The following is a 57,671-nucleotide window of genomic DNA, read 5'->3' on the forward strand; positions in this document are numbered from 1 at the left end:
GGCTCGATGTCCTCGTGCTGGCGCGGCGGTGCGCTCGCTCCGGCAGCCGCTGCACGGACCGTCCTGCTGCCGTCAGGCGCAGCCGTAGCCTTGCGGCCCGAGGCCGTGCTGCGCGGGCGAAGCCCGGCTGCGCCGTAGGCTTCAGGCTCTGACGCTGGCGGGGCAGCCCATCGAGCGGCAGGCGGTTCCCCGCCGTCCGCAGCTTCCTCACGGGCAGCCGCGGACTCTGCTGGCCCGTATGCCCAGCCCAGCCTCTCCAGCGCGCTCAGCTCGGCGCTAAGCCGGGCTTCCAGCTCCGCGGCATGGGCTTGGAGCGGACCTAGGCTAGCGGCGACATCCATCTGCCCGCCATCGCCAGGCTGACGCATACGGCCTCCACGGCCTGCAGCGCTTCTCTGAGCCTGCCCTCGCTTGCGAAGTCTTCCCAGCGCTCTCACCAGCCCCAGAGCGCCCAGCAGTACGAAGGCTACAGCAGCTGCAACCGGCTCCTTCATCAGGAACAGCACACCGGGTATGACCACGGCAGCGGCGAGCAAGCCCACCAGCACGGCACGGCCATCACTGGCCGTCTCCTGTGCCGTCTGACCGGCTTGTCCCGTCCCTGTTCCTGCACCCGCAATACGCTCCAGGTCATGCAGACGCTGTCCGGCATACCGGAGCTCCCGCTGTGCCTCCCGCCACTCGGCGAGAAGCCTCCTGGCAGCCGTGAGCCGCTCTAGCGCGGCTTCGATCCGGCCCGGTTCTCCAGGACTCGGATCGTCTGTGCCTTCAAGTGCCGCTTCCCGGGAGATACGCAGATGCTCAGTATCCAGCAGCGCCTGCTCCTGCTTCCAGCTCCGCCAATCCTCACGGAATTCAGCCGCCTGCTCCTTCAACAGCACCGTGGACGGAAGCCGGTCCAGCGTAGCCGTCGTCCACTCCGGGCTAATACGCCGCAGCAGACGCTCCAGCTCCGCATCCTGCTGATCCGCCTCGCCGAGGGCTTCCGCCCGCTGCCGGAGGGTCTCTTCGTAACCGGCCAGCCGTTCTAGCAATGCCGCCGTCTCCGGCTGATCGCTCAACAGACGCTCACGGTCCTCACGGTCCGCCTCCAGACCAGCCAGCGCCGTCTCCTGCTCCTGCCGCTGCAGGACGAGCCGGTCCTGCTCGGCTGCAATCCTCTCCCGGTCCGACTCCAGCGCTTCTTCACGGGCCAGCGCATCCTCCGGCACCTGCTCCAGCCCGTCCGGCAGCCCCTCCAGCTCATCGCCTGCCGCGGCGTACCTGACCGCGTGCGGCCCGGCCTGCCGCAGACGCTCCAGCTCTCCGCTCCGGCGCTGCAGCTCGCCCAGCTCTTCCTCCAGCTCTCCGCAGCGCTCCGAGGCCTGCCGCTCCTCCTGCAGGAGCGCTTCATATTTCCCCGACTGGCGGCGGCTTGCCCGCAGACGCTCTTCGGCATCAGCAAGACGCTGCAGCGCCAGATTGACCAGCGGCGTACGTCCGCGGGGACGATACAGCTGCTCCATCTCCTGCGTCAGCTTGCGCTGTGCCGTGCGGATCGCCGAACCGCTGATGCCGAGTCCGGCACTGTAGAGAAACCCGCTGACCTCTTCATTTTGCAGCGTACCGAGCTCCTGCAGCTCCGACAAGCCGAAAGCGAATACATGCTGGAACACATCCGGCGTCATCCCGCCGACCAGCTCGCTCAGCTCCCGCTCTCCCCCCATCGTCCCGTCAGGAAAGCGAACCTTGACATATCCCGAGGCTGCCGCCCTGCCCTTCCGTTCGGCGGAACGGTCCCAGCGCTCCACCCGGATACGATCGCCTTCACCGGTAACCAGCGTCAGCGTTCCGCCTTGGATGACCGCCGGGTCGGGCGCATAGCGTCCGGCGCCGCTTCTCGTCTGGAAGCCGAATAGCACGGCGCGGATAAATTCCAGCACCGAGCTTTTTCCCGCTTCATTCGGACCATACAACAGCGTAACGGGTCCATCCAATCGGAGCGAGGTATCCCGCAATGGACCGAAGGCGCCGATGTCTATACGCTCTATTCTCATTCGTTTCGCCTCGCTTCTATACCCGGCAGGAGCAGATCAATGGCCAGCTCTTCCGCTTCCCGGAGCCATGCCAGCCGCTCTTCTTCCGTGATTTCTGCCAGCAAAGAGGCGAGCAACGGGTTCATTTCCAGCTGTGCGAATGACTCCGCTCCGATATCCTCGAGCATCTCTGCCGATGCTCCCGCCTCGCCGGACAGTCTCAGCAGCTCTCCGAGGAATCCCGATTGCTCTGCAAGCGCTACAGGATCTACCGGGGCTCCGGTCCGGTCTGCGAGACTTTCCAGCCAGCTCCCGTCTGAAGCTTCTCTCAGCATCGACGCAAGCTCGGGCAAAAAACCCGACCGGCGCAGCCGCCCGTGCAGCGGTCCTCTTCCCACGAGCGTCAGACGAAGCAGAACAGGCCTGCCCTGAGCCCCTGCCTTGGCGGCTTCCATTGCGTCCTCCAGTGCATCCTTGACCTGCTGCTCGGTTTCCAGCTCATCGATCGGCACCTCGGCCGTCTCCCAACGCCGCACATCGAGCGGGTGAAAGTCGAGCTCCGCCTCTCCCTGCTCCGACACGGATACGACGAAACAGCCTCTCGCTCCCGTCTCCCGGATATGCCGTCCCTGTATATTACCCGGGTATACCACCCACGGACGCTCGTGGAGCACCCTCCGCGTATGAATATGCCCGAGCGCCCAATAGTCCACACCCCGGCCCAGCAGATCACTGAGCCGGCAGGGGGCGTAATTGCCATGCTCCCCATCGCCGTCCACATTCGTATGCAGCAGCCCGATATGGAACAACCCGTCACCTTGTCCGCTGAAGCCCGGGGTGAGGTTGTCCGTCACTGCTGCCCGATCGAATGAAATCCCCGACACCCGGGCAAGGAGCATGCCATCCGTGGCCTGGATGACGACACTCTCTACCTTACCGCAGCCAAACACATGAGCCTCGGGAGGATAACTCAGCTTAGCCGCATAGCCCTCCAGCATCGGATCATGATTGCCGTGAACGATGTATGAGCGGATGCCATGCTTCGCCAGTGTCCGGAGCGCCTGCTGGAATCGGAGCTGGGCCCGGAGCGACCGCTCCTTGGCATCGTAGATATCCCCTGCGAACAGCACGAAATCAGCCTGCTCGGCCTGGGCCAGCTCGACCAGTCTGTCCAGCGCCGCAAACGTCGACTCCCGAAGCTCCTCTCGAAGCGTCTCCGGAAGTCCGCTCAGTCCCTTGAATGGACTGTCCAAATGCAGATCAGCCGCATGAATAAAACGAAATGCCCGCATCCCTCTTTCTCCCTTCCTTCTTCCCTCTTTATGTACATAGCCGTTTTGGACAAAAAACCTGACCGTCGGCCAGGTTTTAAGGGGATTGGCTGCCTATTGGCAGCGGCTTTCACTTGATACGATCGCGGCTCCGTGACTTGCTTGCGGGGCATCTTGCACCCGGCTCATCCGTTAGACTTCCTTGCGATACGAACGATACACATTGCGGAGCTGCTGCACCACACGCGTCATCGAATAGGACTTCAAAGCTTTCTCCAGCGCGATGCGTGATAGCTGATACCGGTACATCGGATCACCGATCACCTTCTCCAGCGCTCCCGCCAGCGCCGTGACATCGTCTACCGGCACGAGAAGGCCATTGGTGCCATGCTCAATCTGCTCCGTGATACCGCCCACCTGCGTACCGACGACGGCCAATCCGCACAGCGCCGCTTCGGCATATACCGAGCCGAACGACTCGGCACGAGACGGGAGCACGAACACGTCGAAGAACGGCATGAAGTCCTCAGGATGCAAAATATATCCGTAGAATATGGTTTCCTCGTAAATGTCGAGCTGGACCGCCAGCTCCTCCAGCTCGGTGCGGATCGGCCCGTCTCCGATCAGATGGAGCACGAATTTATGCCCCCTGCGCTTCAGCTCCGCACAGGCTTGCAGCAGCGTATCCAGTCCTTTGGCCGGAACAAGCCGGCAGACGGAGATAAGCTGTGGAACCTGATTTTCATGGTGAACGGGACGGAACCGCTTCTCGTCGAAGCCGTTCGGGATAACCCCGATCCGCTCCGGCTCCTGCACGTAATCCGCCAGATACCGCTTGAACGAGTTGGATACGGTGATGAGCTGGTCGGACCGCTCCTCAAGTTCCCGGTACACCGAAGTAAGAAATTGATGCTCAGGACCATTCTCCTCAATTTTTCCATTCAGGATCAGTTCCTTCTCATAGCTCGAATGCACCGTCATGATGAGCGGGGTATCCGGGAAAACCCGCCTCATGACGAGCGCCGCAATCGGATGATGGGCATGAATCAGGTCAAAGGAACGCTGGATCCGCAGCTTCGTCCACCACGTGTAATCTTTAAGCGTCTGGATGTACTTGTCAACCACCGGATGGCCTGCATACACCGCCCAGTCGAAGGTTTCAAACTCTATTTCTTCGTTGCCTTTATTGCGTATGCGCTTGGGCAGTGAGAACAGCTCCATCTCCCACCCGCGTTTATTGAAGCGGTCCAGCATGAAGGGGACCATGGAAGACACCCCGCCTGGCTGTTCCGGCGGAAAAAATAAAGCCTGAAGCACTCGCATGATCGAACAAACCTCCGGTCATTCCAAAGTTGCATGACGCTGCGCCATGATGGTGCCAATCTTGAATGCTTCCTCACCTTCTCTCTACCATCCTATCAGGTATGAAAACACAGAACAAGACTTCCTAGTCGAATATAGGTTTGCTATAATGAGAACCAGCTTAAGGCTAAGGACGGAGGCCCGCAACCGAGTGATGGATCGTGATTCGTTTTCGCAGAGCTTATTCGGACCGCCAGGGACGCTTTGGATTCATTCCATGCTGACGGTCATCATCGTCATGACGATGCTTTTATCGATCCGCCTGCTGCTTTCGCGGCGGAAGATCGGTTATTTTTCCATGGTTGTGGCGCTAGGCATCACGCTTGCCCAGTATATGCAGCTGATCGGGCGCGCTTGGGCTCCCGAGGCCGGAGATGTGCAAACCTTCATCGAGCTGACCCTGAAGGTACTGGCCTTCGTGATGATCAACATCGGGATCTTCCAGCTCTATAATCCGACGCGCAAGCGGGATAGCGCGGTCATGATCTTATTTTTCCTGCTCACAGCGGCAGCCTGCTCCACGTACTGGCTGGCTCCCTACTGGCTGGAGAGCAGCGGGGTACAGACGAAGCTGCTGCGTCCGCTTGGTCTGGAGCTGTACTTGTTCTTATTGCTCTTTGTGAGTTTCTTGCTCATCAATCCGAGGATCGGACAGAATGGCAAATATCAAGCCATGCTGACCGTTTACTTCATCACACACACGCTGCACATGGCAAATCTCTACATTTTCGACAACCGACAGCCTTTTCTGAATCTGCTCGAGCAGATCGTGCCATTCGTCTTCCATATCATATTGTTCCTGTTCATCTTCGAACGCATTATCGAGATTATGCAGGCCATCTACACCTCTTCCATTACAGACGGTTTGACCAAGCTGTACAATCGCAAGTATTTCCATGGCCGTCTCACCCAGGCGATCCAGCAGCGGCTGCCCGTATCGGTCATCTTCAGCGATATCGATAACTTTAAGAAGCTTAACGACACCAAGGGTCATCACATGGGCGATCAGGTGCTGAAGCAAGTGGCTCAGATTGTGAAGGAAGAGACCGAGGATACGGGGATCTGCGGTCGGTACGGCGGAGAAGAGATGGTCGTGATGATCATCGATGCTTCTACCGCACCGGATGAGCTGGCCGAGCGTATCCGTGCGAGGGTGGAGTCCGAGACTATCGTCACCGTCAGCATGGGCCATAGCAAGCTGAAGAAGGGCATCGGCCCCGACGAGCTGGTCAAGCAAGCCGATGAAGCGATGTACAAAGCCAAAACAACAGGCAAAAATAAAGTCGTCGGCTGGAGCTGATCCGCAAGCGGTTCCAATGCGGGACGCTTGTTCTCTATAGCGATGGAAACTCTAGCTCTAGGTGAGAGCTCTTTCCCGCCCCGCTCCCGTACGTGCTTCAACTAGCCTTTTGGATAGCTATCATATCGCAGCCGCTGAACGCGGAAGCGTTAAATTTGGGAAACACCTTCCCCCTGCTCGCAGCATAAGCTACTAGCAGCAACCGGACTTGCCTCTGGACAACCCGGCTGCTGTGTGAAGGGGGGAATTTGATGGCAGCTCCGCAATCCTTTATCGACTCCATTTCGGACGAGGCTATGGCAGATCAGCTGGCAACCGGTGTACTCGCATCCATCACCATCGCACAGGCTGCGCTGGAGAGCGGGTACGGCCAGTATGTCAAGGGGAATAATCTGTTCGGGATCAAGGGACATGGAAGCTCCACAGATGCGCTTCACCCGACCTCCGAGTACGTCAATGGCAGATGGGTGCAGGTTGTGGCAGGCTTCCGTGTCTACGATAGCTGGTCGGACAGCATCTACGACCACAGCCGCTTTCTGCTCGATAATCCCCGGTATGCGCTAGCCGGTTTTTTCGATGCTGCTCGGCAGCTCGACTACGCAGGGGCTGCGCGCGCTCTGCAAAAGGCCGGGTATGCGACAGACCCGCAGTACGCCAATAAGCTGATCAGCCTGATCGAGAGGTACAAGCTGTTTGAATATGACCGGCAGGCTGCCGAGGAAGGAGGCTTGATACCGATGCGTCTGCAGCATGACTGGCAGTGGAAGCAGTTAGGGGATGCGCTCGAGGGCCTGTATCAGAAAGGGCTGCTGACCGACCGCCAATGGGCGGAGCGCGCATATAGTCAGAACCTGACCGTATCCGAGGTCGCATGGTTAAACACCGTCATCCTCGCCCGCCAGCAAGGCATCCAGGCTTAAGAAGGACAGACCCGATACCTCTATGACAAACAAACCATATCTGGCCGCACGCGGCTTGAGATATGGTTTGTTTTATGGCCGCTATCAGGCCGTTACCGTTTGTGAACCTTCGGCTGTTGCTGCTGGCTTGACGAGCGCCTTGCGCTCCCAAGCACGGCTCCGCCAGCGCAACATCATGATGAGCCCGCGCAGCCACTCGTCCGTCGCGAAGGCTATCCAGATCCCAAGCAAACCCATCCCCATATGAATGCCTAGCCAATAAGCCAGCGGCACACAGATCCCCCACATCGACAGCACACCCATCAGGACAGGAAAGCGGGCATCGCCGGCCGCACGCAGGGAATTGATCACGACCAGGTTAAAGGTCCGTCCAGGCTCCAGCAGAACGGATAGCAGCAGAATGCTGGTCCCCATGGCGATAATCTCCGGATTCTGGGTGAACAATCCCATCAGACTTTCACGGAACAAAGCCGCTATACAGACAATCGAAAAGGTCAACGTCAAGCTGATCTGCACACTTCGGATCAGTCGCCTGTATGCCGTCTTCAATTCTCCGGCTCCGATCATATGTCCGATTACGATCTCCGTCCCCATCCCGATTGCCGCAGAAAGCGCCATGAAGTAGGCGCTGATATTGTATACATACACATGAGCGCTGAGTGCGGCCGGTCCGATCATCGTGATGAATACCATCACCATCATGTGCTGAGATTGCCAGGACAGATGCTCTCCGGCCGACGGCAGCCCAATCCCGAGAATTTGCCGGACATGAAGCTTGTCGAACGTTACGTAATCCCGGAGACGGATACGTACCGGCAATGTCTTGTACAGCAGTACGACCAGTACGATGAGTCCAAGGAAGCGGCTGATCACAGCCGATACCGCTGCGCCTGTAACGCCCCATTCCGGAAATCCCAGATGACCGAAGATCAGCAAATAATTGCCCACCACGTGCACAATATTCACGCCGAGCGTCACGAACATTACGCCCCGGGTCTGCCCATTGGCCCGGATAACGGAGGACAGCGCATACGACAGCGCCTCAATCCATATAAATCCGCCGATCAGCTTCAGATAACGGTCCGCAGAATCAATCATGGACGGCTCTATATGCATCATCGTCAATAGCGGCCGGCTCAGCAGCACCAGCGCAAGGCTGACCAAGAGCCCGAAAATCAGATTCATCGTTATCGCGATAGCCGCTATCCGGGTAGCGGTCTCCCGCCTCCCTGCCCCCAGATACTGGGTAACGGCAACACTTGTTCCAATACCTACAAACCCAAACATCATAATACAAAATACGATCATTTCATTGGCAAATCCAATGGCTCCAGCCACCTGATCGGATATGCGGCTAAGCATGAATACATCGGCCGTGCCCAGCATCATCCGCAGCAGCGAGTCAACAAAAATCGGCCAGGTGACGGCAAATAGGCTCAGTTTCTTCCATGCAGGCGTGCGTTCTGTAAGTAAATCGTTCAAGTTAGTTTCTCCTTCTGTCTCTATATCCACCTTCTCCATCCTAACATAGGAGATAGGGAGAACGTAATAGCCAACAGAAGGAAAAACCAATCTCTGCTACTGCAGCTCAAAAAGCTCCTCAAAGGGCTCTCCCAACGCCTCTGCCAGCTTCTTGGCCGTGCCGGGCCCGATCGTTTTCATCGACCTCTCAAGCAGACTGATGTAGGCATAGCTGAGTCCTGTCCGATCCGCCAGCTCGCGCTGCGTGAAGCCCTTCACGATTCGCGCCTTTGTCACCGCATTCGATTTGGCAATAATCCGCACTTCCATCTCCCCCAAGCGTAATCATCTGCAAGCTATATTATATTCCACCTTAATTTACTAATGCAACCAATTAATTTTACTTTTGTTAACGAAAGTCCGAACGGAAATCGTCATTTTTTACATTTTGCGAGGAGTTTCCTAGAAAAGGTCCATATCAAAACTAGGCAGACACCCAATCCAAAGATATACGGATTATAGAACATCGTGTTTGTATATTGATTGAGGTAGCCGAAATGGTAGACCCTCGAGCTGATCTGATCCGGACAGCCTCCCAACTCTTGAAATAGCGTCTCAACCATGTTCAATTGTCCATAAATCAAAAGGATCCCGACGACCAAGCTTCCTGTGAGCACAGCCGACAAGGTCTTCTTATTGAGCTTATTTGCCTTGAGGATGCGGGAAATAAGCAAGAGTGATGAGCCCAAAAAAACTATATATACCGGAATTGCAACTATCACAACCGATACACCAATGTTCCCGTTCCCCGAGATTTTTTCGGGTGAAACCGTAAAGAGATCCACTAGAATTATTAGAATAAGACTCGATATCAAAGTAACGGAAGCTATCATTTTTACAGCTATTTCTACTCACTCCTTTTTATCAAGCAAGTTGATGACGAAAAAGAATTTCAAAAGACGGTGCGTAAAAAACACTGCCGTCGAGCAGTGTTTAAGTAACGCAGTGGCTGCAGCTTAAGCAGCTCTAAGGTCGTTATCATATTTACCTAAACAGGAAGCGTAACCCGATATTTTACACCGTGGCCCTTGGCCGCCTCCATCTCCCATATTCCATTCAGATAATGAACCCGGCCCTTCAATTGCTCCATGCCGATCTGGGAGCGGGTAATATCCAGGGGTACCGTATCCTGGAGATCAAATCCGATACCGTCATCCTCGTAGATGAGACAGAAAACGCGATCCTCTAGCATCATTTTAATCGTGACCCGCGAAGCTTGCGAATGCTTCTTGGCATTGTTCATCCATTCCTGGACAATGCGGAAAATATGCTTCTTCGTACTGATGTCCTCCCGTTCGATGACGAATGCATCATCCACAATAAACTCAATTTCAAACGGGCAATGGTAAGACTCTTCATCCAGCCATTTGCGCACCGTGGCAATCAGTCCAACCTCACCGAGCATGAACGGGTTCAGCTCAAAGCAGCTTTGCCGCAGATTGGAGTTGATCAGCTCCACGAAATTGATAATATTGTTCACGTGTGTTTGCTCATCAGGGTTCAGTGTAACCTTTTTCAACAGGGCTGCAAATCTTCTCTTGAGAAAAAATAAATCCTGCATCGTCGTATCATGCAGATCACTGGCGATGCGAATCCTCTCCGACTCCTGCAGCTCGAACATGAGCTTGCGGAACCATTGAATATCCTGGGCCTCCTGCTCGTTCGGTAGCTGAGACGCCAGATGCTGGAGCCGTAGCGTAAGCTTGCGGATCAGATGCAGATTCTCTAGGCTGACCGCCAGATAGGTCGTAATCAGATGCAGCCACTGCATCTCTTCCTTGACCAGCATCATATTCGTTTTCTTACGGGTTAGGATCAAATAACTGACATAATCCTCATGGCGGCTGATCTCCAGCGACGTGTATGACGGATGATTGATCATGTCGGATGATTGAACCAACTGTCGGATCTCCTCGTCATCGACAGCTCCCTCGCTTACAATCTCAATGGAATCCGAGTATTTAAATACAATCGCTCCACCGGTTACCTCCAGCGTGTCCACAATATCCTTGAGCAACACGTCTTTGAGCTCAGTCAGGCTGGAGATAGTTCCCATCCGCTTCGCCATGTTCTTCAGTGCAGAGTGCAAGGCATATTTCCGAGGAAATACAATTCGTTCCATCCGGGTCATCAAATATTCGGCGGAGTACAATACAAAAGCAACAAGCGCAACCGAGGCCCCGAAAATAAATAGAAGATGCCTCACATCGAGGTCATCAAGAAACATCACGGCATACAACCCGGTAAATAGGCTACACGGTACGAAGGCAACCGCTATGGAAAATAAAAATCGACGAAAGACATTACCGATATCGTACAATTGATCGGAAATGATCAGGTAAGCAAAAGAAATCGGAAAAAACAGGATGAATAAACTAGTGTAGCCCGAGTTGACGATTTGACTTCCCTCCAGAAGTTTGGGCACAACCGAAAAGCTAATGAAGGGGAGAAATGAGACTGCCAAACAGATCCAAACACTTTTGATAATTGTTGAGGCGTAGGATTTCTCAAGTCGGTATTTATGAAAAAGATAAATGAGTAAGGTAAGATTAATCATGCACCCAAGAAAGAAAAAGGAAAGGGTCAGCAGATTATGCGTCAAATATGCAAAATAGGCCATGGAAGGAACAAAGTAGAAAACTCTGACTACCGTTCCTCCCGCTACGATAGCGTACATATATTTGATCATTCGAAATGGAAGATCAATACTCCCTTTTTCCTTGAAAAAAACAAATAAAAAATGCAAGAAAATGACTTGCAATACCGTCATCAAGTTGGCTATCAAAAACTTGCTAAGGGCATCTCCCCTTACCGAAGCCCCTTGGCTGAACCAAATCAACCCGCAAGCCAGAAAAACAATGGATAAAATTCTAGCTGACTGGGAATGCCTCATTTTCAAATATAGCAGTAAAGACATAAACAGACTTAACGTCCCTCCAAAAAACGTACCCGTTTCATAAATCAAAAGATTGCCTGTCTGAAGGTCGACCTCCCTCAATTGCCCTTCTCTAGAGATAAGGATGTGATTGGCTTGCTCTATAGACCTCCACTTATTAATCATGGCAGATTCGGCAGGATCTCGGCCGTCTACTTGCAAAACCTGATCCCCAACTTTTAAATCGAGTTTAGAACTAGCTCCTTCCTGGTCAATCTCATTAATGGTCCATTCTTTTTGTGTGCTAAGTTCTACATATATGCCTAAGTATGGATACTTGAAGGTAATGCTTATGCACCAAAGCAAACAAGCAGAGAGGAGTAGTATTAAAATTCCAACATACGATTTTTTTATCATAATCCAATACCTCTTTACGACAAATTTTGCTATAATTCTCATGTACACACTATATTGGAAAGCGGTGAAGCTACATGAACATCATTCAATTATCTCCTCGACTCATCCATGCCGTGAAAGAAAACAGCAACTCCACTGGCACGCTACGTAATGGCATTGCTCAAGATAATAGTTCTTCACTATCTGAGCCGGAATTGAGTGCTATGAGCAAAGTATTTCTGCAAGCCGATAAGAAGTCAGAAAAGAAGCCTCTTGCTGCTTGGTAAAAATTTCATTAGTAATATTTTAGCAAATAGAAGAAGAATTGTATATTTTGTTTTTAAATCCTTCTTATTCTATTTTCAAACACAACAAACAGGCTCTCCATAAGGAGAGCCTGCATTAATCTTTCAGTATTTCTAGCCTATACTAAACTCATCCGGCACATACACAATCCGAGAATCTGCGTAAATCCTCAGCTTGCCCTGTCCTGCGTCATACTCCACTGGACCGTCCTTGACATAGTACCAGGTCTTCACAGTCGGACGATCCGGGTACTCCTGGAAGATAAACACATTCAGCTCAGACTTCCATTCGAGGATTTCTTCCACTTTATCGCTCAGAGGGATCTGAATGACGAACCTCCAGCCCTCTTCTTCCTGCGCCACTTCGTAGGCTAGCGGCTGTTTGCCCGTATCGATAAATGTTCGTCCGCCGACAGCATGCTTGACCAGCAAGGTTTCCTTCATCGTCATAACCTCCTTAGGGCAGATCGATCAGCATGAGGAAGCTGTCTTCCTCCGCTTCGATCTTAAGCTCATGCTGACCGCTGATACGCGCTGTGTCGCCGGCCGTAAGTCTCGAGCCAGACAGCGCAAAATTTCCCTCGATGGCATATACGTAGATATGACGCCCCTCCTGCTGACGGAAATCCACGGCTTGCCCCGCCCCCACACGGCTCAGGTAGACCGTCATATCCTGATGGATACCAGCGACTCCTTCCTTCCGATCCCGTGCAACGACTGGCAGCAGGCTGTTCTTCAGCCCGGACTGGGGATAGCTGCAAGTCTCGAAGGAAGGCGTAAGCCCGCGCTCCGCCGGCATAAACCAAAGCTGGAGCAGCCGGAGCTCCTCCGTCTCCGAAGCATTGTACTCGGCATGGATGAGGCCGCTGCCGGCCGACATGCGCTGCACCTGACCCGCAGAGACAACCTCCGTATTGCCCAAGTTATCCTCGTGCCGGACTGCCCCGTTCAGCACGATGGTGACAATCTCCATGTCGCTATGCGGGTGTGGACCGAAGCCCCTCCCGCCGACCAGCACGTCGTCGTTGCATACGCGCATGACGCTGAAGCCCGTATTCTCCGGGTCATAGTACTCGCCGAACGAGAAGCTGGGATGGCTCTGCAGCCACCCCAGATCAACGGAAGGACGGTCATCCGATGGAATGATATGAATCATGAAGCGCCTCCTATACAGGCTTTTCAGCCAAGACTAGATTTGCCTCCATTATACCCCAGCCGTTCTTGGGCTCACAACGTGAGCCTAATTAGCCCACGATCAGCGCGTATACCACGCCGGGACCGTGAACCCCAATCGTCAGGTCATTCTCAATATCCGCGGAGCGGCTTGGCCCCGAGATGAAGTGAATACCCGCTGGCAAGGAGCCCTGACCCGCCTTATCAAAATTCACCAGAACCTCACCAAGCCTGGTCTTCAGCCGTTCTACCGGGATAATCACGAACAGCACGGTAGGCAGCAGGCTCACGGACCGGCCCTTGTCCTTGGACGAGAGCACCGTCACCGACCCGGTGTAAGCAGCCGCATAATCAGCCAGCACGATACCCAGATCCGACTCCGCTGCACGCGCCCTCCAGTCCTCGTGCTCCTCCGTATTCCAGACGCGAACACTCGCCTGCTCCAGCTTCGCCTCAAGACCCAGCTCTGCAAGCTCCGGCTCGTTCTGCCGGATCACATACCTCGCGCTCAGCTCACGAGCTTTCTCTGCGATGAACCCGCTCACCTCCTGCATGTCAGTGAACCGTCCGGTATGCCCCCCGACACTGTGGAAATTTTCAGTAAACCGCGCGATCCGCTCCTCCAGCGGCCATTCGAATGCTGCCCAGAAATCCGGCGCTCCCCGGAAGGGATGTGACGGCTTCTCCATGACGCGAGGCCGGTTCAGCTTGAATGCGATGCCGTCCATGAACCGCTTTTGCTTGGCCCGCGACTCAAGCTCCATTTGCTCCAGCCACTCCTGATGCGTCTGCTTATCTGTGTCCGGTTGGACGCCCTTCCTTGCCTCAGCCATGCCCATGACCTCCCTTTCCCTTGCCCCGCTGCGCCACGATCGCTTCCATTCGGCTCTGAATCGCCGGGTCCATCTGCTTCAGGCCTCCGCGAATTTCCTGCTCCAGCGTCCCCCACTGCTCGCGGAAGGTCTGCTTGGGCAGCATCGGCGTGACGCGGTAGCTGTTCCAACCCTTGAGCGGCCCCAGCTTCACGCGGATGCCGCCATCGCGAGCTACCAGCTTCTGACCCAGCTTGCCAAGCTTCAGTACCGCGCCCATCCGGCCCGACTGCCCGGTGATAGCCGCGAAGCCCTTCATCCCGATCGTCTCCATCTTGTTGTCGTACCCAGCCTCGACCTTGCGCCGGCGCAGCGAGACAAGCATTTCATGCAGCGGAATCTTGACCGGACAGGCCTCATAGCAGGCACCGCATAGACTGGAAGCGTTCGCGATATCATCCCATTCGGCAACGTTCTTCTGCAAAGCCGGCGTGAGTACCGCTCCGATCGGGCCGCTATACGTGCCTCCGTAAGAGTGACCGCCGATATGGCGGTACACCGGACATGCGTTCAAGCAAGCCCCACAGCGGATGCAGTTGAGCAGCTCCTGGAACTCGGGATCGCCGAGCTGAAGGGAACGGCCGTTATCCACGATGATGATATGCATTTCCTCTGGTCCATCGGCGTCCTCCGAACGCTGAGGACCGGTAATACCGGACATGTAGACGGTCAGCTTCTGACCGGTCGCCGACCGGGGCAGCAGCGATGCCATCACTTCCAGATCGGCCCAGGACGGGATGATGCGCTCCATCCCCATAAGCGTAATCTGCGTCTTGGGCACCGTCGAGACCATACGTCCGTTGCCTTCATTTTCGAAGAGCACCATGGAGCCTGTCTCCGCGATCGCGAAGTTGCAGCCCGTCATCCCGATATCCGCTTCCAGGAACTTCTCACGCAGCTTCTTGCGGACAAAGCCTGCGAGTACCGTAGTCTCCGGGGCCAGCGTCTCTCCGGCTTCCTTGGACAGCAGGTCCGCGATCTGGTAGCGGTTCTTGTGTATGGCCGGAATAATAATATGGGACGGCGTCTCCCCGGCGAGCTGGATGATATATTCGCCCAGATCCGTTTCCACGGCTTCCACGCCAATCCCTTCCAGCGCATGGTTAAGGTGCAGCTCCTCCGATACCATCGACTTGGACTTGACCACCGACTTCGCTGATTTTCGCTCAGCGATAGCCAGGGAAATCTTAACCGCCTCCGCAGCCGTATCCGCAAAGTGCACATGAACCCCGTTCGCTCTAGCATTGTCCACGAACAGGTTCAGGTAATAATCCAGATGCGCGATCGTGTGCAGACGAATCTGTCGCCCGCGCTCCCGCCATTCCTCCCAATTGCCATGCTCGGCCGAAGCCTTCAGCTTGCCGCTGCGCAGACGCTCTGTCGTAAATTTGACCGCCTTGCGCAGAAATTCGTCGTTCAGGGCCAGCTCCGCCCGCTTCTTGACCGTGGCTCCTGCCGGATGCGCTGTGCTCATGCCTGCTTCACTCCTTCATATAACAGCTCGGCCAGATGCATCACCCGCACCGGCTCCCCTCTATAACGCAGATTACCCGCGATATTCATCAGACAAGCCATATCCAGACCGACCAGCACCTCGGCCTGGGTCTCCTTGATATGGTCAACCTTCTCCGTCACCATCGCTCCGGATATATCCGCCATCTTCACAGCAAACGTCCCGCCGAAGCCGCAGCAGTCGTCCGCGTAGGGAAGCGGGACGAATTGCAGGCCCCGTACCTGCTGGAGCAGCTCCAGCGGCTCGTCCTTCACACCGAGCAGCCGGCTGCCGTGACAGGACGGATGATAGGTGACCGTATGCCGGAATTCGGCTCCGAGATCGGTCACGCCCAGCACCTGGACCAGGAATTGGCTGAATTCATAGGTCTTCTCCCGCAGACGCTCCGCCTTCTCCCTCATGAGCGGGTCTTCCTTGAACAGCTCCGCATAGTGATGAATCATATAAGTACAGGAGCCAGAGGGCGCGATGACAAAATCGCTATGTTCAAAGGCCGCCACAATCGTCCGGGCACTCGTTCGGGCCTCGTCCCAATAGCCGCTGTTATAAGCAGGCTGCCCGCAACAGGTCTGAACCTTCGGAAATTCAAGCTCGACACCGTAACGCGCCAGCAGCCGGACCATCGCTTCGCCCACCCGGGGGAAAATCGCATCGCTCAAGCAAGTAATAAACAAGGAGACTTTCATCATGCACCTCTCGTCTTTGTAATCTTGTCAGGTTATCAGATAAGTTGATTACATTTATTATAGCTCGCGTTTTTTTATTTGAACACAACTTTTTTAAATAGGCTGAAAGCGGTTTAGTTCACAGATTTTTCTTATTTTCTGGATGCATTTAGGTAAAATCACAGTATAATTGATCGAAAATACCTATTAAGACTCGTGGTACGAACTGCCCACCGCGTAGAACTGGAGTGAAACCATGAACAACATGAAAGCGCCAACTTTCTGGAAGCTCACGATCCGAAAAAAACTGCTATTGACCTGTCTGGTGCTGCTGCTCGTCCCCATCGCTGTCCTGGGAGCTAGCGTTTATCAGACAGCCGCAGATGAAAATGATCTGCTGATTGAGAAAAATCTGCGCAATTCCGTGCAGATGGCGATAGAATTAACGACCTTCTATGAACAAGCGGCCAAGTCCGGCGCGATGACGGAGCAGCAGGCTCAAGAGCATGTCAAGCAGCTGCTGCTGGGCCCCCTGAAGGATGGCAAGCGTCCGATTAATCCGAACATCGATCTCGGAGAGCGCGGGTATTTTTTTGTAATCGATGACAAAGGAACCCTGCTCGCCCACCCTCAGTCAGAGGGGCAGAATATTATGGATAAGCAGACCCGCGACGGCTTCTTCTATATCAGGGATCTGGTTGCCAAGGGCAAGGATGGAGGCGGCTTTACGCATTACCCGTGGCCTCTGCCGGGTTCGGATAAGGAAGCTATGAAAATTACTTACGCCAAGCTGAGCCCTTCTTGGGGCTGGATCATCAGTGCAGGCTCTTACTATGAAGATTATAACGGTGGACAAAACCACATTCTCAAGACGATTCTGCTCACATTGGCGATCTGCTATGTAGGCGGGGCCGTGATCCTGACGCTATTCTCGATGCATATCTCTCGCCCGATCATCGGACTTGCCCGGCAAGCCAAGCAGTTTGCCACCGGCGACCTGAGCCGCAATGAACTGATCGTCCGCAATAAGGACGAGATCGGCGACCTGTACGCCTCCTTTCAGGTCATGTATACGAATTTGAAGACACTGGCCCAGAGCTTATCGGTCAGCTCGGACTCACTCTCAGCAGCATCACAGCAGTTATCTGCGGCAACGAACGAAACGACCGAAGCCAGTTCCCAGATTGCGGTGGCGATTCAGGACGCTGCAACCACGAACGAGCTTCAGGCGAGCAGCGTACGGGAAAGCTCCAGAGCGATGGAGGAAATGGCCATCGGCATTCAAAGGATCGCAACCACCTCATTGACCGCCTATGAGGCCTCGGTCGAGGCCAGAGAGCAGGCCGAGCAAGGTCATGAGCTGATCAACCGCTCCACCGAGCAAATGAACGCGGTCAGCGCCGTCGTCGGCGAGCTGGTCGGCATCGTTCAGAAGCTGGAGGAGCGCTCCAACCAGATCGGGGATATCGTTCAGGTGATGAGCGAGATCTCCGCGCAAACGAATCTCCTGGCGCTGAACGCCTCCATCGAGGCAGCCCGTGCCGGAGAACAGGGCAAGGGCTTCGCCGTCGTAGCCGGCGAGGTGAAGAAGCTGGCCGAGCGCTCGACCTCCTCGGCGGACCAGGTAGCGGAGCTGATCGACTCGATTCGCTCCGACATCGAAGCTGCTGCCACGACAATGGGTAAGGGTGAGCGCGAGGTGGAGGCCGGTGTTCAGTCCATTCGCCATACGGGAGACGCGTTCACGCATATTCTGGCTGCAGCCCGCAGCATCGTGGAGCAGGCTCAGGAATCATCCGGTGCCGCCGAGCAGATGTCGGCGAGCGCGCAGCAGATCGCTGCTTCCCTGCAAGAGCTGGAGCGGATGTCCGCCCGAGCCAACGAGATGACCCATACCGTGTCAGCCTCAACGGAAGAACAGATTGCAGCGATGGAGGAAATCAGCGCCTCTGCCGAATCCCTGCAGACCATGTCCACCGAGATGCAAGCCTTGGCTCACCGGTTCAAGCTGTAGAACATCTACTGCAATACCGGACTGATCTTCAAAAACCATATTTCATTCGCATCGAACTATGAAAAACGCCAAAAAGCTGCAACCAGTGAGTCTCCAATAGGAAACTACCGGTTGCAGCTTATTTACTAGCGGATACACGGCTCCTGGGGAGCCTTAAGACTCAGATCAAGCAGCCTGACTGCCTGCCTTACTGCGCAGATCCTTGCGCCCCCATCTGGAGGAGATACCAAAGCTCGCTACCAGGATCACCGCGCCCAGCACGTAAGGGATATTAATGTGTACGTCGAACAAAATGCCGGCTACTGCCGGTCCGAAAATATTGCCAAGACTCATATAAGCGTTATTCATGCCCGCTACGAAGCCCTGCTCCTCGCCTGCCATCTTGGAGAGCAGCGTATTGATCGCCGGACGCAGGATGGATGTGAATGTGAAGAACAGCATCGTCACGCCCAGCACGTACCAGAAATTACCGGACAGCAGCATCAGCACCAGACAGGCAGCCGATAAGAGGAAGGTCAGATTGATCATCAGCTTTTCCCCGAACTTGTTCAGCAGCTTGCCGATCAGTACGGCTTGAATAACAGCGCCGATCAGTGCCCCTACGGTGATCAGAATCGAAATATCACGGGCGTTGAAGCCATACTTCTGATCGACAAACAGCGGGAAGATCGCCTCGAAATTCGCAAGCCCGAAAGTGAGAGTAAAAATCAGCACGAGCAGCACCAGATAAGGCGCGCGGAACGATTGGGCAAATTGGCGGAAGATGTTCTCCCGCTTCACCTGACTGGAGCGTGCCTGGCGGCGGTGCGCTTCCGAGAGTGTCTCGGGCAGCACAAACAGCGAGATGAGCATCGCTACGACGCCGACTCCGGCAGAAACGTAGAACGGAGCCCGGATGCCAAGCTCAGCCAGAAATCCGCCGATGCCGGGTCCGATGACGAAGCCGAGCGACATCGCGGCGCCGAGCATTCCCATGCCTTTGCCCCGGTTCTCTTCGTTGGTCACATCCGCCACATAAGCCATCATGGACGGGATCATGGCCGCAGCCCCGATACCCCCGACAAAGCGGGACAGATAGAGCATCCCCAACCCATCCGCTACCGCGAACAGCAGGTTGGATATAGAGAATAAGGCCAGACCGGCGACAATAAGCTTCTTGCGTCCTAATTTGTCCGACCACTCTCCCGCGATCGGTGAGAAGATAAACTGTGTAAGACCAAATGCCGAGACCAGGTAGCCTGCCGTGGCTCCCCCAGCGTTAAAATGCTTCAGGAACTCCGGAAGCACAGGAATAATAAGACCGATACCGAGCATAGCGATGAACATATTGATCATCAGCACGACGAGCGGTCCTCTTTGCATAGTTGATGCAGACATCAATCGGGTTCTCCTCTTCTTTATATAGATAAATTCCACTCCTTCCCGAGTATAATTCACAAATTGACTCAAAGTCAATCTGTAAACTTTTCACATGTTTCCGCTGGCTTGACAGCTGCGCAGAGCGATTCTATCATGTGTACATAGGAAGCGCACCGGAGAAAGGGGTAAACCAATGTGGCCCGAAATGCCGAGAAGGACCAGGAGCTGCGCAAAGAGCGATGTGAACAGATCTTGGGCGCAGCCGTTGAGCTGTTTGTCAAAAAAGGAGTAGCCGCGACCAAAATATCCGATATTGCAGCCAAAGTCGGCATCAGTCACGGCTTGATCTATAATTACTTCCGCTCCAAGGAAGAAATCTATTTGTCGCTGCTCGACATGAATGTGAACAGCTTTCAGTGGCTGCTGGACGAAGCGCTCGCCGAACCGCTCTCTGCCTATGACAAGCTTCTGCTTGTTCTGGAGAAGCTATATGCATGGAAATGGGAGGAGGCCAAGTTTCATTACTTGTTTATGGAACAACTCTTGGTGACCGATTCTGTCTGCGAGGAGCTCCAACAGTCCGTGATGACCAAATCGGTTGAAAATATCGATCGGCTGGCAGCTCTCTTCAAGGAGGCCCAGTCTGATGGTATCTTCATGGACGGCGACCCGCGCGAGCTGGCCTTCTATCTGGTAAGTCTGACACATGCCAAGCTCGTCGCCAAATCTCGCGGACTTCAGTTTGGACAGGATGAATCGCCCGCCCCGATCATACAGTTTTTCCTCAAAAGAACCTAATAAGACCTCCACAAGATTCGATTTCTCCAAGCCCGGCATGCCTATTCTTATAGGCTGCCAGGCTTTTTTTGGCATCCTTCACAGATCGAATGCCTCTTCTACAGCCGCCTGCTCCCTCCCTACCCCTTTGTTCATTGTGCTTCCTTACGTTTACTGTTAATATGAAAATATTAACCAAGATTTACCTCTGGCCCTTAGCCAGGCAGTTTACTCCAATGGACGATGAAGGTGTCAACGATGCATTTTTACGAGCAATTGAAGGGCATGCGCAGAACCAAAGGATTTACGATCCGGGAGCTGGCCGACCGCTCCGGCGTATCCGCCGCTTACATTTCCCAGCTTGAGAACGGCAATCGGGGCGTTCCTTCACCCGATGTGCTGATGAAGCTGTCAGAGGGGCTAAACACCCCGTACACGGAATTGATGAAAATCGCAGGTTATTTGGAAAAGCCCGCGGGAGAGCTGAATGCGTCTTCGAAACCACGCATTAACCTTAGACGTTTCCTGCAGGAAAACGACTTCATCTTCGACCATATTGAGCTGACGGAGCAGGATAAAGAATGGATTGAGCGCGTGCTAACCGCGATGTTCTGGCGGGATAAGCAGCAGCTTCTTCCATTGGATGGGAATAGCGGAGATCCTGAAGATTGGAATCAAGAGGGCGACAAGAAAGTTCTCCTCGAAGCTGATTCGAATGACGGCCATGCAACAGTGGGCGGGAATTCCCAGGGGAGCTCAGCACGTAGGATTAGCAGAACCCCTGGGTATACCGCTGACGGGTCGATGCCGGATCAGGAAGATGCTGGGCAGCCAGCCGCTTCTTCTCGCCGGAAGAGTTCCCGGCCTGCAGATAAGCGCTCCAAGAGGTCCGTATCCGAGCAGGCCAGATCAAATCCAAGCGAGAGCTCCGGCTCCACGTCCAGACGCAAAGGTTCCAACACTGCACAAGCTTCAAGGAACGATGACACAATAGACATATCGCCCGCTGAAGACAGCGAAGCCTAGTATGTTCGGTGAGCCTTCCTGTGCGTGGCTCATGTCGCTCAGCCTCGTCGTTACAGGAAACATGCCGCGCTAATCAGCGCGGCATGTTTCCGTTCAGATGGATTAAGCGATCATGCTTCCTGGGATTTCTCTGTCGCCTTGGAGCGAGTCAGCAGCGCCCCTCCCAGCAGAAAGGCGCCACTGACGTAGAATACGGACAGCAAGCCTGCGCTGCTGCCGACCAGTCCGAAGAACATCGGCGCCAGCAATTGGGACAGGCGGTTCGATGCCAGGCGAAGTCCCAGTACTTCGCCGGTCCGTGTCTTGGGCGATGCGTTGTAGGTGGTGCTCATGGAGAGCGGCTGGCCGCAGCCGAGCCCCAGTCCCATCATGGCGCTAAGCAATCCAAACATATAGGTAGTTCCGGCGAAAGGCACCAATAAAAAGGCCAGTCCCGCCAGCATAATCGATGCCAGCAGCACACGGTCCCGGCCGAACCGGACGGTCATGGTGCCCAGCAGCAGACGTACCACGACCATGGCGAGGCCCTGCACCGCAATGATCCAGCCAATGGCTGAAGCCGAGATACCGAGCCCGGCTGCATACAAGGGAAAATAAGCGACGAAAATATCCCTGGAATACAAGACGAGTGCACTGGAGGCCAGCGCCTTGCGCAGCAGCGGAATCCGCAGCAGCTGGAGCGGGCTGCCCGCATGTTCCTGCACAGCGCCCTCGGACTGCGCATCCTTGACTCGCATCTGAATGACTGGCACCAGGAATGCCAGTGCCACGGGCAGCACTCCTATGAAGACGGACACCAGGAATGCGAACGGATACGAGATATGATCCGCGATATAGCCCCCGATAACCGGACCGGCAAAGCTCCCGATAGCGACAAACATGCTGAAGATACCAAAAACCTGATCACGTGTCTGCTTGGTAGCCGCATGACCGAGCACATTTTGCAACGAGATAGTAATCAGCACATGAGAGATGCCAACCAGCCCCTGCGAGAGATACAACGAGGCTATGGAGGGAAATAAGTACGGCAGAGACAGCCCCAGCGCCGCCCCCAAGGAGCCCAGCAGGATGGGCAGCCTGTCGCCGACCAGATCAGCCAGCTTACCTGCCTGGATGGCAAACGCCAGCGGCAATATAGCGTAGGCTGCTGTGAGCAAGCCGACCTCCAGTGTGCTTGCCCCGAGATCAGAGGCATATAGCGTGATGAGAGGACGCGTAATATTCACCATGGTATGAAAGCAAAGCGCGATGACCAGAATAACCCGAACTGTCATTTTCCTCTCCCGTTCCGAGCCCCAACAACCTCCAAAAATGTTTGACTATTATATCACGCCTCTCTGACTTCTCACAATGCCTGCCTAGCCTGTATAATGGAGGCTGGATTGCATCAACACGAGATCGAAAGGAGCCCTTCGCTTACATGTCCGTTACCTTACCAGAAGCTTATCTCGAACAAATGCGAAACCAGCTGCAGGAAGAAGCCGAGCCGTTTATCCGCTCGTATGCCGAGCCGCGCACGCAAGGTCTTCGCTTTCATACACATACGCATTCCGCTGGCTCTACTGCACGTACTCATCGGCTTATCGAGGAATTCGGCCTGACCCCGATACCTTGGTGCAGCTCCGGGTACTACTATCCGGAAACGGCCCGACCCGGCAAGCATCCCCTGCATGCAGCAGGCGCTTACTACATCCAGGAGCCCTCAGCCATGTCGGCTGTTGAGCTGCTTGCTCCTGAACCCGGAGATGTGGTGCTGGACCTCGCCGCCGCACCGGGCGGCAAGTCCACGCATATCGCCGACAAGCTCCAAGGGCAAGGCCTGCTGATAACGAATGAAATTCATCCGGGCCGGGCTAAAATTCTTGCCGAAAATATCGAACGGATGGGAATCGCTAATGCCGTAGTCGTCAGTGCTACCCCTCAGCAGCTGGCGGACAGATTTCCCCGTTATTTTGACAAATTAATGGTAGATGCCCCATGCTCAGGCGAAGGCATGTTCCGCAAGGATCCCGATGCGATCGGCGAGTGGTCGCCCGCTCATGTAGACATGTGCGCGGCCCGGCAGCTCGATATCCTTCACTCCGCCGTGGCGATGCTCAAAGCCGGCGGCCGGCTCGCCTATTCCACCTGTACCTTTAACGAGCGGGAGAACGAACAGACCGTTGCCGCCCTTCTCACGGAATACCCGGCGCTTAGGCTGATAAGCACGGAACGGATCTGGCCTCACCGGGACCGGGGCGAAGGCCATTTTGTGGCTTTGCTTGAGCTTCAGGAAGGGCCGGATGACGGAAAAGGGGGGCAGGAACATGAACGTCCCTCCAACCGCGTGCGTCATGGAAGCGGGGCTCACCGGGGGAAACGCGGAGCCAAGCCTGAGGAAGACGCGATGCGCTTGTTCGCTAAGCTAGGGGATAGCATCGGCGGCGATAGCTTCGCGGGCGAGCTGCTGGAGGCGCTGGGCAGCGGGGAGCCGCTTCTGTTCGGCGACCAGCTCTATTGGCTGCCGGCGGGAGCCGGGGCCGGTATGAATCCCGAGCTGCTGCGCGGGCTGAAGGTGCTGCGGCCCGGCCTGCATCTGGCCGAGCTGAAGAAGGACCGCGCGGAGCCTTCCCACGCGCTCGCTCTAGCGCTAAACAGACTGCTCAGCGAGCTGCCTCCACACATCGAGCTGACAGCTGAGCAAGCAGAACGGTACTTGCGCGGAGAAGCGCTTCAAACCAGCCAAGCGTCCAACGGCTGGACACTTGCCACTTACGAGAGTCTGCCGCTGGGATGGGGCAAAGTCAGTGACGGACAGCTGAAGAACCATTATCCGAAGGGACTTAGATGGGTTTGATAGCTTCCATATATGCTCGTCATATGCTCGTCATATGCTCGTCGAAAGAGGACTGCCTGAGTGGCAGTCCTCTTCGCGTTCTTCCGAGCCATAGGCTCAGGCCCAGATAACCTCTCGTGTGCTCTAATGCACCTGCTCCGTCTCGAACAGAATTTCCTCAATGACCCGATTGCGATGCATCATCGACAGGTTGATAATTTCGTACTCCTTCTCCTTGTCCAACTCTTCCATCAGCAGCGTGGCGATCAGTTCCCGGTCTCCCTCGCTTCCCGGCTCACGGAAATCGATGAATCCGGTCAGCTGCCGCTGGCTGATATCAATGGTTGCCGTACCGATTGGCAGCCCGCCCCGCGATTGCTGATAGATCTCATAGCCCAGTACATCTCCGTCATCGCGGACAAGAACAATCGTATAGTCGCTTTCAGCTTCAGCATCAAACCCGCTTATGCCAGCTTCGTCTTCATCGTTGCCGTTATCCAGCAGTTGTTCGTGTGTCAGCTCTATCGTCTCAATGACCTCATTATTCACGACCATATGAATAACGAACGTATCGATCTCATCTTCGTCAAAATCAAGCACGATCAGATTCGCAACGGTATCCAGGTCCTCTTCCTCAGGCTGGACGAGCCAATGTACGGAACCGGAAACATCCGTGTCCTCGATATGCAGGAAGGCTTCCGCCACCCAGTTTCTCTCCTCATCGTACACGTGATACTCGAGCAGTTCTTCGTCTTCGGCGACTAGCACAAGATCCAGTCCACCCATCGAATATTCTTCCCGATACACAGCGTCCTCGTCCTCCAGCACGGAGTCATGATCGACCCAATCACTATCGTAATCAAAATCCTCGTCGGCAGTCTTCCAGCCCAAATCCCGCACCCCTGGTGACGGGTGTACGGTTATCACATGATCATAGCTGCTGTAAGTAGCCAAGATCTCGCATTCCTTTGCGTCTATTGCGTCGCTGAATGCCTGGACATAATCATGGACTGCCCGGAAAACCTCTTCTTTATCATTCTCGGACAGCACTTCCTGTTCCAGCTGCAGAGAACCTGCCAGGCGTACGGACTCCCGGTAGACGATGGTCAACGTGCCTGCGAACCGATTTTTAAACAAGATATCACTTACTTCTCCGCCAGCCGTTTTCAAATCCGGTCTGATCATCACGCTGCTCATTCGGGTTCCCTCCCTGAAGATCTTGGGTTGATCCCAAGTAGACTGCTTTCTTATCTTGTCCCTTCTTCTGCCTATACTATGCGTATTAGGTAAGTAAACGTAAAATTTCCATACCAAAAAGGCCCGGATTACCGGACCTTTTACTTACGAGAGAGATGATTTCATGCAGATGAGGACCGGCCTATTGATTCCGCTTCGCGGTCAGTGGAGCAAGTACATGCTTGAGCAGGGCTTCATGTACGCCATCCTCATTGTTGGACAAGGTCGTCTCATCAGCCGCTTCCTTCACATCATCCGGGGAATTATCCATCGCAATGCCAAGCCCGGCAAAACGAATCATATCGAGATCGTTGTAGTAATTGCCGATAGCGATTATCTCATCAGGCTTAATGCCCCAGGATGAAGCGAGCTGCTTGAGCGCATTGCCCTTGGAGGAAGCCAGGGAGATGACGTCGATAAACTCCACGCCGCTGCGGATGCTGTGCAGAGTATCGGGCAGAATAAGCTCGGTTCCAATGACCTGCTGCATACGGTCCAATTGCTCGCCGGTACCGAACATCGTCAGCTTCACGGTACCATCCATGACGAGCACGTCCTCCACCCGCTTGGGTGTGATCAGGAAGCGCTCATACATGCCAAGGACCTCATCATCCGCTTTCTCGATAAACAACTCCAGGGAAGTATTCACGTCAAAGTGAATGTGATTCTCCCGGCAGTACAGCACGAGCTGCTCCAGCTCGCGCATCGGAAATCCGATCGTGTGCAGAACCTCCGGTCCAGGCGACTGTACCGTTGAAGCTCCGTTATGTGTGATCAGAACCCCTTCAAACCCTAGCTCCTCCAGAACAGGAATAGCGCTTCCCGGCCCGCGTCCGGTACAAAGCACGATGCGCAAGCCCGCCTGATGTACCTCGCGGAGTGTCTGAATCGTCTTCTCGCTAAGCTGATGATGATCATCTAGCAGCGTGCCATCTACATCGAGCGCAATTAATCGGTAGTTCATCGCTTCTCCACTCCCATTTCTCTCTAGTCTATTTACTAGTTTCCCTTGTCAGACTCCACATGTGCAAACAGCATCCCGACTTCATCCTCGCTGAGCTCCCGGTAGGCCCCTGTAGAGAGCTCCGCATCGAGAAGCAACGGTCCCATCGAAATCCGCTTGAGGAAAACCACCCGTTTGCCAACCGCTTGGAACATCCGCTTGACCTGATGAAACTTGCCTTCCATAATCGTCAGTTGAATTTCTGAGACCTGCCCTAGTAGCGGATCTCCGCTCCTCAGGATCCTAAGCTCCGCAGGCATCGTCTCATACCCATCATCGAGTGTCACGCCCTGACGAAAGGATAGCATATCGTCCTCTCCTACCATCCCTTCCACCTCAGCAAAGTAGGTTTTAGGCACATGCTTACGCGGTGACAGCAGGTTATGAGCAAGCTTACCATCATTGGTGAGCAGAAGCAGCCCCTCTGTATCCTTATCCAGCCTGCCTACAGGGAACAGCTCGAAGTGACTGTAAGTCTCATCCAGCAAATCCAGCACAGTCCGGTCGCGCCGATCCTCTGTTGCGGAGACAACCCCCTGGGGCTTGTTCAGCATCAGGTACATAAATTCCCGATAACGGACCGCTTCTCCGTCTACCTCAATAAGATCGAGCTCCGCGTTGACCTGCATGCCGCTGTCTTTTATTTTCTTGCCGTTGACCGTTACCGCTCCGCGCTTAACCAGCAGCTTGATGATGCTGCGCGTACCGAATCCGGAGTGGGCGAGCAGCTTGTCCAGCCGCAATGTCGTTTTCATATTTAGGTCCACCTCCATCCGGCAGGATATTCATTTTTCAGCATACCGTCCTGCCACTTGGCCCAGCCGACGGAATAGCCGTCGACCGCGATCAGACAGTAGCCTTTACGGGATGTCTTCGCATCGGCCAGACTTAGCTCTTCTGGGGCTAGCTCGATCGTCTCGCCCTTCAGGTACCGCACCGTGCGCGGGTCGTCCGCACGGAAGCTGACGCTGCGCTGCGCATCCTCAGGACGCAGCGCCAGAGCAAGCGCCTGGGACGGCGCAAAGCGCTGCTTGGCCGCGCCGCCGAGATACCATCCGGGCCGGATGACCCGGATACCGTCCAGCGGCGGCAGCCCCTGCGGCACAGCGTACGCGTGCTCGCTGCGCCAGACCAATTCGGCGCCCTCCCAAGGCGGCGCCGTCAAGCATTCCGCCGCGAAGCGGGCGAGCGCCTCGCGCGGGTCTTCGCCTGCGCCCCGGGCCGCTTGTGCCCGGCCCTGGGGCGCGCCCGCTCCCGCGCGGCGGGGCGTCCGCCCGTGCCGCGGCGCAGGCTCGGGCGCTGCGGCCGCCTGCAGCTGCGCAAGCGCGCTATCTTCACGCCGCCGCAGCACGGCGGCGTAATGCCCCTCGCCGCAGATGAGATGCGGCCAGAGCCTGACCGTTCCGGCGACTTCGCCAGCCCGGACACTCTCTTCCGGGCCGACCCAATCCGGTCGGCCTGCTGCCCAGCCCGCTCGGCCGCCGGTCAGCGGCACCCGCTCGACTTCAAATTCGCGGTGCTCGGCTAGAAACGCCGCGATTATTTGTTCGTTCTCTTCGGGCGAGAACGTACAGGTCGAGTACACCAAGCGGCCTCCCGGCCGGAGCATCCGTCCTGCCTGAGCAAGCAGCGTATGCTGCATACCGGCATATTTGGCCGTCCAGGACGGCTCCCAAGCCTTGGCCATGTCCTCTTCCTTACGGAACATGCCCTCCCCGGAGCAGGGAGCATCGACCAGGATCTTATCGAAATAACGGTCGAACGCCTGCAGCAGCTTTTCCGGATCCTCGTTCAGCACCACCGCGTTACGCACGCCGTTAAGCTCTGTATTTTTCACCAGCGCCTTGACCCGGTCGGGATGCACATCATTGGTCACAACAAGCCCCTGACCTTGGAGCTTGGCCGCGATCTGCGTCGTTTTGCCGCCTGGGGCCGCACATAGATCGAGCACCCGTTCACCTGGCTGGGGATCCAATAGTTCCACGGGCGCCATCGCACTAGGCTCTTGAATATAGTAGAGGCCCGCATGATAATGCGGATGCTTGCCTGGCCGCGCCGTTTCCGGTACATAGAAGCCCGTAGAGGCCCAGGGAACAGAAGTCAGCGGCCATTCGGCCAGCTCGCGGTAAGCCTCGGCCGATACCTTTAGCGTATTCACGCGAAGCCCGTATAACCGGGGTTGTTCATAAGAATTGTAGAAAGCCGGATAGTCCTCGCCCAGCAACCGTTCCATGCTTTGTAAGAAGTCCGCAGGCAGTATGCGCCCTGTCATCATAGGTTCAACCCGTTTCTGTCTGAATCTTTATTCTGCTTGTACCGGTCACTTATGCCGTCAAGACCCAATGATTTTCATTGTACTTCGAATCCTCCGGGCGAGGCAAGCAGCGGACGTTCAAAATTCGTTCATCTTTCCTAGTACCTGCAAGCAGGAAACTTTCAGGAAGTAACGAATATTTCTAGAGCGTGCAATTTTCCATGTAGGAAGGAAGAACCGAAACCCTATGAAAAAGCTGGCTATTTATCTTTCCGTCATCATCGTGCTATTCGGAGCCCTGTATGTGATCAATCAGCAATCCAACAGCGCTAAGTTCAGCAAGTACCAAAATAACGCGTACGGCATCGCCCCGGAGAAGCTGAACCCCGAAACCTTGAAGCAATTGGACGATCCGAACTACCAGAATATCATCCTGCCGGCTTCGCTTGATGACAAAATCGCCAAGAAGGAATCTTTTTTCCTATACTACTTCTCATCTACTTGTGTACACTGCAAAGCAATGACGCCGATCCTGGTACCTGCCGCCAAGAGCCTTTCCGTGGATATCAAGCAATTTAACCTGGAAGAATTCAAAGACGGCTGGAATCATTACAACATCACCGCCACGCCTACCCTGATCTATTACAAAGACGGCAAGGAAGTAGAACGCATGGTTGGCGAGCAAAACGACGCCGCGATCAAAGCGTTTCTATCGAAATATAAAGCCTAAAATGTTCGGAACCTGGGCCCTGCCGTTACGCGGCGGGGCTTTTTGCATGGAAAAAACGCTTGAAAGGCGTTCCTTCCAAGCGTCCCTCCGTGCTCTATGTCCTAGGACGAACGATCAGCAGCCAATTGGGCGATCTCCCGTTTGTCCAAGCCGGTCATCTGAGAGATCAATTCCCGGTCCATCCCGTTTTCCAGCATTTTCAAAGCCATCTGGACTCTGGCTGCCTGCTCTCCCTCGGCTCTTCCTTCTTCTCTTCCTTTCTGTCGCCCAAACGCCTCGCTTTCGGCTATCAGGCTGTCACGCTCGATCCTGGAGAATTCACGAGCCTCATACAGCCGGATCGTTTCCTCGTCGCTGCTCAGCCACTCCAGACGCTCTTCTGCTTTTTTATCACAGGGTCCATGCTCATCAGCTCCTCCAGCTTATCTTCGGGCAATTACCCGTTCATACCACTAACTGCTCGCACTCGTGTAATGCCCTACCGCGAACCGCCAAAGCCAGCGGGACAATACCAGACAGAGAACAGCCACCCCGAGGCTGATCAAGGTCTCCAGCCAGCCGATCCGGCCGACGATCGCCGAGGAAGGGAAGGTCGTGATGAATGCAACCGGAAACAAATACGTAAGCAGGATCCGCATCGCTACCGGGTAAACGGACACAGGGAAGCGCGCCGTCTCGAAGAACGAGTTGAATAGGAAGGACAGATTATCCACCTTGACCGCCCAGAACGATACCGTCATCATACCCATCCACAGCGAATAGACCACCGCCAAGGCGGCCAGAAGCACCAGAATGAACATCACAATCTCCTGCCAGCCCGGTACAATCCTTAGTCTAATTAGAGCAAAGACCACCATTCCGAGACCCAGCGCGACATCAGCCAACCGCCAAAAGACGAGGTGACGAAAGCTGACATAAAACTGGCTGTCAATCGGCTTAGTCAGCACATAATCCAGCGTACCCTTGCGGATATGGTCGACGAGCCGGCTCATGTTGGGCTGGAGGAAGAAGCCGATAAACCCCTGTACCGCTGTAAAAACCCCCAGCAGCGCCAGCACTTCGTCATAAGACCAGCCGCCGATCTGCTCGGTCTTGTAGAAATAAAGCTGAACGGTCAGCAAGGCCATCGCCAGTGCGAATACCGTATTCAGCACACTGGCGGCGAAGTTCGCCCGGTACTCGAACTCCTCGACCAGACATGCCCGGAAAAACGACTGCAGTGAGCGCATATATTTGCCCATCCCGGCCTACCCTCCCGCCGCGCTGTATTTCGCCAATCCGCGCTTCCACTGGATGCGGAAGATGACGATCAGAATCAAGCTCCATACCACTTGCTGGATAAAGCCCTGAGCGATCAGATCAGGCCGTCCGGCCAGCTTGCCCGTCAGCAAGTCGACGGGAAACCCGACCGTGGCATAGAACGGAAACCAGGACGCCACCCAAGCTACCGGCTCTGGGAACATTGAGAGCGGTGCGATGCGTCCCGCCAGGAACAAATGCAGTGCCTCGTACAACGCAAAAATCGAGGTAGCCCGGTTCGTCCAAAAGGCCAGCAGGCCGAATTCGTAGCCGGTCAGATAGCGCAGCACGTTGGATCCGAGCAGCGCGAGCATGGCCAATCCCAGCATCCCGGCGTCTGCCGCAGCAGCAGGCCTCAGCGCCGGCCAGATCCATGCCAACACGACCCAGGCAGGAACGAGCAGCACCGCAAAAAACAACTTGTACACCAGATTCTGTGCGATGCTCCAATGCATCGGATGAAACGGCCGCAGCAGCTTGGCTGACAGCGTGCCTTGACGAATATCACTGTCTAACTCCCAGACGTCCCAGGACCGGGACAGCCGCTCTACCACCAGCACGCCGATGAAGTAGACCATATAATCGTTCGCCGAGTATCCTCCCACCTCACCATTGCCGGTGATAGACAGCCAGACGGAGAGGCTCACGATCGGCTGCACGAACGACCCGATCATCCAGATCAGGCTCTCGCTCCGGTAGGCCAGCATAACCGCCCACTCGACGCGCAGCAGCACCGCATATTTATGCGTCCAGTTCAATCGCGCACCGCCTCCGCCTGCTTGAGCTTGGGCTCGCAATCCTTAGACGGAGCAGACTTCTCCGTGAAAGCTTGGCCGATCACCGACTCCATCGACGGGTCCTCAATCGTCAGATCCAGTACAGGCAGGCTGGTCAGCAATGAAGCAGAGATGGCCGATACCTGCTCACGGGGAACCTCTAGACCAATCGCCGGATATTCCTCCAGTTGAATCCCCGTAACCCCAGGTGTGGAGAGAAGAATCTCCCTCGTCCTATCCAAGGAACCGCTTTCGTCAAGCAGCAGCCTGATCCGCTTTCGCGGAGAATATCGCTCGGTCAGCTCGCTGAGCTCCCCGTCGTACAGCAATCGTCCGCCGCCGATGACCATGACCCGGTCGCACAGCGCCGTTACGTCGCCCATATAGTGGCTGGTCAAGAGCACGGTTGCTCCTACCGACTGGTTATATGCCAGGATGAAGCGCCGCACGACCTCTTGCATCTGAACATCGAGACCGATCGTCGGTTCATCGAGAAACAGGATATCCGGGCGGTGAAGCAGGGAGGCGGCCAGCTCGCATTTCATGCGTTCGCCGAGCGACAGCTGCCTGACCGGCTTATGCAGCACATGCTCCAGCTCGAGCAGCTCAACCAGCTCGCTTAGCGTCTTGCGGTAAGCGCCATCCTCAATCTCATAGATCGCCTTATTGACCAGGAAGCTATCTGCGGCTGGGACATCCCAGATCAACTGGCTTTTCTGGCCCATAACAAGACTGATCCTGCGCTTGAACGCATTCTTATGGTCCTGAGGACGAAAACCCGCTACCTCCACGCGTCCGCTCGTCGGATGGAGCAGGCCGGTCAGCACCTTCATGGTCGTGGTTTTCCCGGCGCCGTTCGGACCGAGAAAGCCCACAATTTCCCCTGCAGGAATATGGAAGCTGATATCATCTACGGCCTTCACCAGCCGGTGCTTACGATGGATCAGACTTCGGAGCGAAGCCAAAAATCCAGGCTCCCGCTCGTGAACCTCATAATGCTTGGACAACTGTTCAACCCGGATCATTGCGGGTTCCTCCCTTGCCCCTTAATCCTCATGCGCTGCAGGTGGATGGAGCCTGAAGATCTCCATCCTCTCCTCCAATGCAGAATCAAGCACGCGAATGGTCAAGTCATAGAATGCGAACGGCTCATCCGGAAGTCTTGCCAGCTTATCCAGATAGCTCCGGGACTCCTCCCTCAGCCGACCCAGGTCAATCCCAAGCACTATCGGCGGCTCCCTGTCCAGCTTCTCGAGCGCTGCCGTCAGCAGCTTGACAGCTCCGCCGGTGTTGCCGTTGCGGTAATGGTAAAGGCCTACCGCTACCTGCAGCAGGCCTTGATACAACGTATTGCGCCCTTCCTCTAGCCAAAGCTCCTCCATCACTTCATGACATTCGAAATAATCCCTCTCGATATTGAAGTAATACACGAACAGGACATACAGCCGATCATAGTTCGTCTTCAAGCCGATACCTCCCCGGTTCGAGCTGAATTAGCGCTACGAATTTTTCTTTGCCCGGCTGATCGCATCCGAGATTTGATCGGACAGTTCCTTGAGCAGCCATGTATCGTTCGTATCCCACAGCTCGTTGAAACGCATCTGGAACTGAGCCGCCTCGCGTACGCGATGGAAAAAATACAGCTCCTGGATCCCGTTGAGCACACGGTTGACGATATTGGAATTATCCTCGAACAATTGCTGGGCCTCCATGATCTCTACCCGGATGCTGCTCATCTCCTGATCCAGCAGATAGGCGGCCTCGGCGGCCTTGCTCAGCCTACTCACCACTTCCTGGGGAAGCTCCTCCTGGTACTTATAATTGAGCGAATGCTCGATTGTTGCCCAGAAATTCATCGCCAGCGTGCGCAGCTGGATTTCCGCCAGCACCCGCTTCATACCGAGCGCTGTCTGTACCGGATACTCGACAATCATATGATAACTGCGATAGCCGCTTGGTTTTTTGTTGGTAATGTAGTCCTTCTCATAGACCAGCGTCATATCTTCGCGAGCCCGGATCAATTCGGCCAAACGGCTGATGTCCTCTACGAACTGACACATAATCCGGATGCCAGCGATATCCTCGATACCCGTTTCGATCTGCTCGATCGGCACATTCAGCCGCTTGGCTTTCTCGAAGATGCTGGAGATCCGCTTTACCCGGCCTGTTACGAACTCGATAGGCGAGTATTCTTCACGGCTCTTCAGCTCTCCTCGCAGGGTCTTGAATTTGACCTTCAATTCCTCGACTGTTTGCTCATAGGGGAGCAGGAACTTCTTCCAATCGCGACCATCCATATAGGATCCTCCCTAGACTAGCCTTGATGCGCCGAACCCACAGCTTCCGAAATATGCTGGAAGCCATCCTTTTTCAGCAATTGCCTCAGTCCCTCGTTGATCCGCTTGACGATAGCCGGACCCTCGTAGATCATAGCCGTATAAATCTCCACCAGGCTGGCTCCCGCCCGGATTTTGTCATAGGCGTCCTGGGCCGTAAATATTCCCCCGGAACCGATAATAGGCAGCTTGCCCTCTGTCAACCGATACACCGTGTGGATAAGCTCCGTTGACCTTGCCGTTAAGGGCCGTCCGCTGAGACCTCCCATCTCTCCACGGTTCGCATGCACGAGGCCATCGCGGGATAGCGTCGTATTCGAGACGATAATGCCCGAGATGTTGCTTCGCACGATCGTGGCTACCGAATACTCCGTCTCTTCTGCTGTCAGATCGGGAGCGATCTTCACCAGCACCGGCTTCTCGCGGCCGCCGAATTTGGCATGCTGGATACGGATCTCATCCTTGACCGCAGCAAGCAGTCTGGACAAGTCGTCTCCATGCTGAAGGTTGCGCAGGTCCGGCGTATTCGGCGAACTGATATTGACAACGAAGAAATCTCCATAGCCGTACAACGAGCGGATACATGCGCGATAATCGTCCTCGGCCTGCTCGTTCGGCGTTACTTTATTTTTCCCGATATTGATGGCCAGCGGAATCGTACGCTTTCCCTGATTACGCAAATTCCGCTTCATGCCCTCGATCCCGACGTTGTTGAAGCCCATCCGGTTAATCAGTGCGCTGTCCTCCGGCAAGCGGAACAAGCGCGGCAGCGGATTGCCCTCCTGGGGCTGCGGGGTCACCGTCCCTACCTCCATAAAGCCGAAGCCGATGTTCGAGAAGCCCGGAACCGCCTTCCCGTTCTTATCCAGACCTGCGGCCAGCCCGACCGGATTGCCGAACCGTATGCCCCATAGCTCGGTCTCGAGCTCCGCGTGGGTGCCGACTCCCCAGATCGCGCGCAGCAGCGGGCGGCCTCCCGGAATATTGCCGACCGTGTGCAGGCCGTCGATTGTCAGGTGATGAGCCTTCTCCGGATCCATTCGGAACAGCACCGGTTTTGCTAAACTTTTGTACAACATGCTTTTGTCGCCCTCTCCCGTCCATGTCTTGCTGACGATAACTCTCTCGTTGACAGTTTATCGTTTTATGAAGGAAAAATAAAGAGGACAAACCATGAAGTTCCTACCGCTAAAACGTTTACAATATGTTAAAATATGCTTAATCTCACCAAAAAGGCAGGGCTGATGTCAATGTCCAAGAAAAAAACTACGCCATACGCGCAACGCAAGGTCAAACAGGATGCGCCGAACAAGAAGCTGATCATCTGGGTCAGCTCCATCCTCGGCGCCATTGTCATCGGGATGTCCGTCCTGCTGATCGTCAACAGCTAGGACCGCGCACGGCCCTAATCCAGCCAGCGGTACACCTTATTGGGATTGGTATCCTGCCCCTGAACGGGAAGCTTCAATGGAACCGGACTGACGGAGGCAGCGGACGGCAGCAGACCTTTGCCGATCGTAACCTTCGTCCCCATCGGGGCCATGTCGAACAATTCCTCCACATCCGCCTGCCGCATCCGCACGCAGCCGAGCGACTGATCCTTGCCGATACTGCTCGGCTTATTGGTGCCATGTATCGCATAATTCGTATCGGACAGCGTCATGCCCCGGCTCCCGAAGTCTCCATTGGACTTTCCATTGGGATTGCGGACCTTCTCCGAAATTTCAAAGGCACCCTCGGGCGTCCTGTCGGCTCCCAGCCCAACCGGATAGCTGCGCAGCACGATCGTACCGCTCACCAGCGCGAGCCGGTGAGCGGACTTGTCTATGAGGATTTCCAGCGGCTGCTCCAGCGGTTGGACGAGCCCTTCGGGCAGCGGGGACTGGCCAGGCTTCACGGCTTGATGAACGGCAGCCGCAGCCGCCGCGGGTGCCGCCCCGGCAGCGATAGCCTTGTTCCAGGCATCCATCTCAGCCGCCATAGCGGTTTTATCCCGCTCGAACAGCTCGTTCATATACGGAGTGAGCCCGGGCAACAGATTATTAGGGTAATCCGCCGTCAGCTGTGAGGCGGCTGTAGGCGGCTGCCCGTTTCTCCGCATGTAGGCGGCGACAGCCGAGCGTAATACCGCCTGCTGCTCCCGTTGACCCATCCAGCCTGTTACAAGGCCTTCGGCCCGTCCGGCATCGGTCGGCTGGCAGCTGCAGCTCTCAGCATCGTGGTAGCTGACCTGCTGCTGTGACGCATCCTCCTTCGCCTCTACCGACAACAGCGGCTCCGGCTTCTTCAGCCATTCAATCCAGGCCGAGTCGGCCAGGGGCATCCCACGGACGAGAATGCCGAAGCTCAGGAGCCGTTCCTGCAGCAGCATATGCTGCAGCGCCTGCCCGATCGCCTGCTTTGTCTTGGGTCCTACCCCGTAGTACACATGTCCGGCCTGGAGCTGAGCCGTGGTCACATCAGCAGGTATCGCTGCAGGCTCCTGCGTCTGCTTATACTCCCTGCTGCCCGAGCCTGATAATCCCGGGGCTAGCAGCAGTAAGGTCCCCAGCAACAGCAGTATGGCCGTGCGTGCGAAGCTGAACAGCCAGCGCTTCCAGCGCTTTCCCCCGTGCCTTTGTCCGCTCGATGAGAGCGTGGATTCGTTCCCCTTCTCCACATGCTCCGGGAAAGACGGCAGCGAGATCTTCTGTTCCTCATAGGCCTCGTATACCTCACCGGCCTGTCCATAGCAGTATAAGGCTTTTCCCTGCTTGCCCTGAGCTTCATATTCACGGCCGAGTAAATACCAGGCCATTTTATTTTCAGGATGCTGCCTTACATATTTCTTCAGATATTGCGGGTCCTGCTTGAAAAAGAGCTGCAGTTGGTCGTCGGTGTCTTTCTTCTTCACGATGCAACCCCTCCCTTTCCATCATCTCCCTGTATTTATCGGCTCAGATGATGTTTTTGTGAAGGGACGGCTCATAGGCCTCATGGACCACAGCACAGGGTATTATCGGCCCAGCACAGGTCTCTCAGGCCTGATCAGGAAGACCCTCCAGCAGTGTAAACAGACTGTCCAAACATTGCCTGCTCGCCTCTTCTCCGCCTTCGGAGAAGGCATAGCCTGCAGGCCGCTTCAATTGCTCCTCGGATAGCTTGGAGCGCAGCCGATAATGGGTCTCCACGACCAGGTACCCCGCATATCCGTCACGGATGAGCGCCGAGAACAACCCCTGGTAATCCACCTTACCCGCTCCGATAGCTACACCTTCAACCTCCGTCTCCTGGCGAATCGCGTCTTTCAGATGCATATGACACATCAGGTCGCGGGCATGTTCATAGCCCTGGGGATAAGGAACCTCGCCGTCAGGGTCCCATAGATCATTGCCGGGATCGAATAATACCCGGATATAAGGAGATCCCACAGCCTGGACAAGGCGGGCCGTTTTCTCTGCATTCGTCGCGTAGACCGCCGGATCGAATTCCAACGCGAAGATGACATCCGCTTCCTCCAGCAAAGGAACGATACCTTGCAGGCGTCTGACGATATCATCGAACGCCGCTTCGAATGGCTTACGCGCCCAGAAGCTGAAGCCGCGTATCATCCGGCAGCCGAATACCCGGGCAAGCTCCACATCTCGTTTCAAGATCTCCAGGTTCTGCTCAATTTCGTCCGGACGGTCAAGCTCACACTTGAACACCGGCGTCGACAGGCCGCACACCTCAAGGCCGGCTCCGCTGATCAAGCTTCTCAGCTCCTCGATCCGCTCATCCCCCAGCTGATGAAGCTGCTTGCCATCCACAGAGCGCAGCTCTACACCTTGCAGCCCGTACTCTCGGGCCAGTGCAATAGCAACCGCCGGGTCCTGGGAAACCTCATCGGTCATGATGCCAATACGAAATGATATAGTCATCTGGTTCCTCTTCCCTTCCTTCTGGCTATTCATTAAACGAAAAGACTTACTCTGCGAAGAGAGTGCAGTCCCTTCCACAGAATAAGTCTTGAGCTTGCTTGGTCCTAGCGCTTGCCAGACGAATGCGGGGTTCGCAAGATGGCCGTACGCGTGGCAGCATCCCACTGCACGTCCAGCCCGATCTGCTCCGCAAAGAACCGGACAGGCACATAGGTGATGTCTTGCTTGATATAAGGCGCAGTGTCCGTCGGCTGGACGGCAGCTTCCTTGCCAGCCTCGAACCGCTTAACGCCTGTACGGTCAATATACAGCTCGATCGCTACCCCGTCCTTGCTGAGCTTAACGGCTCTGGTGCCCGGTTCGAACTCGACTTCGTACCCTAGGGCTTCCGTCACCGCACGTACCGGAACCATCGTCCGCCCGTTGTTGATCTCAGGTGCAGCTTCAAAGTCAATCCGTTTGGCATTCAAGGCCACCTTCACCGTATCATCGGCCGTGATGCCGGCAGGCAAGCGATAAGGCTGGATGCTACGGATTTTATTATTATAAGAATCTGCCACCAGCAGACTTCCGTCCGGCAGAACGGCTACATCACTTGGCCGTTGAAATCCAGCCCCCGCTTCCGTGCCGTCCTGCTCACCTGGGCGCTGACCGGATGCACCCGCCAATGTGGACACCTGGCCGTCCAACAAGTAGCGGATCGAGTGGTTCTGGCTGTCGGCGATGACTACGCCTCCCTCAGCCGTGACCGTCAGCCCGAGCGGGAAGTTAAAGGCAGCGGAGGACGAAGCCCCATCTGCATAGCCCCCAGGCACATACAAATCGGTAAATCTCCCGGCTTTGCCCGTTCCGGCCACCGTACTAACGGTTTGGGCAGCCAAATCGATATAGCGGATACGCTGATTCCCAGAGTCACTTACATACAGATTGCCTTTCGCGTCAAGCGCAAGACCGCTAGGTTCGTTAAACTTAGCCGAGGCAAGAGGGCCGTCCGCATAATCGCCTGCTCCCGCAGCCTGTCCTTTGGTTACTTCGACATAACGCTCGGAGCGTGCATTCAATGTCTTTACGTCTCCGCCTGGAGAAATGCTGCGGATCACATGATTCAGCGTATCGGCTACATAGATCGTCCCATCACCGGCAACCGCGACATCCATCGGACTATGGAACCGCGCCTTGGCCCCCCGTCCATCCACGCTTCCCGTAATACCGTCGCCGGCGATCGTTGTCACCTGGCCGGTGGTGCTCACTTTACGAATAGCATGATTGCCGGTATCGGCCACATACAGATTTCCTGTCGCATCTGCAGCCATGCCGTGAGGATCAGAGAACAGCGCAGTATCTGCACCTCCATCGTTCAGAGCGCCAACGGGCATTCCCTTCGCGTCCTTCTGATAGAAGGTCCCAGCCAAGACAGATACTTGATCGTTGGTCACCTTACGAATTTCATGATTGCGGGAATCCGAAACGATAATCGTTCCATCCGGACGAACCACCAAGCTCGACGGCGCCCGGAAGTTCGCATATAGCAGAGCTCCATCACGGCTTCCTGTATCTCCACTGCCCGCTTGAGTCGTCACTTGAAGCAGCAGCTGGTTATTCTCCCCGCGTAATCCGTCTGCAGCAAACCCCGCCGCCGATGCTCCCATGCTTCCCCCTGCCAGCACCGAGGCCAGCAGGGAACCTGCGATTATTTGTATGGCTTTGTTCATTGGGTTCTCCCTCTATTCCGACTGGACATTAGTTCGTCAGCTTGACGCTGATAGCCGTCTGACTGTTCAACGGCAGCTCATACACCGTATTTCCTTGCTTATCGACTACTTTCACGTAAGCGAGCTTCACTGAAGTTTCATTGGGGGCGCCCGACCCGATTTGCAGCGGAACCGTCACCAGCTTGCCTGCACCGGCTTGGAGATTAATTTCTTCCACATTGCCCGAGGTTGCGGTCTGGAATCTCAAGCCGGCATAGATAAGCTCCGTCTTATTGTTCACAGGCGGCTTCTGGTTCAAGGTTTCTGCAGCGTAGGTGCCGCTGAACAAGGTTTGACCATTGTCCGGGAGTTCTTTGGGCCCCGTGTACTTCAATACAGACGAATCATAGACCAGATGGGCCTGTACGCCGTAGAACGGCTTGCCTGTGAAATGTTCCATGTCAAGCTCAAGCTGTACCTGGCCATTCACCGCTGATCCGACCTGCTTCAGTGTAACTCGGGGTAACAGAACAGGAATCGAGTCTACGACCTCAATGACCGGAATTGCGAGAGTGGCGCTTGTCCCGCCTTCATTGGAAGCCACGGCCTCCAGCTCATACCGTCCGGTCTGAGCGGCCTTGAACGCCAGCGTCACCGGTGAAGATGCTCCGTTCCCCTTGCCTGTAGCCACGACGGAGCCAGACTTCGTTCTCAGCGTTACCGTACTGCCGGATTCAGCTGTAAGCGTAACCTTGATGTCCTCGTTCACGAGAACCTGCGAAGCCGCAGTCGGACTGATCAGCACCGGCTTACCAGGGGCTTCTACTGAGGAACCGGGGTTACTCGAGTCTCCTGAACCGTTGGACCCGGAATTTCCCGGATTGGACGGTGGCGTCTGATTTTTCTTATTATTTTCTTCAAAAAGCTTCTTCGCAGCTTCATCCAGCTGCGCCTTCAACGCTTCTTCCGCCTTTTTGGCCGCCTCAGCCGCAGCTTGCTTGTTAGCTTCCTCTCTCCGTTTCTTTTCGTCCTCCAGCTTGCTGAAAGCATCATTAAGCTTTTTCTTGGCATCCTCTTGCTTTTTATTCTCCGGTTCAAGCCTGTTGCTTTTATCCCTCAGCTCCTGCTTTTTCTTCTCAATCTCCGGATCTAGACCAGCCGTCTTGTCCAAAGGCTTCACCTGGTTCAGATCGATTTTCCGATGGGTAAGTTCCTCAAGCTTCTTAACAGATTCATGAATTAAGCCCAGGTCAGCCTTGTTCTCATCCAGCATGCTCTTGAGCACATTAGAAATAATGCTGTCGATATTCGCCTGTACCTTCTCCAGCTCTTCTGCATTCAGGTATCTGATGCTGGATTCCTGATCCGGCCTATCAGCCCCCTTGAGCTGATCATCCGTCAGACGGCTTTTCAGTTCCTCGTTCTCGCGTTGAATATCAGCAATGGATTGAAGTAGTTGTTTGATGATTTCTGGTGAAGCTGAATTAACCAGAGTGCTCGGATCCAAAAACTCAATCTTGGTTCGCAGATCATCCGTTTCATCGCGTGAGTTCACTTCCAACTGCTGCGAAGGATAGATCGTAGCTTCGCTCGTCTGCTGAGCAGGACCGTTATTTCCCGTCCCTGTGGAAGTGGTACTGGCATGGATAATGCCCGAGCCTAACGTGACATAAGTATTGCCGGTTATCGGATCGACTTTGACAAGCCAGTGCGTACCGCGAACACCCATGACCGCTGTAGGTGTCTCCACCTCAAACTCATCCTCGGAGCTGACCAGCGACTTTACCTTGCTCCAAACGGACCCGGCCCAAGACTTGACCTTGGACTTCTTGCCGCCGTCTTCCATTAATTCAGAAATGTAAATTTCCGCATTTTCACTGATCGTAATCTCGTCATTACGATCCACAATACTCAGAATAACGGAGGCACCTGGCCCTGTCTTAATCAGATCGCCCTGGTTAAGCGACAAGTCCGGATAGACGCTGATCGAGCGCGAGCCGCCCGCCTTGGTATACGTGACTTCACCGGTAACGGAGGAGACGACGGCCGAGCGGACGGATTTGGCCGAAGCCTGTGGAGCTGTCAGCGAAGAGAGCAAGCTTAGGACCAGAGTCACAACGAGCACCCAGGACCATCTTGTCCTGCCTCCGGACTTATGTATACGAGCTGTGTTTCTCAATGTTTTTTCCCTCTCCTTCACCGTAAATAATTCCTTATCCTGCCTGTCTGATAGTTTTATTGTAAGACGGCATCAATCAATTAAGCAACGGATATTCATGAAAAAAGTCGAAATTGTATCAACATTCCTATTATTTCCTAGGAAATAGGTCGCTTCTTGGCCTTATCCGATGAAGGTACGCCCTTAATGCCTGTCACCTCGTACAATTTCAATGGAATGCTTTTGCCCTTCATTAGTTTTTCACCTGCATAATTATAATCGAAGTACTCCTTGGTCAGCTCGTAGGTAACCTCCGACACAAGCACCTGATTCGGCTGCGTATTGGACTCAATCCGGGCAGCTGTGTTGACGTTATCGCCGATTGCCGTATAGTCCACCCGCAGATAAGAACCGATATTCCCTACAACGACATCCCCCGTATTGATCCCGATGCCTACAGCGATCGTAACCCCGTATTTCTCCAGCACATCTGCACGCACCTTCTCCATTCCTTTCTGGATTTCGAAGGCCGTTTTGACGGCGTAGTAAGGGTGATGTTCTACATCAAGCGGAGCGTTATACAAAATCATCGCCGCATCCCCGATAAACTTATCGATCGTGCCATGATTCTCAAGGGCGCGCTCGGTAATCAGGTTGAACATCAGATTAAGAAAATCAACGACCTCTTCCGGCTTCAGCCGCTCCGAAAGCGGGGTAAATCCGCGCACGTCGAGAAATAAAATCGTCAGCTCCTTGCTGATTCCTCCCAGTTGGATCTCTTGCTCGCTGTTCGCAATCTCCTTGACCAGATCCGGTGAGATGTACCGCCCGAACTGCTTGGTAATATAATTCTTTTGCTTCGTTTCAAAATAGGTTTTCATCGAGATGTTACCCAAATATGCCAATAATCCGCAGGCTATTGCGTGAATGACATCCATAGAGATCAATGAGGACGAGAAGAGCATATATTGACCTGCAAGCAGCACGATGGTGACGATCAGCATCAGAAGAGCCCCCGAGGTGGCCCTTAAACGCCACGTAACGAGTCCCGAGAGAATCGCGACGACAACAGCCAGTGCCAGCTCCAGCAGCGGATTGGCCCGGGTGATGGATTGATCCTTAAGAATCTGGTTCAAAATATTCGCGTGCGCATACACCAGATGCATATGGTTCTCGATAGGTGTGATGCCTTCATCCGATCCGGGAGCCGTATAGCCGACCAGGACCAACCTATCCTTGAATGTCGATGGCGGCACCTTGCCCTGCAGCACTTGATTGAAGGAAACAGTCTCGAAGTCAAACTCCTTCGCATCCCAGCGGATGATCATCTCCGACTTGGGACGGTCCTTCAATAACGGCAGATTCAGATAACGGTCCACCTTGACCCCGCCAAGCTGTGCCATGGCGAGTCCCAGTGACGGGAACACGCCCTGGGGTGTATCGATCTGCAGCCAGTTGGTGCGTACGACACCGTCCGTCGGATCGAAGGTTGCATTAATATGCGCCCGATTGGCAAAAGGCTTGAACAATGGGATCGGCTCCTGCACCCCGCGCGCCCGAATCAGCTCTCCCGCCGTTACCTTCGTACTGCGGTCGAATTCGTTTTCCACCAGTGCATGGGAAGGCAGAATAATGTTTGTATGCTTGGACAGCTCAGCCGCAAGGGCCTTGTCGCTTTCCGGCTTATCGCTTTCCGTATACAGCTCAATATCGAATCCGATCACCCTGGCTCCGCCCTGTTCCAGCTTAGCGATTAAATCCGCATACACCTTGCGGTCCCAGGGATACGGGCCGACCTCCTTGATCGACTGTTCGTCAATGCCGACGACGATGATATCCTCATGAGGCTCCTGAGACATCGTACCCTGCAGGTTCCAGGTATCGACCTGATTAGACAGCACCTTCAACCAGCCATACGACAATAGTAGTACACAAAGCAGCACAATCAGCGAATTGCCGAGAATCATAACGGTGGATTTGTTTAGTTCCTTCTTCATAGACAGCCCCCAGCGCATTAATCTAACGACTATATCTTACCATAGAAAAAGGAAGACGTGAAGAAATTAACCAAAACCACGAAAAAAACCTACCTTCTCATGGAAGGTAGGTCCTAAGTTGCAAGATCGAACATTTCTATTAATTGAACGGGGAATCGGAAACTTTGATAGAATCCGTCGGGCAGCCGTCCTGTGCATCCTGCAGATCATCGTACAGATCTTCAGGGATTTCCGTTACGCCTTTATTCCCGTCGTTTTCATAAATAACTTCTGCCAAACCTTCATCGTCGTAATCATAGATGTCAGGTGCTGTGGCACCACAGGCGCCACAGGCGATACAGGTATCTTTTTCAACCCAGGTGTATTTAGACATGCTTCATCTTCCTCCTTAGTGAATATACTGCTGTTGTCTTTATTCTAACATATAATATTATAAAAAACGGGAAAGTTCAAATAGAAAGTATTGAGTATTCCGATCTTCCGGGGAGATGGATGGAAGGTTTCATGCCGCGTTAAACCTTAATCTTCCTCTTCATCCAAACCCTTCAGACGCAGATGGTCCATCTGAAGGGAAGTTCCCCTCCGCTTGCTGTTACGGATCAGGGTCGACGGATCGTCGCCAAGCATGCCGGCTGTCAGCACGGCGCCTTCTCCGAATTTGTCCCGCAGCGCATCCAGCGTCCGGTTCAGCTTCTCCTTCACCGGCTGCTGCTGGTAGCTGAACAGGTCCAACTGCACAGCAGCCTCGCTGCGCGGGGACAGACCTTGAAGCGTAATGCCGAGCAGCCGGACAGGCTCCCCTTCCTTCCAATATTGGTCGAAGAGCTTGCAAGCCATCCGGTAGAAGTCATCTGCGCTCTCGGACGGCTCCGGCAGCTTGGCAGCCCGGGTAATCGTCTTCATATCCGGATCACGGACGGTTATGGACACGGTATGTGCCATGAGCTCCTGTCTGCGCAGCCGCCTCCCCACCTGATCGGCTATATTCAACAGGACCCTGTGAAGGTCGGGGCGCCGGGAATAATTGACGGGCAGCGTCGTAGTATGACCGATGGACTTGCTCTGCTCGCGTTCTGGATTAACCGGCGATTCGTCCTCCCCGTGCGCGGCCCGCTTGAGCCAGCTCCCCAGCACGCCGAACTGCTGGATGAGCATCTGTTCATCCGCTCGCGCGAGCTCGCCCAGTGTGCGTATATTGAGACGGGCCAGCTTGTCGGCCGTTTTCTTGCCAATCCCGAACATCATCGCACAAGGACTGGGCCACAGCACGGCAGGCACATCGCGCTTGCGCAGCACGGTGATGCCGTTCGGCTTGCGCATGTCCGACGCGATCTTGGCCAATAGCTTATTAGGAGCCACGCCGATGGAGCAGGGAAGTCCCAGCTCCTCGCGGATGCGCCGCTGAATCGTCTCGGCGATTTCCATCGGTGTTCCTATCGACTTGGAGCCCGTGATATCGACATAGCACTCATCGATAGACATCGTTTCCACGAGCGGTGAATATTCATAAGCGATCTTCATGAATCGTCTGGAAAACTGACGGTACAAATCAAAATCCGGCTGGATCAGTACGAGCTCCGGGCATAGCTTCAGAGCCTGGCTAACCAGCATCCCGGTCTTGACTCCCCGGGCGCGGGCCGTATAGGAGCAGGTGACGACAATGCCCTTGCGCAGCTCGACACTCCCCGCCACAGCGACCGCCTTGCCCTTATACAGCTCAGGCTCTACCGCCTCATGCACGGAGCAATAGAAGGCATTCATATCAATATGAAGAATGACTCTCCCGTTGACCGGATACGCATGCGCAGCCGGCTGTGGGGGGATTTGTTCCGTCATGGCTTGGCCGCTCCTCCCGAGTATTTCCTTTCTTTAGCATAATAAACAGGAGGAAACCGGTCAACTTTGCGATGCAATCCCGGCATGATAGGGAACATTTTTCAACCGACCATACCCTTTGACCGCGTTAATGTGCTATAATCATGAATTATACTTTACCCAAAGACAAGCTACATGAAACAGGAGGATTCCCATGACTCGCACGGTAAAAATATTCGATACGACGCTTCGCGACGGTACGCAAGGGGAAGGCGTCAGCCTGTCTGTTGAAGATAAGCTCAAAATCGCCCAAAAGCTCGACGCGCTGGGAGTTACTTATATAGAAGGCGGATGGCCCGGCAGCAACAATAAGGACATTGAATTTTTTGTCCGCGTCAAGGAGCTGGAGCTCCAGCATGCCAAGGTGACGGCTTTCGGCAGCACCCGGCGCAAGGATTCGCAGGCAGCCCAGGACCCGAACCTGAACCGTATCCTGGAAGTCGGCGTGTCGGTAGCGACGATCTTCGGCAAGTCGTGGGACTTCCACGTACATACGGCGATCCAGACTACCCTGGAGGAAAATCTGGCGATGATCTACGACTCCGTTCATTACTTGAAGCAGAACGGTCTCGAAGTGATCTATGACGCGGAGCATTTCTTCGACGGCTACAAGAACAATCCGGATTATGCGCTCGCCACGATCCGCAAAGCCGAAGAAGCCGGAGCGGACTGGGTCGTACTTTGCGACACGAACGGGGGCACGCTGCCCCATGAAATCACTGAGATCGTCTCCGTCGTACGCCAAAACCTGAAAGCACCTATCGGCATCCATGCTCATAACGACTGTGAGCTCGGTGTTGCCAACAGCCTGGCGGCCGTCATGGCCGGCGCAACTCAGGTTCAAGGGACGATTAATGGATACGGTGAGCGATGTGGAAACGCCAACCTGGTCTCGATTATCCCGAACCTTCAGCTCAAGCTGAAGTATGAGGTCATCAGCGAGGAGCAGATTGCGACGCTGACCAGTGTGGCGCGGTACGTCAGTGAAATTGCGAATATGCATATGCCGGTCAACCAGCCGTACGTAGGAGCCGCAGCATTTGCCCACAAGGGCGGTATCCATGTATCGGCGATCCTCCGGAATTCCAGCACGTATGAGCATCTGAAGCCGGAGCTGGTCGGGAACAAGCAGCGCGTCCTGGTCTCGGAGCTGGCCGGACAGAGCAACCTCGTGTTTAAGGCCCAGGAGATGGGACTCGAATTCGACACCAGCAACCAGCAGACGAAGCAGCTGATCGAGCAGATCAAGGAAATGGAGCATCAAGGCTATCAATTCGAAGGAGCCGACGCGACGCTTGAGCTCTTGATCCGCAACGCTTATGGCCAGCTCGAAGAAATCTTTACGCTGGAATCCTTCAAGATCATGGTTGCCAAGAACTTGAATCAGCCTGTCATCTCGGAGGCGATCGTAAAAATCAAGGTACATGGTGAAACCTGTTATAACGCAGCCGAGGGCAACGGTCCGGTCAATGCTCTCGACAACGCGCTGCGCAAATCCTTGATGGCTTACTATCCGGGCATCCAGAATGTGCACCTGTCCGACTACAAGGTCCGCGTGCTGGACGAGAAGGATGCGACGGCTGGCAAGGTCCGTGTGCTGATCGAATCATCCGACTTCCAGAACAACTGGAGCACCGTCGGCGTATCCGAGAACATCATCGAAGCGAGCTGGCAGGCGCTGGCGGACAGCATCCGGTACGCCTTGCTCAATCAAACCCGTTCAGACAACAAGCCGGAGGAACAGAAGGAACGGCTAGGACTTGTCAACCACTAAGTCCTGCTCCTGCATATAAAGAGCTGCAGCGGCGCGTCAAGCGTCTGCTGCAGCTCTTTTGTCGCTTACAGGCTAGAGCGGCTCCCGGGAACTGCCGGGAGCTTAGGCTTCGCCACCGCCCTCCACCAGCTTCCGGATCTTCATCTCCAGCTCCTCGGGTGGCAGCACATGGATAATCTCCACGAGCCTCCCTTCCTTGTCGATCAGGAAGCTGGTCGGCACGAACAAGATGCGGTAATCATTGGCCGCTCCGCCGGTCGAGTCCAGCAGTACCGGGAATTTCACCCCATACTGGCTGACAAATGACTTCACATCCTTCATCCGGTCTCCTTTGGACACATTGACGGCATACAGGTCAAACTGACTGCCGTACCGTTCGTAAACTGCTTTCAGCGCCGGCACTTCCTCATGGCAGGGACCGCACCAGGAGGCCCAGAAGTTCAGCAGCATCGGCTTGTCACGAGCGCCCCCGATCGTATAATCCTTTCCATCGAGTCCCTTCAAGGATTCGGGAGGAACCGGCATCGTGACAGCAAGCACAGGCTTGGGGGGAGCGGTTGCCGCACGAATGATTTGGTCGGTACGGACCATCTGCCAGACGCCCATCAGCACAAGCGCAAGCGCAGTCAATCCGAATAGCACATTCGTTTTTTTCATGCCATCGGCCCCTTTCGGCTTTTATAGATTTCATGAGGCTGGTCTTATCTGTCAGTATCCCCATTATCCGGCCCATGATTCCATTGGCAAAGGTTGCCTGGCCCCTCTCGCATGATAGAGTTGGCTGCCGGGAACATTAACCCCAACATTCGCTTCTTATGGGGGTTTATCGTCAACTATGGAAAAAACAAAACGAAAGCGGCTCTCCATCACCTTCGAAAGCGATATAGACGAAGACAAACAGCCTACGCATAAGCCCGCACGCAACAGCCCAACGAGCGGCCAAGCGGGCTCAGACAACGCCTCCGGACAATCCACTGGCCAATCCAAAGGTCTGATCTGGGAATTCATCGCCATCGCCTCCGTTCCCCTGGTGCTGGTGCTCGGCAATTCGATGCTTGTCCCTATTTTACCCGATATGCAGGAGCGGCTAGGCATCTCCCAGTTTCAGAGCAGCCTGGTCATCACCCTGTTCTCCGTAACCGCCGGCCTGATCATTCCGATCTCCGGGTATTTATCCGACCGGTTCTCGCGTAAGGCCGTGATTATTCCCTCCCTGATCATCTATGGCGGAGCAGGTGTACTGGCCGGCCTGGGAGCCGTGTGGAACTCTTACACGATCATCATTATCGCCAGAGCCATTCAAGGTCTTGGGGCCGCTGGAACCGCACCGATTGCGATGGCTTTAGCAGGCGATTTATATAACGACGGGACGGAAAGCAAGGCTCTCGGGTTAACGGAAGCTTCCAACGGCTTCGGCAAGGTCGTCAGCCCCATATTCGGATCTCTGCTGGCCTTAATCGTCTGGTATGCGGCATTCTTCGCCTTCCCTGTGTTCTGTCTGCTCTCGCTGCTGGCCGTTCTGTTTCTGCTGAAGGAGCCGGAACGCCAGGGGAAACCGCCCAAGCTCGGCGCCTATATCCGGCAAATCGGCCATATCCTGAAGGAAAAAGGCCGCTGGCTGATCACTTCCTTCTTTGCGGGCTCGGCAGCTCTCTTCGTCCTGTTCGGCGCATTATTTTACCTGTCCGATATCCTGGAGGAAGCCCCTTATAGCATCCAGGGTGTAAGGAAAGGCTTTGTCCTGGCTATCCCGCTGCTGGGTCTGGTCGTCACTTCCTATACCACGGGAGCCAAAATAAAAAAGAACGGTTCGCTGATGCGCCGATTGATCAATATCGGACTCGCAATCATGACCCTCTCTCTCGGTTTGAGTATCTTTCTATTCCAGACCAGCCTGTATGTGTTAATCGGATTGCTGACGGCAAGCAGCATCGGAACAGGCCTGCTGCTTCCATGTCTGAATACGATGATTGCCGGTTCGGTGGAACGCGAGCAGCGCGGAATGATTACGTCCATTTACAGCAGTCTGCGCTTTCTCGGCGTAGCCTTCGGCCCGCCTCTGTTCGGATGGATGATGGATAAATCCCATCAGCTTGTTTTTATAAGCGTCGCTTCGTTGATGGCTGTTGTAATGGTGTTTGTATTCTTCCTCGTCAAGCCCCAGGGAACGCTTGGCGGATAGGCAGGCGGGTACCGTCGGGGTATAATGGTCTTCAGACTTAGGCATTTCGCGGAGGATGGAGCTATGCTAATCGAGGAGAACATAGAAATAACCGCCGTGGCCCTTCAGTTCGTGCTGGATCATTGCAGGAGAGTATGGCCGGAAGAAGGCTGTGGCTTCCTGTTCGGCCGTGAAGACGGCATACGGCGGATATCGAGCTTTATCCCGATCGATAATGTTGCCGCCGAGCCTACCCGTAGCTTCACGATGCATCCGCAGCAAATGATCGGCGCTCTGTATGGCAGAGGGGAGTCAACGGACAGAGACAAGCTTAAACTGCTCGGCATTGTGCATTCCCACCCTTTAGCCCCGCCTATTCCGTCTGCACATGACCTAAGATCCGCCTGGCACACGCTTCCCAGCCAGTGGATCGTATCCCTTGCAAACGACAGTGAACCGCTTGTCCGCGCATACCGTTATGCGGACATAGGAGGAGCTGCCAGACAAGCCGTTCCTCTACATATTCAGGTGATCGGATGACAAATGAAACAATCTTCGGAACGGGAACCCCGATCCGAAGATTGTTAATGACGGCTGAGCTGCATATATAGATCGCCCAAGGTTTGGACATCTCGGTCCTTCGCTTCTCCGAGCAGCCTCGACCATAGTGTGGCCGTCATCCGGGCATCCTCAAGCGCATGATGCCGCTGGGTGACCTCTACTCCATACACGTCCAGCAGAGTATCCAGATCGTAGGATTTCAGCCTTGGATTCAGCCACTTGGCCACCATCATCGTATCCAGCAGCCGGTGGGAAAGATTCACCTTGGAGGTCCGCCACAGCGCCGCATTCAGGAAGTGCTTATCATGCCCTGTCCCATGGGCAACCAGCACCTTCTGCTGGACAAACTCCAGAAAGCCGCGCAGCGCTTGCAGCAGCTCAGGAGCTTGAGACGCCTCGTTGTTGCTGATGCCCGTCAATTCTTCAATCTCCGGAGGAATGGTCCTCCTGGGATTCACGAGGCTGTAGTACGTATCCTCGTTCGCGACCTCCGAACCATTGACCGACACCGCTCCGAATGAGATGATCTCGTCTCCGTTATAGGGCGAGAAGCCCGTAGTCTCCAGGTCGAAGACAACCAGCTCCACCGTATGAAGCGGAATCTCGTACAGTGAGTTTTTACGCTGCTCTTTCATGATCGATCGGATAAAAGCCATTTGCTGCGCACTTTGCATATCGAACATGGACGTAATGGCAGGCGTCAAGCCCCCCATTTTGTACAAGCTCCACATTCTTCCCGGCGGTCTCATGTCCTTCATTCGCTCTCACCTGACCTCTTGCTGTTCTCGATTTCCGTCGTGACGGATTTTTTCACAAATTTCTGGAGCTCCCCGGCGATGCGCAGGCACATCTTGAGCTCGCTCGTCCGGCTTCTGGTGAGCAGCTCAGGCGTTAGCATCCCCCGGGATGTATACTGACCATCCTCGATCTGGAAGGGCGTCGTCGAACGCAGCCTCAGGGCGATGGACAACGCATCCAGCCAGTCATGTCCGATATCCTCTGGGACATGTCCCCCAACCATCAGGGAGCGGATTCTACCCTCTGTCGAGGTCGCCCGGATACCAGCCTCCAGCGCGAGTAACCGGACACCGTTCACAATCGGGATATAAGCCCCGTACTTCACATCGACACCACCGGCATCCTCCCCGTATCGCTCCTTGATCAATTGCCCGAAAATACCGATGGACACCTTATGATGCAGCGTGTTCTGCTGCATATGACCATACATCGCAGGATGCTTCTGCACGTAGCTCAGCAAATTCCCCATAAGGCGATCTGCGAGATAGCGCTCTCCATGGATGCAGCGGAGGTCCGCAACGATCAATAAGTAACGGACATTTTCCCAATCCGGGTTCTGCAGCCAGCCGTTCACCATCTGCATATAGCTTGACAACGGTCGTCTCCACTTCTCATTCGTACACAGCACGCCGCCGCTGCATAGCGGGTACCCGACCAGCTCAAGATTGGCGGAAACTCGTCCAGCCAGCGTCTCGAAGAATAATTCGGCCCGTAAACGGAGTTCTTCATCCGGAGCATCCTCATACACCAGTCCGCTGTCCTGATCGCTCCATAAGGTTTGCTCCATACGGCCGCCGCTGCCGAACAGCAGGAATGCGTAAGGAATAGGAACCTGCTCGTTCCTCTCCTCACAGACCATGCACTCGGTCATGGCAATCGTCCGGCCGATCACCAAATCATGAAACCGATTGACCTCGCCATTCCATTCAAAGGGCGGATTCGTGGGCAGATGCCGCAGAAACATCTCATGGGCGCGTTCGCGCAGCGACCGCAATTCACGGAAATCCCGGGCCTCTGTTGCCTCTTGGATCATGCTGACCCATGCTTGACGTTCCATACCTGTTCTCCTTCCTTATACAGCCCCGGGAGTCTGCAGCTATAGTTACACGGAATGTGTCTGTCCGCCGCTTGCCGCTTTCTTCAACTGCTCGGGGAAGTCCAGTCCGACAATCTCTTCTTCCGTAACCCTCAGTTCGATCGTTGCTTTGATCACAAGAATAACTGCGGCGTAAAAACACACCTAATCGATCGCTGCCGCGAGCTGAGCCGATGTATTCTCATCCGCAGCAAACGCCATCGCAGAGGGCATGGCAACCGTCAACAGACCTACCGAATAGAAGAGCCTCTTCATCACATCGCCCCCCCTTTGATTTTATGTTATATTAAATAACATTTAGTGGTATGATTAATATCATTATATGCAGCAAAATCAAATTATGCAACGGATTTTTTCGGCCATCATCCAAGAAATACGAAGGATAATCTAACATTAACATTTGATTATTCGGGTTCCTCACATAACAAAAACCCTGACTATTCTGTGTGCCGGCACAGAGTAATCAGGGTAAGGAAATATCGCATTTACAATTTGAAAATAATGCCCATGAGCGAATAGATAATGACCGTTGAAAATAAGATGGTCATATGAATAAGCGAAAAAATGAACATCGATTTCGCCCATTTCTCCGAGTCCATTTTCTTGGACCCGTACACGCTCAAGACAAGCCATGCGACATTCAGCAACAATGCCACCAGCATAAGCCCTAAGCTGAGCGGCCCGAACAAGAAGCTTGTGGCAACGAGAATAACCAGATAAATATTGGTCTGCGTGTAGGTTCTTTGCATGCCTTTAACTACCGGAAGCATGGGAACATGGGCCGCCTTGTACTCATCATGCTTGCGAATGGCGATCGCATAAAAGTGAGGCATCTGCCAGATCACCTGGATAATAAAAAGACCTAGAATAGCAGGATGCGCAAGGTCCGGATGCATGGCAGCCCAACCGATGAGCGGCGGCATCGCACCGGAGATGCTTCCCACCTCCGTATTATAGATCGTTCTTCGCTTGGTCCACATGGTATAGGGAACCACATAGAAAAACAAGCCCAGAAAGCCCAGCAGTGCCGCTAGCGGAGTGGCCAAAGCCAAGAACCCCAAGCCGAGCACCGTCATCACAGCGCCAAGCGCGAGCACCGTATTCGGTTTAATTTCACCAGTTACCGTCGGTCTGGTTTTGGTCCTTGTCATGACGGCATCAATATCCCGGTCGTACCAGTTATTAAAGGAGCCGGCTGCTCCAATAACCAGAATCGTACCGATTAAAGTAAAAACAATATCCGGAAACTTTTCAATAAGATCCAGATGATACGTGTACAGGGCGAGTGTCAGTCCGGCAAACATCGGAATCAGGTTGGATTTGATGATCCCGACTTTAACCGTTTGGGACAAAATTTGTGACAATTTCCGTTTCGGTGCTGCTAGCTGCTCTTCCTTATACATGACTGCCTTTTTATTCCCCTTTTGGTTTCATTCTGCAATGCTATACGACTAAAACATTTATATGATCATAATGGTATGGCAATTTCGGCATGGTTGTCAAGAAAAGCACCTGTCGCCCCAACACTCGGCTTTCCAACCCGGTACAGTCTAGACTCATCACCCCTGGGCCTGGCAGCTCCTGAACGCCCTATCAGGCACGTGAGAGAGCATACCAACCTATAGTTCTGCCCTGCATGCTGAAAGCTTATTCCACCCGTAATCGTCATTCCCCGTCTCGAAAAGCATAACGTTTGACTGTACGGTTTGGAATGAGTATCATTAATAGAAAAAGAGGTGAGCGAACATGGGGATATGAAGCTATACAGAATCGGTGAGCTGGCTCGCTTATCCGAGATAAGCCTTAGGACCATCGACTACTACACCAAGCTCGGACTCATTCAGCCTGAATCCCGGTCCGATACCAACTACCGATTATACAGCGATGAAACCTTAATGAGGCTCAAACGTATTGAAACGATGAAGCGTGAGAAATATAGCCTGGAAGAGATTAAGGCGGATCTTACTCACTGGAATAAGGTCAGCCGGGATGAGCTTGTGACAGATAAGCTCACATCCTTGCAGTTCAAGCTCAAGCAACTCGAGAAAGAAGTTCGCGAGGTTGGTCCGCTGGTCGAGAAGCTCAAGCCCACACAGCTCAAAAATCTGCATCAGAAGCTAACACCTTCCGCCGCGGCCTGCATCGAAGCTCTTCTACTGCTCATGGGCAAGGGTCCTCTATCCTGACTATGCTTTTCACTTATTACACATACGGAGGAATGAAATATGTTTTTTCACCCGATGGATTTTCTCATCATCATTGCGTTTGCCCTTTCCTTATGGGCCCAGTTCAGGGTCAAGGGGACCTTCAACAAGTGGTCCGAGGTTCCTATCCACTCCGGCATGACCGGCTACGAAGCCGCCCGTCGGATGCTCGATGCCAATGGACTGCATGATGTACCGGTTGAGCCTGTGCCAGGCGCCCTGACAGACCACTACGATCCGATGGCCCGTGCGGTCAGACTGTCAGAGCCTGTATACTACGAGAACTCGATCTCGGCTGTATCCGTAGCCTGTCACGAAGTCGGCCATGCCATTCAGCATAAGGTTCATTACCCGATGCTCGTCATGCGCCACCGGATGTTCCCGGTCGTGAATTTCACATCCGGCGTAGCTCCACTGCTGATTTTGGCCGGACTGTTCTTCCAGCAGTTCAACTTCCTGCTTGGCTTGGGCATCATTTTCTTCTCAGCTGCCGTAGCCTTCCAACTAGTCACGCTGCCCGTCGAATTCAATGCGAGCAACCGCGCACGCGACTTGATGGTAGCCGAAGGGTTTATCACCAATGACGAGGAACGCGGAGTCGCCAAGGTTCTCAATGCAGCTGCCTTGACTTATGTGGCCGCAGCCTTGATCTCCTTGCTGGAGCTGATCAAGTACATCATGATCTTCAACAACCGGAACAACGATTAATCCTGCATTCGATAGCCAGGCCGCCAGGTTCATCATGAACCCGGCGGCTTTTTTCAACTTGATGCCTGCGCGATGCCTAGAGGGCGGGCGGTCCTGCCGGCTCTAACCACAGATCGTGAAATTGCGGCCAGCCCATCGCACCAAGCGATACATTGCGCAGCGAAGGGTGATATACCGTGCGCTGCGTGTGATGGAGCAAAAACAAGATATACCCCTGCTCGGCAATCAACTCTCTCAGCCGGTACACATACGCTTCCCGCGTCACCCTTGAGCTTTCTTGATATAAGCGTTCGATCAGCCAATCGGCCTGGCGCTTGAATTCTTGGCCCAGATGAATATGAACGGCGCTATTCTCGGCCAGGAAGAGCTGCAGCACCGACATCTCCGGCTCCTGCTCCAGCACATTGCAGTTATAGGCCAGCTGCGAGCGGGCCAGCACATCCTCATAATCAGATTTGCTGCTCATTCGGGCCACATATTCAATGACAACGCCGAGCTCCGCCCATTGGCTGCGAATCTCCTCGATTTCATCCGTACAGTTCACAGGAACGCACATCGTTAGAGCTTCCCCGGCATAACCGCTTTCCCGGAGAAGCTGCCCCGCTAGGATCGGATCGTATTGCACATCCGTATCGCTGCGCGGACCTGGCGGCTCATAGAACCAGGAGGAGAAGCGGGTATCCCCCTGCATCCCCGGCGAGATCAGTCTCCTGCGGTCAGTGCCGTACAAAAGCGCTTTACGGAAGGCAGGATGATGCTGCGGACCCGGCATATTCAGATTGAAGGTGATGAAGCTGCTGTCCCGTCCCTCCAGCTTGATGGTCTTCCAATTCTCTGGAATTTGCAGATCCGGCGAATTTTGATAGCGCAGCTGGACCATCACCGCCCCCGGCATCCCGCCTTCGAAGCTCAAGTCACGCGTGTACCAGATCTCGACCCGATCCAGATGCGCCCGCTTGTCGAAATAACGGCCGAACGCCTCCAGAACGAGCATATTGCCGTCATGTCGGCTGACCTTGAACGGACCGGTCCCCACGGGCTTGCTCCCGAAATCCTCGCCCAGCTCCAGCACCACATCGCGCGGAACGATGGAAGCGCGATCGAAGCTGAGATGATTGAGAAACAGCGGGTTCGCTCGCTTGAGGAGAAACCTGACCGCATAGGGCCCCAGCGTCTCAACCTGCTCCACATCCTCAAACAGCCAGCGGAAAGGCGATTTCAGCTGGTCGCTTCTCATTCGCTCGACCGTAAACCTGACATCGTCCGAGGTCAGCTCCCGTCCGTGGTGAAAATACACGCCCTTGCGCAAATAAAAGGTCCATTCCCGGGCCGTATCGCTGCTGGTCCAGAAATGGGCGATATGCCCGTCAAAGGAGCGGGTTTGTTCATTATATTTGACCAGTCCATCAAAAATCTGCTGCACCATATGACATTCCACGACGAAGGTCAGCAGGGAAGGGTCCATGCAATCGATCGGTTTATTGCACGGAAGCCGCAAAATATCGAGCGTCCGCTCGTCCGTTGTCTCTGGATGAAAGCCAAACTGGGTTCCCAGCCAGCTAACAAACCGCTCCTTCGCCAACGCGACATGCTTCTGCTCCTCCAGGTAGGCGTAGGCTCCCTGAATATCCCCCCGGCGGACAAGGAGCTGCGCCCCCTCCAGCACGACCTGCTCGCTCGGCATGAGAAAGACCAGCCGCGACCGGTTTCCCCGCCCTCTTCCCGCGATCCAGCGAATCCATCCCGCTTCGCTCATCTTGCGCAGCACCAGGTTCACATTGCGGCCCGAGCAGTTGAAGATTCGGCCAAGCTCCTCCAACGTTATCTCCAGCTCTTCCTCTTCTGCGACAGCCGGATACTGCTTACGAACGCTTAGATAATAATAGTCGATCATAGACCCCTCCGGATAAAAGGTGAAGGAAATAAACTTTATGCTACACTTTTTATTCACCTTTAACAAGCTATAATCGGGAATAGAGACGAATCGCCAAACCGATCGGGGAGAGTGGATCCTATGATGAACCTGTTTGAATTGGAAATGCAGATGAAAGAACAGCAAGAGACGCTGCGCAAACAAGCCAGAGGCCTGGCGCTATCCGGCATCCCATTGATGGACTGGCTGCTCGGAATGACCGGGCTCTTCGGCCTGGTGTTATAAATACATGATGCACAGCCTGAATATGCCGCTCTCTAGGACTCCTTCTTTTCATCCACACGGAAAAACTCCAGCAGAAACTTACGGAAGCCCTCGGCGACCAGCGGCAGCTTGTCGCCTGAGCGCTGGATTAGTCCTACACTGCGCGTTACCCGGGGGTCTGTCACTTTGACCTTCATCGGCTGCAGCTGGCTGATCTCCGTTAGTGCCATCTCCGGCAGCAGACTCACCCCCATACCCGCAGCAACCAGCCCGCGGATCGTATCGGTCTCCTCGCCCTCAAAGCCGATATGAGGATTGAATCCGGCTTCGGTGCAAGCTTCCAGTACAATATTTCTTAGCGAATATTCCTCGCTGAACATGACGAATGATTCGTCCCTCAGCTGCTCCAGCCGGATACCTTCTTGACCCGCCAGCGCATGCCCCGGAGGCAAGATCGCATACAGCTCCTCCTGCAGCAGCAGCTCTCCGCTGACGTGAGAATGTTTCTCAGGAAAAGGCGAAATGAACGAAAGATCGATTTCACCTTTCATCACATCCCGGATCAGGCTGTTAAAGGTCCCCTGTCGCAGCTTGAACTTCACCTTCGGATGGGACTCGCGGAAGCGGGCCACCACCGTTGGCAGCAGATAGATGCCGAGGCTGTGAGGAAAACCGATCCGGATCTCCCCCTGCTCCGGGTCCATAAATTCATGAACCTCGCTGACCGCACGCTCCAGATCAGTCAATATGCCTTCTACCCGGCACAGAAACAGCTTGCCTACCGACGTCAGCTGAAGAT

At 54.6% G+C, this 57,671-nt stretch carries 51 protein-coding genes (1 of these 51 running past the window's edge); 15 read left to right on the forward strand and 36 right to left on the reverse strand.

Translation table 11 applies throughout. From position 1 onward, the window contains the following. From WMW72_RS00005 to WMW72_RS00015, 3 genes are all read right to left on the reverse strand, one after another. A partial coding sequence (locus tag WMW72_RS00005; RefSeq protein WP_341413349.1) for an AAA family ATPase occupies nucleotides 1–2,036 on the reverse strand: 2,036 nt, incomplete at its 3' end. After that, nucleotides 2,033–3,307: a metallophosphoesterase family protein gene (locus tag WMW72_RS00010; RefSeq protein ID WP_341413350.1), complete on the reverse strand. Its 1,275-nt coding sequence runs from the start codon at nucleotides 3,305–3,307 to the stop codon at nucleotides 2,033–2,035. The genes WMW72_RS00005 and WMW72_RS00010, both read right to left, overlap by 4 nt. A gap of 171 nt (nucleotides 3,308–3,478) precedes the next feature. After that, nucleotides 3,479–4,609 carry a glycosyltransferase family 4 protein gene (locus WMW72_RS00015; protein ID WP_341413351.1) on the reverse strand — a complete coding sequence of 377 codons (1,131 nt, stop codon included), beginning with the start codon at nucleotides 4,607–4,609 and terminating at the stop codon, nucleotides 3,479–3,481. Nucleotides 4,610–4,802: 193 nt separating this feature from the next. Between WMW72_RS00015 and WMW72_RS00020 the strand changes: the two genes are divergently transcribed. Continuing rightward, nucleotides 4,803–5,948 carry a GGDEF domain-containing protein gene (locus tag WMW72_RS00020; protein WP_341414076.1) on the forward strand — a complete coding sequence of 382 codons (1,146 nt, stop codon included), beginning with the start codon at nucleotides 4,803–4,805 and terminating at the stop codon, nucleotides 5,946–5,948. A gap of 251 nt (nucleotides 5,949–6,199) precedes the next feature. Beyond that, nucleotides 6,200–6,868 (forward strand): glycoside hydrolase family 73 protein, encoded by a 669-nt coding sequence (locus WMW72_RS00025; RefSeq protein ID WP_341413352.1) that lies wholly within the window; start codon nucleotides 6,200–6,202, stop codon nucleotides 6,866–6,868. Between the two features lie 84 nt (nucleotides 6,869–6,952). Here the strand turns inward: WMW72_RS00025 and WMW72_RS00030 are convergent, their stop codons facing one another. From WMW72_RS00030 to WMW72_RS00040, 3 genes are all read right to left on the reverse strand, one after another. Next, nucleotides 6,953–8,350 carry an MATE family efflux transporter gene (locus WMW72_RS00030; protein ID WP_341413353.1) on the reverse strand — a complete coding sequence of 466 codons (1,398 nt, stop codon included), beginning with the start codon at nucleotides 8,348–8,350 and terminating at the stop codon, nucleotides 6,953–6,955. A gap of 96 nt (nucleotides 8,351–8,446) precedes the next feature. Continuing rightward, entirely contained in the window at nucleotides 8,447–8,659 is a 213-nt protein-coding gene (locus WMW72_RS00035) for a helix-turn-helix domain-containing protein (protein ID WP_341413354.1), read from the reverse strand. A gap of 718 nt (nucleotides 8,660–9,377) precedes the next feature. Further along, nucleotides 9,378–10,616, reverse strand: coding sequence for a sensor histidine kinase (locus WMW72_RS00040; protein ID WP_341413355.1), 1,239 nt, complete (start codon nucleotides 10,614–10,616; stop codon nucleotides 9,378–9,380). Between the two features lie 1,139 nt (nucleotides 10,617–11,755). Between WMW72_RS00040 and WMW72_RS00045 the strand changes: the two genes are divergently transcribed. Beyond that, nucleotides 11,756–11,947 carry a hypothetical protein gene (locus tag WMW72_RS00045; protein WP_341413356.1) on the forward strand — a complete coding sequence of 64 codons (192 nt, stop codon included), beginning with the start codon at nucleotides 11,756–11,758 and terminating at the stop codon, nucleotides 11,945–11,947. Between the two features lie 132 nt (nucleotides 11,948–12,079). On the opposite strand, the gene WMW72_RS00050 is transcribed toward WMW72_RS00045, so the two are convergent. From WMW72_RS00050 to WMW72_RS00070, 5 genes are all read right to left on the reverse strand, one after another. Beyond that, on the reverse strand, nucleotides 12,080–12,409 hold the full coding sequence (locus WMW72_RS00050) for a hypothetical protein (protein ID WP_341413357.1): 330 nt from the start codon (nucleotides 12,407–12,409) through the stop codon (nucleotides 12,080–12,082). A 13-nt stretch (nucleotides 12,410–12,422) separates the two neighbouring features. Further along, nucleotides 12,423–13,121, reverse strand: coding sequence for a pirin family protein (locus tag WMW72_RS00055; protein WP_341413358.1), 699 nt, complete (start codon nucleotides 13,119–13,121; stop codon nucleotides 12,423–12,425). An 88-nt stretch (nucleotides 13,122–13,209) separates the two neighbouring features. Continuing rightward, nucleotides 13,210–13,971 carry a LutC/YkgG family protein gene (locus WMW72_RS00060; protein WP_341413359.1) on the reverse strand — a complete coding sequence of 254 codons (762 nt, stop codon included), beginning with the start codon at nucleotides 13,969–13,971 and terminating at the stop codon, nucleotides 13,210–13,212. Next, entirely contained in the window at nucleotides 13,964–15,484 is a 1,521-nt protein-coding gene (locus WMW72_RS00065; protein WP_341413360.1) for a LutB/LldF family L-lactate oxidation iron-sulfur protein, read from the reverse strand. Before WMW72_RS00065 ends, WMW72_RS00060 begins: the two co-directional genes overlap by 8 nt. Continuing rightward, nucleotides 15,481–16,209, reverse strand: coding sequence for a (Fe-S)-binding protein (locus tag WMW72_RS00070; RefSeq protein WP_341414077.1), 729 nt, complete (start codon nucleotides 16,207–16,209; stop codon nucleotides 15,481–15,483). The genes WMW72_RS00065 and WMW72_RS00070 overlap by 4 nt, the downstream gene beginning before the upstream one ends. A 235-nt stretch (nucleotides 16,210–16,444) precedes the next feature. On the opposite strand from WMW72_RS00070, the gene WMW72_RS00075 reads away from it, so the two are divergent. Further along, nucleotides 16,445–18,202, forward strand: a complete 1,758-nt coding sequence (locus WMW72_RS00075) for a methyl-accepting chemotaxis protein (protein ID WP_341413361.1) — start codon at nucleotides 16,445–16,447, stop codon at nucleotides 18,200–18,202. Nucleotides 18,203–18,367: 165 nt separating this feature from the next. On the opposite strand, the gene WMW72_RS00080 is transcribed toward WMW72_RS00075, so the two are convergent. Next, the gene (locus tag WMW72_RS00080; protein WP_341413362.1) at nucleotides 18,368–19,579 is read right to left on the reverse strand and encodes an MFS transporter; all 1,212 of its coding nucleotides are present in this window, start codon (nucleotides 19,577–19,579) and stop codon (nucleotides 18,368–18,370) included. Between the two features lie 177 nt (nucleotides 19,580–19,756). Between WMW72_RS00080 and WMW72_RS00085 the strand changes: the two genes are divergently transcribed. Then, a complete protein-coding gene (locus WMW72_RS00085; RefSeq protein ID WP_341413363.1) occupies nucleotides 19,757–20,359 on the forward strand; it encodes a TetR/AcrR family transcriptional regulator in 603 nt (200 codons plus the stop codon). Between the two features lie 222 nt (nucleotides 20,360–20,581). Then, nucleotides 20,582–21,364 (forward strand): helix-turn-helix domain-containing protein, encoded by a 783-nt coding sequence (locus tag WMW72_RS00090; protein ID WP_341413364.1) that lies wholly within the window; start codon nucleotides 20,582–20,584, stop codon nucleotides 21,362–21,364. A 110-nt stretch (nucleotides 21,365–21,474) separates the two neighbouring features. Here WMW72_RS00090 and WMW72_RS00095 read toward each other — a convergent pair whose 3' ends face one another. After that, on the reverse strand, nucleotides 21,475–22,638 hold the full coding sequence (locus WMW72_RS00095; protein ID WP_341413365.1) for an MFS transporter: 1,164 nt from the start codon (nucleotides 22,636–22,638) through the stop codon (nucleotides 21,475–21,477). Nucleotides 22,639–22,784: 146 nt separating this feature from the next. On the opposite strand from WMW72_RS00095, the gene WMW72_RS00100 reads away from it, so the two are divergent. Next, the gene (locus WMW72_RS00100) at nucleotides 22,785–24,200 is read left to right on the forward strand and encodes an RsmB/NOP family class I SAM-dependent RNA methyltransferase (protein WP_341413366.1); all 1,416 of its coding nucleotides are present in this window, start codon (nucleotides 22,785–22,787) and stop codon (nucleotides 24,198–24,200) included. Between the two features lie 123 nt (nucleotides 24,201–24,323). Here the strand turns inward: WMW72_RS00100 and WMW72_RS00105 are convergent, their stop codons facing one another. The 4 genes from WMW72_RS00105 to WMW72_RS00120 form a co-directional block, all read right to left on the reverse strand. Next, on the reverse strand, nucleotides 24,324–25,376 hold the full coding sequence (locus WMW72_RS00105; RefSeq protein ID WP_341413367.1) for a hypothetical protein: 1,053 nt from the start codon (nucleotides 25,374–25,376) through the stop codon (nucleotides 24,324–24,326). A 181-nt stretch (nucleotides 25,377–25,557) separates the two neighbouring features. Continuing rightward, a complete protein-coding gene (locus tag WMW72_RS00110) occupies nucleotides 25,558–26,379 on the reverse strand; it encodes a Cof-type HAD-IIB family hydrolase (RefSeq protein WP_341413368.1) in 822 nt (273 codons plus the stop codon). Nucleotides 26,380–26,414: 35 nt separating this feature from the next. Next, on the reverse strand, nucleotides 26,415–27,173 hold the full coding sequence (locus tag WMW72_RS00115) for a pseudouridine synthase (RefSeq protein ID WP_341413369.1): 759 nt from the start codon (nucleotides 27,171–27,173) through the stop codon (nucleotides 26,415–26,417). Nucleotides 27,174–27,175: 2 nt separating this feature from the next. Continuing rightward, on the reverse strand, nucleotides 27,176–28,693 hold the full coding sequence (locus WMW72_RS00120) for an RsmB/NOP family class I SAM-dependent RNA methyltransferase (protein ID WP_341413370.1): 1,518 nt from the start codon (nucleotides 28,691–28,693) through the stop codon (nucleotides 27,176–27,178). 226 nt (nucleotides 28,694–28,919) lie between these two features. On the opposite strand from WMW72_RS00120, the gene WMW72_RS00125 reads away from it, so the two are divergent. Next, nucleotides 28,920–29,402, forward strand: coding sequence for a thioredoxin family protein (locus WMW72_RS00125; RefSeq protein ID WP_341413371.1), 483 nt, complete (start codon nucleotides 28,920–28,922; stop codon nucleotides 29,400–29,402). Nucleotides 29,403–29,854: 452 nt separating this feature from the next. Here WMW72_RS00125 and WMW72_RS00130 read toward each other — a convergent pair whose 3' ends face one another. Genes WMW72_RS00130 through WMW72_RS00155 form a run of 6 tightly spaced genes read right to left on the reverse strand, consistent with a single transcriptional unit; the run spans nucleotide 29,855 to nucleotide 34,892 of the window. Beyond that, nucleotides 29,855–30,643, reverse strand: coding sequence for an ABC transporter permease (locus WMW72_RS00130; protein WP_341413372.1), 789 nt, complete (start codon nucleotides 30,641–30,643; stop codon nucleotides 29,855–29,857). Between the two features lie 6 nt (nucleotides 30,644–30,649). Next, nucleotides 30,650–31,459: an ABC transporter permease gene (locus WMW72_RS00135; protein ID WP_341413373.1), complete on the reverse strand. Its 810-nt coding sequence runs from the start codon at nucleotides 31,457–31,459 to the stop codon at nucleotides 30,650–30,652. Then, nucleotides 31,456–32,502, reverse strand: coding sequence for an ABC transporter ATP-binding protein (locus WMW72_RS00140; RefSeq protein WP_341413374.1), 1,047 nt, complete (start codon nucleotides 32,500–32,502; stop codon nucleotides 31,456–31,458). Before WMW72_RS00140 ends, WMW72_RS00135 begins: the two co-directional genes overlap by 4 nt. A gap of 21 nt (nucleotides 32,503–32,523) precedes the next feature. Then, nucleotides 32,524–32,943: a DUF309 domain-containing protein gene (locus WMW72_RS00145; protein ID WP_341413375.1), complete on the reverse strand. Its 420-nt coding sequence runs from the start codon at nucleotides 32,941–32,943 to the stop codon at nucleotides 32,524–32,526. A gap of 33 nt (nucleotides 32,944–32,976) precedes the next feature. Then, nucleotides 32,977–33,774, reverse strand: a complete 798-nt coding sequence (gene yjbM, locus WMW72_RS00150) for a GTP diphosphokinase (RefSeq protein ID WP_341413376.1) — start codon at nucleotides 33,772–33,774, stop codon at nucleotides 32,977–32,979. 17 nt (nucleotides 33,775–33,791) lie between these two features. Beyond that, entirely contained in the window at nucleotides 33,792–34,892 is a 1,101-nt protein-coding gene (locus tag WMW72_RS00155; protein ID WP_341413377.1) for a quinone-dependent dihydroorotate dehydrogenase, read from the reverse strand. A 171-nt stretch (nucleotides 34,893–35,063) separates the two neighbouring features. On the opposite strand from WMW72_RS00155, the gene WMW72_RS00160 reads away from it, so the two are divergent. Next, the gene (locus WMW72_RS00160) at nucleotides 35,064–35,204 is read left to right on the forward strand and encodes a hypothetical protein (RefSeq protein ID WP_341413378.1); all 141 of its coding nucleotides are present in this window, start codon (nucleotides 35,064–35,066) and stop codon (nucleotides 35,202–35,204) included. Between the two features lie 14 nt (nucleotides 35,205–35,218). Here the strand turns inward: WMW72_RS00160 and WMW72_RS00165 are convergent, their stop codons facing one another. The 7 genes from WMW72_RS00165 to WMW72_RS00195 all read right to left on the reverse strand — a co-directional run bounded on the left by WMW72_RS00165 (nucleotide 35,219) and on the right by WMW72_RS00195 (nucleotide 45,394). Further along, nucleotides 35,219–36,706: a L,D-transpeptidase family protein gene (locus WMW72_RS00165; RefSeq protein ID WP_341413379.1), complete on the reverse strand. Its 1,488-nt coding sequence runs from the start codon at nucleotides 36,704–36,706 to the stop codon at nucleotides 35,219–35,221. A gap of 124 nt (nucleotides 36,707–36,830) precedes the next feature. Further along, nucleotides 36,831–37,712, reverse strand: coding sequence for a sugar phosphate isomerase/epimerase family protein (locus WMW72_RS00170; protein ID WP_341413380.1), 882 nt, complete (start codon nucleotides 37,710–37,712; stop codon nucleotides 36,831–36,833). Between the two features lie 104 nt (nucleotides 37,713–37,816). Then, nucleotides 37,817–39,424, reverse strand: coding sequence for a stalk domain-containing protein (locus tag WMW72_RS00175; RefSeq protein WP_341413381.1), 1,608 nt, complete (start codon nucleotides 39,422–39,424; stop codon nucleotides 37,817–37,819). A 28-nt stretch (nucleotides 39,425–39,452) separates the two neighbouring features. Continuing rightward, complete coding sequence (locus WMW72_RS00180; protein ID WP_341413382.1) at nucleotides 39,453–41,582, reverse strand: FecR domain-containing protein; 2,130 nt, start codon at nucleotides 41,580–41,582, stop codon at nucleotides 39,453–39,455. A gap of 137 nt (nucleotides 41,583–41,719) precedes the next feature. Further along, nucleotides 41,720–43,558 carry a CHASE2 domain-containing protein gene (locus WMW72_RS00185; RefSeq protein ID WP_341413383.1) on the reverse strand — a complete coding sequence of 613 codons (1,839 nt, stop codon included), beginning with the start codon at nucleotides 43,556–43,558 and terminating at the stop codon, nucleotides 41,720–41,722. 139 nt (nucleotides 43,559–43,697) lie between these two features. Beyond that, a complete protein-coding gene (locus WMW72_RS00190) occupies nucleotides 43,698–43,931 on the reverse strand; it encodes a ferredoxin (protein ID WP_341413384.1) in 234 nt (77 codons plus the stop codon). Nucleotides 43,932–44,077: 146 nt separating this feature from the next. Continuing rightward, a complete protein-coding gene (locus WMW72_RS00195; protein WP_341413385.1) occupies nucleotides 44,078–45,394 on the reverse strand; it encodes a DNA polymerase IV in 1,317 nt (438 codons plus the stop codon). Between the two features lie 193 nt (nucleotides 45,395–45,587). Between WMW72_RS00195 and cimA the strand changes: the two genes are divergently transcribed. Beyond that, nucleotides 45,588–47,207 (forward strand): citramalate synthase, encoded by a 1,620-nt coding sequence (gene cimA / locus WMW72_RS00200; protein WP_341413386.1) that lies wholly within the window; start codon nucleotides 45,588–45,590, stop codon nucleotides 47,205–47,207. Nucleotides 47,208–47,309: 102 nt separating this feature from the next. Here the strand turns inward: cimA and WMW72_RS00205 are convergent, their stop codons facing one another. Next, the gene (locus WMW72_RS00205; protein ID WP_341413387.1) at nucleotides 47,310–47,864 is read right to left on the reverse strand and encodes a TlpA family protein disulfide reductase; all 555 of its coding nucleotides are present in this window, start codon (nucleotides 47,862–47,864) and stop codon (nucleotides 47,310–47,312) included. 178 nt (nucleotides 47,865–48,042) lie between these two features. On the opposite strand from WMW72_RS00205, the gene WMW72_RS00210 reads away from it, so the two are divergent. Both WMW72_RS00210 and WMW72_RS00215 read left to right on the forward strand, forming a co-directional pair. Further along, the gene (locus WMW72_RS00210) at nucleotides 48,043–49,389 is read left to right on the forward strand and encodes an MFS transporter (RefSeq protein ID WP_341413388.1); all 1,347 of its coding nucleotides are present in this window, start codon (nucleotides 48,043–48,045) and stop codon (nucleotides 49,387–49,389) included. A 63-nt stretch (nucleotides 49,390–49,452) separates the two neighbouring features. Continuing rightward, nucleotides 49,453–49,908: a M67 family metallopeptidase gene (locus WMW72_RS00215; RefSeq protein ID WP_341413389.1), complete on the forward strand. Its 456-nt coding sequence runs from the start codon at nucleotides 49,453–49,455 to the stop codon at nucleotides 49,906–49,908. A gap of 44 nt (nucleotides 49,909–49,952) precedes the next feature. Here WMW72_RS00215 and WMW72_RS00220 read toward each other — a convergent pair whose 3' ends face one another. From WMW72_RS00220 to cyoE, 3 genes are all read right to left on the reverse strand, one after another. Then, the gene (locus tag WMW72_RS00220; RefSeq protein WP_341413390.1) at nucleotides 49,953–50,687 is read right to left on the reverse strand and encodes an exonuclease domain-containing protein; all 735 of its coding nucleotides are present in this window, start codon (nucleotides 50,685–50,687) and stop codon (nucleotides 49,953–49,955) included. Beyond that, entirely contained in the window at nucleotides 50,684–51,784 is a 1,101-nt protein-coding gene (locus WMW72_RS00225; protein WP_341413391.1) for a DUF294 nucleotidyltransferase-like domain-containing protein, read from the reverse strand. Before WMW72_RS00225 ends, WMW72_RS00220 begins: the two co-directional genes overlap by 4 nt. A gap of 524 nt (nucleotides 51,785–52,308) precedes the next feature. Beyond that, nucleotides 52,309–53,226, reverse strand: a complete 918-nt coding sequence (gene cyoE, locus WMW72_RS00230) for a heme o synthase (RefSeq protein ID WP_341413392.1) — start codon at nucleotides 53,224–53,226, stop codon at nucleotides 52,309–52,311. Nucleotides 53,227–53,577: 351 nt separating this feature from the next. On the opposite strand from cyoE, the gene WMW72_RS00235 reads away from it, so the two are divergent. After that, nucleotides 53,578–54,009, forward strand: a complete 432-nt coding sequence (locus WMW72_RS00235) for a MerR family transcriptional regulator (RefSeq protein ID WP_341413393.1) — start codon at nucleotides 53,578–53,580, stop codon at nucleotides 54,007–54,009. A 39-nt stretch (nucleotides 54,010–54,048) separates the two neighbouring features. Then, the gene (locus tag WMW72_RS00240; RefSeq protein WP_341413394.1) at nucleotides 54,049–54,735 is read left to right on the forward strand and encodes a zinc metallopeptidase; all 687 of its coding nucleotides are present in this window, start codon (nucleotides 54,049–54,051) and stop codon (nucleotides 54,733–54,735) included. Nucleotides 54,736–54,811: 76 nt separating this feature from the next. Here the strand turns inward: WMW72_RS00240 and WMW72_RS00245 are convergent, their stop codons facing one another. Then, a complete protein-coding gene (locus WMW72_RS00245) occupies nucleotides 54,812–56,629 on the reverse strand; it encodes an ABC transporter substrate-binding protein (RefSeq protein WP_341413395.1) in 1,818 nt (605 codons plus the stop codon). Between the two features lie 120 nt (nucleotides 56,630–56,749). Here WMW72_RS00245 and WMW72_RS00250 point away from each other — a divergent pair, with 120 nt between their 5' ends. Then, a complete protein-coding gene (locus tag WMW72_RS00250) occupies nucleotides 56,750–56,893 on the forward strand; it encodes a hypothetical protein (RefSeq protein WP_341413396.1) in 144 nt (47 codons plus the stop codon). A 32-nt stretch (nucleotides 56,894–56,925) separates the two neighbouring features. Here the strand turns inward: WMW72_RS00250 and gltC are convergent, their stop codons facing one another. Next, nucleotides 56,926–57,671, reverse strand: partial view of a glutamate biosynthesis transcriptional regulator GltC gene (gene gltC / locus WMW72_RS00255; RefSeq protein WP_341413398.1) — the 3' portion only. Its footprint extends 160 nt past the window's final position; only the last 746 of its 906 coding nucleotides appear in the window; the start codon falls outside the window, past its right edge; the stop codon is at nucleotides 56,926–56,928.

Source organism: Paenibacillus filicis (genome assembly GCF_038070315.1).
In the GTDB taxonomy this organism is placed as follows: Bacteria; Bacillota; Bacilli; order Paenibacillales; family NBRC-103111; genus Paenibacillus_G; species Paenibacillus_G filicis.

Bases quoted from the DNA above. Each gene is read 5' to 3' on its own strand.
- WMW72_RS00155 (WP_341413377.1), bottom strand. From the start codon at position 34,892: ATGTTGTACAAAAGTTTAGCAAAACCGGTGCTGTTCCGAATGGATCCG.
- WMW72_RS00025 (WP_341413352.1), top strand. From the start codon at position 6,200: ATGGCAGCTCCGCAATCCTTTATCGACTCCATTTCGGACGAGGCTATG.
- WMW72_RS00210 (WP_341413388.1), top strand. From the start codon at position 48,043: ATGGAAAAAACAAAACGAAAGCGGCTCTCCATCACCTTCGAAAGCGAT.
- WMW72_RS00080 (WP_341413362.1), bottom strand. From the start codon at position 19,579: ATGTCTGCATCAACTATGCAAAGAGGACCGCTCGTCGTGCTGATGATC.
- WMW72_RS00045 (WP_341413356.1), top strand. From the start codon at position 11,756: ATGAACATCATTCAATTATCTCCTCGACTCATCCATGCCGTGAAAGAA.
- WMW72_RS00075 (WP_341413361.1), top strand. From the start codon at position 16,445: ATGAACAACATGAAAGCGCCAACTTTCTGGAAGCTCACGATCCGAAAA.
- WMW72_RS00245 (WP_341413395.1), bottom strand. From the start codon at position 56,629: ATGATCGACTATTATTATCTAAGCGTTCGTAAGCAGTATCCGGCTGTC.
- WMW72_RS00110 (WP_341413368.1), bottom strand. From the start codon at position 26,379: ATGAACTACCGATTAATTGCGCTCGATGTAGATGGCACGCTGCTAGAT.
- WMW72_RS00035 (WP_341413354.1), bottom strand. From the start codon at position 8,659: ATGGAAGTGCGGATTATTGCCAAATCGAATGCGGTGACAAAGGCGCGA.
- WMW72_RS00190 (WP_341413384.1), bottom strand. From the start codon at position 43,931: ATGTCTAAATACACCTGGGTTGAAAAAGATACCTGTATCGCCTGTGGC.
- WMW72_RS00095 (WP_341413365.1), bottom strand. From the start codon at position 22,638: ATGACAGTTCGGGTTATTCTGGTCATCGCGCTTTGCTTTCATACCATG.
- WMW72_RS00115 (WP_341413369.1), bottom strand. From the start codon at position 27,173: ATGAAAACGACATTGCGGCTGGACAAGCTGCTCGCCCACTCCGGATTC.
- WMW72_RS00140 (WP_341413374.1), bottom strand. From the start codon at position 32,502: ATGATCCGGGTTGAACAGTTGTCCAAGCATTATGAGGTTCACGAGCGG.
- WMW72_RS00105 (WP_341413367.1), bottom strand. From the start codon at position 25,376: ATGAGCAGCGTGATGATCAGACCGGATTTGAAAACGGCTGGCGGAGAA.
- WMW72_RS00015 (WP_341413351.1), bottom strand. From the start codon at position 4,609: ATGCGAGTGCTTCAGGCTTTATTTTTTCCGCCGGAACAGCCAGGCGGG.
- WMW72_RS00250 (WP_341413396.1), top strand. From the start codon at position 56,750: ATGATGAACCTGTTTGAATTGGAAATGCAGATGAAAGAACAGCAAGAG.
- WMW72_RS00170 (WP_341413380.1), bottom strand. From the start codon at position 37,712: ATGACTATATCATTTCGTATTGGCATCATGACCGATGAGGTTTCCCAG.
- WMW72_RS00205 (WP_341413387.1), bottom strand. From the start codon at position 47,864: ATGAAAAAAACGAATGTGCTATTCGGATTGACTGCGCTTGCGCTTGTG.
- WMW72_RS00225 (WP_341413391.1), bottom strand. From the start codon at position 51,784: ATGGAACGTCAAGCATGGGTCAGCATGATCCAAGAGGCAACAGAGGCC.
- WMW72_RS00040 (WP_341413355.1), bottom strand. From the start codon at position 10,616: ATGTTTCTTGATGACCTCGATGTGAGGCATCTTCTATTTATTTTCGGG.
- WMW72_RS00055 (WP_341413358.1), bottom strand. From the start codon at position 13,121: ATGATTCATATCATTCCATCGGATGACCGTCCTTCCGTTGATCTGGGG.
- cimA (WP_341413386.1), top strand. From the start codon at position 45,588: ATGACTCGCACGGTAAAAATATTCGATACGACGCTTCGCGACGGTACG.
- WMW72_RS00125 (WP_341413371.1), top strand. From the start codon at position 28,920: ATGAAAAAGCTGGCTATTTATCTTTCCGTCATCATCGTGCTATTCGGA.
- WMW72_RS00160 (WP_341413378.1), top strand. From the start codon at position 35,064: ATGTCCAAGAAAAAAACTACGCCATACGCGCAACGCAAGGTCAAACAG.
- WMW72_RS00120 (WP_341413370.1), bottom strand. From the start codon at position 28,693: ATGATGACAGGGCGCATACTGCCTGCGGACTTCTTACAAAGCATGGAA.
- cyoE (WP_341413392.1), bottom strand. From the start codon at position 53,226: ATGTATAAGGAAGAGCAGCTAGCAGCACCGAAACGGAAATTGTCACAA.
- WMW72_RS00065 (WP_341413360.1), bottom strand. From the start codon at position 15,484: ATGAGCACAGCGCATCCGGCAGGAGCCACGGTCAAGAAGCGGGCGGAG.
- WMW72_RS00100 (WP_341413366.1), top strand. From the start codon at position 22,785: ATGTCCGTTACCTTACCAGAAGCTTATCTCGAACAAATGCGAAACCAG.
- WMW72_RS00050 (WP_341413357.1), bottom strand. From the start codon at position 12,409: ATGAAGGAAACCTTGCTGGTCAAGCATGCTGTCGGCGGACGAACATTT.
- WMW72_RS00235 (WP_341413393.1), top strand. From the start codon at position 53,578: ATGAAGCTATACAGAATCGGTGAGCTGGCTCGCTTATCCGAGATAAGC.
- WMW72_RS00175 (WP_341413381.1), bottom strand. From the start codon at position 39,424: ATGAACAAAGCCATACAAATAATCGCAGGTTCCCTGCTGGCCTCGGTG.
- WMW72_RS00130 (WP_341413372.1), bottom strand. From the start codon at position 30,643: ATGGGCAAATATATGCGCTCACTGCAGTCGTTTTTCCGGGCATGTCTG.
- WMW72_RS00185 (WP_341413383.1), bottom strand. From the start codon at position 43,558: ATGAAGAAGGAACTAAACAAATCCACCGTTATGATTCTCGGCAATTCG.
- WMW72_RS00220 (WP_341413390.1), bottom strand. From the start codon at position 50,687: ATGAAGGACATGAGACCGCCGGGAAGAATGTGGAGCTTGTACAAAATG.
- WMW72_RS00215 (WP_341413389.1), top strand. From the start codon at position 49,453: ATGCTAATCGAGGAGAACATAGAAATAACCGCCGTGGCCCTTCAGTTC.
- WMW72_RS00070 (WP_341414077.1), bottom strand. From the start codon at position 16,209: ATGAAAGTCTCCTTGTTTATTACTTGCTTGAGCGATGCGATTTTCCCC.
- WMW72_RS00060 (WP_341413359.1), bottom strand. From the start codon at position 13,971: ATGGCTGAGGCAAGGAAGGGCGTCCAACCGGACACAGATAAGCAGACG.
- yjbM (WP_341413376.1), bottom strand. From the start codon at position 33,774: ATGGATGGTCGCGATTGGAAGAAGTTCCTGCTCCCCTATGAGCAAACA.
- WMW72_RS00020 (WP_341414076.1), top strand. From the start codon at position 4,803: ATGGATCGTGATTCGTTTTCGCAGAGCTTATTCGGACCGCCAGGGACG.
- WMW72_RS00240 (WP_341413394.1), top strand. From the start codon at position 54,049: ATGTTTTTTCACCCGATGGATTTTCTCATCATCATTGCGTTTGCCCTT.
- WMW72_RS00010 (WP_341413350.1), bottom strand. From the start codon at position 3,307: ATGCGGGCATTTCGTTTTATTCATGCGGCTGATCTGCATTTGGACAGT.
- WMW72_RS00090 (WP_341413364.1), top strand. From the start codon at position 20,582: ATGAAGGTGTCAACGATGCATTTTTACGAGCAATTGAAGGGCATGCGC.
- WMW72_RS00195 (WP_341413385.1), bottom strand. From the start codon at position 45,394: ATGACGGAACAAATCCCCCCACAGCCGGCTGCGCATGCGTATCCGGTC.